Below are 54,511 nucleotides of genomic sequence, written 5' to 3'. Positions count from 1 at the left end.
AGCAGCGGGCAGCCATTGATGAACCGTTCGGCCTGGTCTTCAGAGGCCAGCGTGATCGTCAGCAGAAAGCCGAACCGCGTGCTTTGTTTGCAGGCCAGATCATGGGACGGGTCTGAGGGCAGGCCGGGATACCGAATCTGCGTGACCGCCGGATGATCGGCCAGCCGTTCGGCCAGAACCTGCGCCGAGCTGCACATGCGATCAAACCGGACGTCCAGCGTCTCCAGCCCGCGATGCAGCAGCCAGGCCTCATGTGGGCCGGGGATCGCGCCCGAGACGCGGCGCCATTCCTCGACCCGTTCCATGATCTGGGCATCGCGGCTGGCCACGTGGCCCATCAGCAGGTCGGAATGCCCGCCCATCGCCTTGGTGTCCGAGGCGACGACGATGTCGATGCCTAGGTCCAGCGGGTGCTGTCCCAGCGGAGTCAGCGTCGTGTTGTCGGCGATGGTGATGCCACCCGCGGCGCGCACGTCGCGGGCCACCTGCGCCAGGTCGATCATGTCGAGCCCTGGGTTGGACGGGCTTTCGACGAAAACTACATCGAATCCGTCGAACCCGCCCTGCGCGAATGCGGTCGTGGGGCGCTCTTCGACCGACACGCCCAGCGGGGCGAGGAACCGGTCGGCCAGCAGGCGGGTGACATAATACCCGTCCGACGGGATCAGGATGCGCGACCCCGCCCGCACGGTGGCGAACAACGCCGCCGAAATTGCACCCATGCCGGACGGAAAGATCAGGCAGGGTGCGTCTTCGAGATGCGCCAGCACATGCTCGACCTGCGTCCAGGTCGGGTTGTCCACACGGCCATAGGTCGGGTGCCCGTCCGGCGCGCCGGGCAGGTGGAACATGCTGCTTTGGGTCAGCGGCAGCGCCACCGGTTCGCCTTTGCTCAGGGCATTGCCGCGCAGATGCAGCATCTCACCGGTCTTGGAGGTGCGCGCCATCGCTCAACGCCCCGGTATGTCGTCGCGCGGCGGGGCGGGCTCCCAGCGTTCGATGATGTCGACCGCCTCCTGCGCGGTATCGACAAAGCGGAACAGGTCCAGATCCTCTTCGGAAATGGTCCCAGCATCGGCCAGCGCTTCCCAATTGATCACCCGCTCCCAGAACTCGCGCCCGAACAGCAGGAACGGCACGCGTTCCATCCGGCCGGTCTGGATCAGGGTGAGGGACTCGAACAACTCATCCATCGTGCCGAACCCGCCGGGGAAGATGGTGATCGCGCGGGCGCGCATCAGGAAATGCATCTTGCGTATGGCGAAATAGTGGAAATTGAAGCTCAGCTCAGGGGTGACATAGGCATTGGGCGCCTGCTCGTGCGGCAGCACGATGTTCAGCCCGATCGAGCAGCCACCAGCATCCTTGGCGCCGCGATTTCCGGCCTCCATCACGCCGGGGCCACCGCCGGTGACGATGACGTTCTCGCGGCACCCGCTTTGCTTGGATTTCTCGGTCATCAGCCGGGCGAATTCGCGCGCCTCGTCATAGTATTGCGACAGACCGGCCAGCGTGGCCGTCCGGGCGCTGTCTTTTTTGGCTGGTTCCGGGATTCGCGCGCCGCCGAACATCACGATGGTCGACGTGATCTGGCGTTCGGCCATGATCATTTCGGGCTTCAGCAGTTCCAGTTGCAGACGCACGGGCCGCAGTTCCTCTCGGCACAGGAAATCGTCATCGGCAAAGGCCAGCCGGTACGAGGGCGAGCGTGTCTGCGGCGTGTCGGGGACTTCGCTTGCGGTCGAGCGGTCGGTATGCGCATCGCGGAAAGGGCTGAGGCGGTCTTCTCTCATTGCTGGGGGTTCCCTGCTTGCGTGTTTTTCAAACAGCTATAGGGTTCGCGGGCAGAGTGCCAGTCACGGAAAGACGAGAATGGATTGGAAGACTGAAATTTCGGCCGCAGCCGAACGCATCAATGGCCACGCGCAGGTGACACCGGTCATGACAAGCGACGCGCTGGGACTGGCGCAGCCGGTCGAGATGAAGCTGGAGCATTTCCAGCACACCGGTAGTTTTAAGGCGCGCGGCGCCTTCAATACCCTGCTGAGCACGGATGTGCCCGCGGCCGGAGTGGTGGCGGCATCGGGCGGGAATCACGGTGCGGCCGCGGCCTATGCGGCGCGAGCGCTGGGCCATCCGGCCAAGATCTTCGTGCCCGAGATGGCCGGTCCGTCCAAAATCGCCCTGATCGAACGGATCGGCGCCGATCTGAGCGTCGTGCCGGGTGAATATGCCAATGCCCTGTCGATGGCGCGTGAACACGAGGCCCGCACGGGCGCGATGCAGATCCATGCCTATGACGCGCCGGCAACCGTGGCCGGGCAGGGCACCTGTTTCGCCGAATGGGACAGCCAGGGCCTGCAGGCCGATACCGTATTGGTGGCGGTGGGCGGCGGTGGGCTGATCGCGGGCGCGCTGGCCTGGTTTCAGGGCGCGCGCAAGGTCGTTGCGGTCGAGCCGGCAACCTCATGTGCCTTGAACGCGGCATTGCAGGCCGGAACGCCCGTGGATGTGTCCGTTTCCGGCATAGCCGCCAACGCGCTGGGTGCGCGGCGGATCGGCGACATCTGCTTTGGGCTGGCGCAGGGGATGACGTCGGTGCTGGTCAGCGATGACGCCATCGCCGAAGCGCAGCAGCGCCTGTGGCAGGCGCACCGCATTCTGGTCGAGCCGGCGGGGGCGACGGCCCTGGCGGCTCTGACCTCGGGCGTCTACACGCCGGAACCGGGCGAACGGGTCGCGGTTCTGGTCTGCGGGGGCAATATCGCACCTGACCCTCTGACCGTCTGAATTTGCGCCTTGAGGGCCGGGCCTTGGGATTATAGATAAAATTCCATGACCGCCACGATTGCAGATTCCATCTATGACCGGCTCAGCCAGCGCATCATCACGGGCGAGCTCCCCGCGGGTGAGAAACTGCGGCAGGACCATATCGCGCGGGCGTTCGACACCAGCCATGTCCCGGTGCGCGAGGCGCTGTTGCGGCTTCAGGCGCATGGCCTGGCCCACAGCGAACCACGGCGCGGCATGCGCGTTACCGCGTTGGACCCGGCCGAGGTGCGCGAGGTGATCGAGATGCGCGTGGCCCTGGAATCGCTGGCCCTGCAACATGCGATCCAGAATTTGACACCGGCGGATCTCAAAGCGGCCGACAAGGCCCGCATCGCCTGCGACGAGGCGCAGGACATGCCCACATGGGAAACCCGGAACCGCGCCTTTCATCGGGCGATCCTGACACCCTGCGCGCGGCCGCGCCTGCTGCATACGATCGACGATCTGCATATCGCCAGCGCCCGCCATCTGTTCGCCCATTGGCGTCACCGCTGGGTCCAGCGGAAAGACACCGACCACGCCGCCATCGTGCAGGCGATGAAGCGCCGCGATACCGCCACGGCCACAGCGATTCTGGTGCGCCATATCCGCCGCGCCAGCTGAAACCGACGGGTTTTCGCGCCGGGTGGCCGCAAACGGCTCCGCCAACGTCGCATTGCGCATTGGCCCCGGCTTTCATATAGGCAACACCAACCAAACGAGAGTCAGCACGGAGTAACCCCATGTCCAACGCCCAACTGGAAACCGCCATCGAGGCCGCATGGGAGGCCCGCGACACGATCACGCCCGCCACCACCGGTGAACAGCGCGAAGCGATCGAGGACACGCTGAACGCGCTGGACAGCGGCGCGCTGCGGGTCGCCGAGAAGCAGGCCGATGGCAGCTGGCATGTGAACCAGTGGGCTAAAAAGGCGGTTTTGCTGGGCTTTCGCATCAAGGACATGGAAATCCAGTCCGGCGGCCCGCAGGGCGGCGGCTGGTGGGACAAGGTCGACAGCAAGTTCGCCGGCTGGGGTGAAAACCAGTGGCGCGCGGCCGGTTTCCGCGCGGTGCCCAACTGCGTGGTGCGCAAATCGGCCTATATTGCGCCGGGCGTTGTGCTGATGCCGTCTTTCGTGAACCTCGGCGCCTATGTGGACGAAGGCACCATGGTCGATACCTGGGCCACCGTCGGATCCTGCGCGCAGATCGGCAAGAACGTGCACCTGTCGGGCGGCGTCGGCATCGGCGGCGTGCTTGAACCCATGCAGGCCGGCCCGACCATCATCGAGGACAACTGCTTTATCGGGGCGCGCTCCGAGGTGGTCGAGGGCTGCATCATCCGCGAAGGCTCGGTTCTGGGCATGGGCGTCTATATCGGCCAGTCCACCAAGATCGTGGATCGCGAGACCGGTGAAGTGTTCTATGGCGAAGTGCCGCCCTATTCGGTGGTGGTGTCCGGTTCGATGCCGTCGAAGAACGGGATCAACCTGTACTGTGCGGTGATCGTGAAGCGGGTGGATGAAAAGACCCGCTCGAAGACCGGGATCAACGAGCTGCTGCGCGATTGATCGTAGACGTCGTTCAATGTTCCGAAGGTCGCGGCTCTGGTCCGCGGCCTTTTTCGTTCGGCAGGGTCGGACCTATCCCGCCTGGTAGTCGGCGAGATCCTCGGGCGCGTGCAGCAGGGTGCCTTCGTATTTCGGTAAATCATCGCGCAGATCCAGCCAGGGCAGCTTGCTTTGATAATTGACGTGAAAGGTTGGCGCAAAGTCTGAAGGGTCTTCCAGCGAGGTCGCGTACAGGTGCATCCCGCCTTCATAGTGGTCGGCCTCGAACCCCATCGGAGAGCCACACGTGGCGCAGAAATGACGCTGGACGCCTTTCGAACTGGCGAAAGTACGCGGTGTTGCGGCGGTCCATCGGAAATTGCGTGAGGGTACGCCCAACCACGCGACCACGGGCGCGGCGCAATTGCGGCGGCAATCGTCACAATGGCAATAGCAGCTCCAGGTCTCGGCGCCCTCAAACTCCCAGCGGGTTTCACCGCACAAGCAGCGGCCGCGTTTGGTCATGATGTCCTCCGTCGTTTTTCGCGACCAGTCTGACTGAACGGTGGGCTTGAGCGCGTCAAAAAACGACACGGCATCCGGGAACCGCGTCGAGCTGCCATGCTTGACCATCGACCGACCCCCGGCTAAGGCCCACGGCATGGAAAAGCAAAAGAAACCCTCGCGCCAGCAGGTCTATACTCTGTTGGTTCAGATTGGTCGCAAGGATGGCGACGGCCTGCCCGAAGGCGCTACCGGCGCGGCGCTTATGTGCTATGCCAGCGGAGTGGACGAGGCCGAGGCCGTGCGCGAAACCGTGGCCATTCTCAAGCAGGCCGATACGGCTCCACTGGACGTAACCGGCTATGGCACCCTGGCCGAGCGCGAGGCGCAGGGGCACGAGATCGACCCCGACGAACGCGCTCTGATGCAGAGGGCGCTTGAGGAAAACGCGGTTATTGTTGCGCAGATGACGCCCTTCTTCGGCGACAAGCCCGAAAGCGCCTAGCGGCGCGTGCCGAACCACTTGCGATAGATCTGGTCATAGGTGCCATCTTCGCGGAGGCCCAGAAGCGCCTGGTTCACATCCTCGACCAGAGGTGACCCGGTCGGGAAGACGATACCGTAATTCTCGCGCAGGAAGACGCCGCCGGTCATTGCCGCAATCTTGCGGCCTTCATGTGCGGCGAAATACGACAGGATCGGCGCGTCGAACACGACGGCATCCAGGTCCCCATCCTTGAACGCGGTCAACATGCTGTCCAGGTCTTCGTACCCGGTGAATTCGACCTCGCGCCGGTTCAGAAAACTGGCGGCGGTCGAACCCGAGATCGTCCCGACCTGCTTGCCGTACAGATCATTGACCGAGTTGATGTTGCTGGTGATCGCATCCACCGTCATGACCGAGGTGATCCTTGCGGTGAAAACCGACACGATGAACAGCGAGGATACGACCAGGATCACACCCAGAATTCGCCCGAACGGGGTCCGGGGCATCCGCTCTTCAAAGCCGCCATTGACCACCAGGTTCAACGCCCACCAGAAGGATGGGAACCAGGCCTCGTTCAGGTCGCGGTCGAAATAGGGTTGGGATCGGCGTTCGAACCCCCACATCAGCATGCCGCCACCCAGCAGGATGGCAAAGGCCAGCCCGATGGCGATGAACAGCTCGCGTGACAGCAGCGCCTGCATCAAGGACGGGCTGCGCGCCGCGTCTGATGGTACCATGATCTGAAGGCCCGCTTCGAAAATCGGTTGGCTAAAATCCATCCGGGCTTCTCGGCCTGCGGTGATCGAAATATTCGCGATCGCCATGTCGGCTTCGCGGTTCTCGACCGCTGACAGCATGTCCCCGAACGCGTCGACTCGAACGACCGTGTATTCCCAGCCCAGTTCTTCAGCCAGCGCGGCCAGCAGGTCCATTGAGAAGCCGGTGCCCTCGCCCTCATCCACATACGAGAACGGAGGACGCTCCACCGTCGTGACCGTCAGAGTTTCGGCTTGGCTGTGTTGTGCAAAGACCGCGAAGGTCAGGCAGATCAATGCGAAAAGGGCGCGCGTCATGGCTGGTTCACCTGTTTCGCGGCGCTCTAGCGCAATTTGCCATGGCGCGGCAAGGTCGTCGCGAGGTCATCGACCGGGATTTCTTTTTTGCCGTTTTTTCGGGCTGGGCGACCGGAAAACCACCGATCGGGGTTGGCATTGCGGCCAATTCGTTGAATCTGTGCGTGAACCCACATCCTGCCGACCCTGCGAGGCCCCTGAATGACCGACTCTGTCCAGTTGACCGCAGACCTGATCCGTTGCCCCTCGGTCACACCCGAGGAAGGCGGGGCGCTGATTCTGCTGGAAGATATCCTGGCGCGGGCCGGTTTCACCTGCACGCGGGTGGATCGCGGCGGTGTCTGCAACCTGTTCGCCCGGTGGGGCGACAAGGGGCATGCGCGCAGTTTCGGGTTCAACGGCCATACTGACGTGGTGCCGGTGGGCGATGAGGCCGCATGGACCCGCCCGCCGTTCGGCGCGGAAATCCATGATGGCATTCTGTACGGTCGGGGCGCGACCGACATGAAATCGGGGGTGGCGGCCTTTGTCGCGGCGGCGGTGGATTTCGTGCGCGACACCCCGCCCGACGGGGCGATCATCCTGACTATCACGGGGGATGAAGAAGGCGATGCGGTGGACGGCACCACCGCGCTGCTGGACTACATGCAGGCGCAAGACGAGCGGATGTCGGTCTGTCTGGTGGGCGAGCCGACCTGCCCCAACGAGATGGGCGAGATGATGAAGATCGGCCGCCGCGGATCGATGACCGCGTGGTTCGAGGTGACGGGCGTGCAGGGTCATTCGGCCTATCCGCATCGCGCCAGGAACCCGCTGCCGGCCTTGGCGCGGCTGATGGATCGGCTGGCCAGTCACGAACTGGATCGGGGGACGGACCATTTCGACGCTTCGACCCTGGCGGTGGTCACGATGGACACCGGCAACGCGGCCACCAACGTCATTCCCGCCCAGTGCCGTGGCGCGGTGAACATCCGGTTCAACGACCTGCATTCAGGCGCCAGCCTCAGTGACTGGCTGAAGGCGCAGGCAGCCGACGTGGCGGCCGAGTTCGGCGTGCAGATCGACACGCGGATCAAGGTCTCGGGCGAAAGCTTCGTGACCCCTCCGGGGCCGCTGTCGGAACTGGTGGCCCGCGCGGTCGAGGCCGAGACCGGCCGCCGGCCCGAGCTGTCCACCACCGGTGGCACCTCGGACGCGCGGTTCATCAAGGATCATTGCCCCGTGGTCGAGTTCGGCCTGGTCGGACGCACCATGCACCAGGTGGACGAATCCGTCCCGGTCGAGCAGATCCGGCAGCTCAAGGCGATCTATGCCCGGATCCTGGCCGACTATTTCGCCTGAGTGATTGATGCGCCCGGCCACTTTTTGGTCATGACGCGGTCGTATCGGCGTGTTAGGCGGAAATCATGAAACGCATACCGACCAAGCAGGAGATCCTCGACTGGATCTCGGCGAACCCCACGCTCACCTCGAAACGCGACATTGCCAAGGCCTTTGGCATCAAGGGCGCGGACCGGATCGACCTGAAACGGATTCTCAAAGAGCTTGAGGCCGAGGGGCATCTTGAAAAGCGCAAGCGCAGCTATCGCGACCCGGACCGCCTGCCGCCGGTCAGCGTGCTGCAGGTCAAGGCGCCGAACGCCGACGGCGACCTGTTCGCGCGGCCGCTGGAATGGCATGGCGAAGGGGTCGAGCCGATCGTGCTGATCATTTCCCGCGCCAGCGACCCGGCGCTGGGCGAGGGTGACCGGATCTTGGCCCGGCTGACCCAGGTGCATGAAGAAGACCACAATTACGAGGCCCGCCTGATCCGCCGCATCGGCGCCAATCCGCGCCGGGTCGTGGGCATTTTCCGCAAGGGCGCCGAGGGCGGTCGAATCGTGCCCATCGACAAGGCCGGATCGACCGAATGGCTGGTGGCCGAAGGCGCGGCGCTGGGCGCCAGGGATGGCGAACTGGTCGAGGCCGAGCAGGCCGGGCCAAAAAATCGTATGGGGCTGCCGCGTGCGCGTATCGTGGAACGGCTGGGCGATCCGTCCGCGCCCAAGGCGGTGTCGCTGATCGCGATCCACCAGCATGGCATCCCGGATGATTTTCCCGATGACGTGATCGCCGAGGCCGACCGGGCCAAGCCCGTCGGGCTGAAAGGGCGCGAGGATCTGCGGGACATCCCTCTGCTGACCATCGACCCGTCGGACGCGCGCGACCATGACGACGCCTGCTATGCCCATACCGATGATGATCCGAAAAACCCGGGCGGCCACGTGATCTGGGTCGCCATTGCCGATGTGGCCGCCTATGTGCGCCCCGGCAGTGCGCTGGACCGCGAGGCGCGCAAGAGGGGCAACTCGACCTATTTCCCTGACCGCGTCGTGCCGATGCTGCCCGACCGTCTGTCGGGCGATCTGTGTTCGCTGCACGAAGGCGTGCCACGCGCCTGTATCGCGGTTCGGATGCGGATCGATGCAAACGGCAACAAGATCGACCACCGCTTTGTGCGGGGGCTGATGCGCTCGGCCGCGTCACTGCATTATGCCGAGGTGCAGGAGGCCATCGACGGCACCCCCAATGACCGGACCGGCCCGCTGCTGGAGAGCGTTCTGAAGCCGCTCTATGCCGCATATGGCGCACTGAAGACGGCGCGCAACGAACGCCAGCCGCTGGACCTGGACCTGCCGGAACGCAAGATCGTGCTGAACGACAAGGGCGAGGTCGAAAGCGTGGCCTTCCGCGAGCGGCTGGACGCGCACCGGCTGATCGAGGAATTCATGATCCTGGCCAATGTGGCCGCGGCCGAGACGCTGATCGCCAAGCGCAGCCCTCTGTTGTTCCGGGTGCACGAGGAACCCGCGCCCGAAAAGCTGGAAAGCCTGCGTGAGACGGCACAGGCCGCCGGGCTGAATCTGGCCAAAGGGCAGGTGCTGCAGACCCGTCACCTGAACGCGCTGTTGAATGCCGCCGCCGGCACCGAGGATGCTGAGCTGATCAATCTCAGCACCTTGCGGTCGATGGCGCAGGCCTATTACAGCCCCGAGAACTTTGGCCATTTCGGGCTGGCGCTGCGCAACTATGCGCATTTCACCTCGCCCATCCGCCGCTACGCCGACCTGATCGTGCACCGGGCGCTGATCTCGGCCCATGGCTGGGGCAAGGACGGGCTGACCGCCGACGAGATCGAGCGGCTGGAGGAGATTGCTACCCACATCTCGGACACCGAGCGCCGCTCGATGATGGCCGAGCGCGACACGACTGACCGCTATCTGGCGGCCTATCTGAGCGAGCGCGTCGGCAACGAGTTCACCGGCCGCATCAGCGGCATCGCCCGGTTCGGGGCCTTCGTCAAACTGGACGAAACCGGGGCCGACGGGCTGGTGCCGGTGCGGTCGCTGGGGCGCGAGTTCTTTCACTTCGACGCCGAGACCGGCACCCTGATGGGGGCCGATACCGGCCTGACCATCGCCATTGGCCAGCGTGTCACAGTGCGCCTGACCGAGGCCACACCGGTGACCGGCGGGCTGGAGTTGGAGCTGCTGTCGATCGAAGATCAGGCCATGCCGCGCGGCGGCGGACGTGGGCGGCCCGGCCGTCCGACACGGCGCAAGGCGGTCAGCACCAAGCGCAAGAAGGACAAGATCAAACGCAAGGTCGAGCGCAAACGCCGTCAGCGGTGATAGGTCAACGCCCGGGCGATCAGCCATCCATGCCGGACGGGGTCGATCTGTTCGATCCCGTCGAACAGGATGGCGCGATTGCCGTCAATCCTGTCAGCGTCGGGAAAGGCCGAGGTAAACTCACCGATAAGCCGGGTCTGGCAGTGGACAAACAGGGCAAACCGGGCGGAGGTGTGTCCACCCAGCCTGATGGTTGTTCCCTTGGGACTCAGATAGGCCGGTTGGCCCCATCGCAGAGCCTCGGTCACCAAAACCGCCGGTTGAAGTTCCTGCGCGGTGGCGAAGACCAGATCGCGCAGAGCCAGAGCGCCGCTTTTGGTGTCCGCGGCGAATGCCTCGTAGGCAGACGCCACCTTGGGGTCATCGAAAGGCCTCATGGCAGGGGGATCGCCTGTTCCATCCGGTCAACATAACTGTTCAGCAGCGTATCCTGTTTGATGCGCCGGGTCAGCCGGGTATCGGCCGGAGTGGCCCGCATCGCAGCCAGCATCGGGCCGACGCTGAGGTCGGCCGAAGTGGGGTGATCGCCCAAAAGATACGGGGCCTGCCACAGATAAGCTGAGATCGCCTCGAGGTCGCGTTCGACCCGTGCCATCCGTTCGGCCTCGGAGAAGCGCCCGATCCCTTGGGACCGAAGGCCTTTCAAGACCGATTTCCGAACCGAGTTCGAGATCGGGCGTCGGACGATTCGGGGAATCTCATAGAAGAAGGTGTCGCGCAGAACTGGCCAAACCTCGTCGTTGGCCCAGCGGTCAATGACGATCTGGAAGTACAGATGTTCCTCGGCCATGCGGATCAACGCGCGGGACTGGCCCTTTTGCACATCGCTCAGGCCACGGTCGAATTCGGCGCCCTGCGCTTCCAACCAGTCGCGAATCTGGTCGCTGTCCGGCACCAGACGTTCGGGTGTGCGCAAAACCGGCAACTTGCTGTGCGGCATCTGTCGCGGATCGACCATGTCCGAACGGCGCCAGTGCAGCCCGGCCAGCTGCAGCATATAGGCGGTTTTGACGCAAAAGGGGCTGGCGCTGAAAAGTCCGAAAGCGGAAGGGTAGGTAAGAAGGGTCAACATAATAGGCTCCGAAATTGGGGTGCCGCCGGTCTATCGCGGGCTAATGACAGTTTCTGTCATTAGGTTTAGATTGAATGACATCATGTCCCGCACCGCCCGACTGTTCCAATTGATGCAGGCCTTGCGGTCTGGCCCGTCGCCCAAGACCTCGGCGCAGTTGGCGCAGGATCTGGGGGTTTCGGCACGCACCGTGCATCGCGACATCGACGCTCTGCGTGGTCTCGGTGCAGTCATTGATGGCGAGGCCGGGTTCGGGTTCACCCTGATCGAAGACGCGACACTGCCGCCGCTGGGATTCACCGATGACGAGTTGGAGGCGCTGGTTCTTGGCCTACGCGAGGTGCAACTGATCGGAGACCCGGCTCTGTCGGACGCCGCCGGTGCGGCGCTGCGCAAACTGCAGGGCCGGCTGCCACACCGCCAATCCCACCGCCTGAGCCACGCAGTGCTGACCGCCACCCGGTTCGACCGTCCTGCCGCACCCAGCATCGAAGTTGCCGACCTGCGGCAGGCGACGTGGGACGAGCGTGTGGTCGAGTTCGACTATACCGATGCGAAAGGTGACGACACCCAGCGCCGCGTGAGCCCACTGAGCATCGTGTACATGGATCATGCCAGCGTACTGCTCAGCTGGTGCCATTTGAGGCGGGATTTTCGCGTGTTTCGGTTGGACCGGATGCGCGCGATGTCCGTCACCCAGGACAGTTTCCGCCCCAACCGCGTGCCTTTGCTGCGAGAGGCGCTGGCCAAGATCCGGGCCGAGCGCGAAGCAAAAGATCAAGAGAGCCAGTCCTGAGCGCTTTGTGATTTGCGCAATCTGGGGTACCCTGTCTGCGAGCAGTAATCAGGAAAACCTGAATCATGAAATATGTGTGTGGCTTTGTGGCCGCCGCATTTTGGGCATCCATCTTGCAGGCGGAGACTTCGAATACAACCAAACGACCACAGATCAGACCGGCGCTGGATTCGATCCAGTTGGCGTCGGCCGATCTGACGGTTTCGATCCGGCCGGTGCCAAGGCCGACCACCGGCATGCACCGGGTGGTCGTCGAAGGCAACACCAGCTTCGAGACCTGGTTGAATGCCTTCCGGCACCGGGCAGTTGCGGCAGGTATCCGGCCGCAGGTCCTGGACCGGTCATTGTCAGGCCTGACCTACGACAACGACGCCATCAAGCGCGATCGCAGTCAGGCCGAGTTCTCGAAACCGATCTGGGAGTATCTGGATTCGGCCGTGTCAGACCTGCGCATCGCGAATGGGCGCAAGGCGCTGGTGCGGTACAAGGATACGCTGGACCGGATCGAAGCCCGGTACGGGGTCGAAAAAGAGGTGGTGGTCGCGGTCTGGGGGCTGGAAACATCCTACGGCACGTATCGGGGCAGCAGCCAGACAATCCGGTCGCTTGCAACGCTTGCCCATGACGGGCGGCGCGCGCAGTTTTTTGAAACACAGTTGCTCGCGGCATTGCAAATCGTGCAGGCCGGCGACATCACCTCGGACCGAATGACGGGCAGTTGGGCGGGTGCCATGGGGCACACGCAATTCATGCCGACCTCATACCTCGAGCACGCGGTTGACTTCGACGGCGACGGACGCCGCGACATCTGGTCGGACGATCCTACGGATGCGCTTGCGTCTGCTGCCGCCTACCTTGCCAAGTTCGGGTGGACCAAAGGTCAGCCATGGGCGGTCGAGGTGCGTTTGCCCAAAGGGTTCGACTATGCCAGCGCCAGTCGGGACGTTAGTTTGCTGCCTTCGGAATGGGCCGCACGCGGCGTCCGCGCCGCGAACGGCGGTGGCATCGCAGATTTCGGGCCCGCCTCGATCCTGCTGCCGGCCGGCAGCGGTGGCGTGGCCCTGATGATCTTTGACAATTTCAGCGTGATCGAGCGTTACAACGGCGCCGATGCCTATGTGATCGGCATCGGCCACCTGTCAGACCGGCTGGCCGGGCAGGGTCCGTTCCGCGCAAGCTGGCCGCGCGGCGACCGGGTGCTGAGTTTTACCGAACGCAAGGAGTTGCAGCTGCGCCTGACCCTGGCCGGGTTCGACACGCAGGCCATCGACGGGCGGATCGGTCCGAACACCATCAATGCGCTGCGGGCCTACCAAATGGCGCGAGGTCTTTTGCCGGATGGGTATGCCACCGTGCAATTGCTGGAACGGATGCGCTGAACGAAAAAGGGCGGCCCTACCGGACCGCCCGTTTGCGATTTTTTCCTGAGATCACGAGGCCGCTTTCATCAGGCCCTGGGCGATGATCTCAGCCTGCGCCTCGTCCAGCGACTTGTAAATGCGCACGAACATCTCGTCGATATCTGCCGGGGTCAGGATCAGCGGCGGCGAGATGATCATCCGGTCGCCCACATGGCGCATGATAAGGTTGTTGGCAAAGCAGCGATCGCGGCAGATGTACCCGACCGTGCCCGGATCGGAGGCGAACTTGGCCCGGCTGGCCTTGTCCGGCGTCAGCGCGATCGAGGCCATCATGCCCACAATCTTGGCTTCGCCCACCAGCGGGTGCTCGACCAGCGCCTCCCATTTCTGTTTCAGATAGGGGGCCGCGACATCGCGCACATGCTCGACGATCTTTTCTTCTTCCAGAATGCGCAGGTTTTCCAGCGCGACGGCCGCCGCGACGGGGTGGCCCGAATAGGTATAGCCGTGGTTGAACTCGGTCCCGCCGATCACCTCGGCAATCTCGTCATTGACGATCGAGCCGCCGATGGGCGCATAGCCCGAGCTGAGCCCTTTGGCGATGGTCATGATATGCGGGCGGATGTTCATGGTCTGCGAGCCGAACCAGTTGCCGGTTCGACCAAAGCCGCAGATCACCTCGTCGGCGATCAGCAGGATGTCGTACTTGTCGCAGATGCGCTGGATTTCCGGCCAGTAGGTGTCGGGCGCGACGATCACGCCGCCCGCACCCTGGACCGGCTCGGCGATGAAGGCGGCAACGCGGTCTTCGCCCAGTTCCAAGATCGCCTCTTCCAGCTCGCGTGCGCGGGCCAGACCGAACTCTTCGGGCGTCATGTCGCCGCCCTCGGCCCACCAGTTGGGCTGGTTGATGTGGTGGATGTTCGGGATCGGGATGCCGCCCTGCGCGTGCATGCCGGCCATGCCGCCCAGCGAAGCCGACCCGACGGTCGACCCGTGATAGGCGTTGTGGCGGCTGATGATGATGTTCTTGTTGGGGTGACCCTTTTCCGCCCAATAAGTGCGGACCAGACGGATGTTGGTGTCATTGGCCTCGGACCCGCCGGCGGCGAAGAAGACATGATTCAGGTCACCCGGTGCCAGTTCGGCCAGCTTGGCCGCCAGCGCGATCGCCGGGACATGGGTCGTTTTGAAGAAGGTGTTGTAGTAGGGCAGTTCGCGCATCTGGCGCGCCGCCACTTCGGCCAGTTCGTCGCGGCCATAGCCGACGTTCACGCACCACAGGCCGGCCATGGCATCCAGGATCTCTTCGCCCTCGCTGTCGGTCAGATAGACGCCCTTGGCTCGGGTGATGACGCGCGCGCCTTCCTTGCCCAGTGCGCCGTTGGCCGAAAACGGGTGAAGGTGATGCGCCGCATCCAGGGCCTGCAATTCGGCGGTCGGCATGTGGTTGGTGATGGTCGACATCGGTCTCTACTCCTGCAACAGCGGTTGCCGTCACAATATGATCAAATTTTTTCCTGTCAATCGAATCGCGCTGACCTATTCGGTCGCCAGCGCCTCGGCCATCAGTTCCATGCCCTGTTCGATATCCTGGGTCGTTGCTTTTGTGACTTTTTCAGCGTCGCTGGCGCGCAGGGCATCGATGATGTCCTTGTGCCGGTCTGGAAGGCTCTGGGTGCCGAAGCGCCCACAGACGACGCGCAAGGACGGCCCGAATCGCAGCCACAGGCGCTCGGCCAAATCCTTTAGAATCGGCGCGCCGGCGTGGTCATAGAGTTTTTCGTGGAATGCATGGTTCAGGCGAAGATAGCCGCCAACGTCCCCGTCGGCGATCGTGCGATCCAGCTGTTCGTCGATCTTTTCAAGCTGGTCGATATCCGCCGTGGTCATGTTGACTGCTGCGCGCCGGGAAAGCTCTGATTCTACGGCATTTCTGGCGAAAATCATCTGTTCGACATCTGTTGCGGTCAGCAGGGGAACGCTGACCCGCCGGTTGCCCTGAAAGATCAGCGCACCGTCCGAGATCAGGCGCCGGATAGCCTCGCGCACCGGGGTCATGCCCACGCCCAGCGAATCGGTCAGGCCCTGGATCGTGACCGGTTGCCCCGGCACCAGATCGCCGAACATGATCTGCGACTTCAGTGTCTGGTACACCTGTTCATGTGCTGGTCGTTTTTCGGTCTGGGTCACTGCAGCAGATGCCTTATTTTTGATCAAATCCAATTGGTTCACCCCGATCCCAATGCTCCCGGCTTGTCAGGTTTCTTGCCCCGTGAAACCATACGACGTATCGAGGGAAAACGCAAAACTTGATCAAATCCAAAAAAACGGGAAAATGCCCGTACACTTGCAGGGAGAAGAAAATGAAAATCAAAACGCTGACGATGACGGCAATTGTCGCATTGGGGACGTCGGCCGCTGTTGCGGAAGAGGTGCGCGTATACAACTGGTCGGACTACATCGACGAGGAGTTGCTGAGCAAATTCCAGGAAGAGACGGGTCTGACCCTGATCTACGACGTGTTCGACAGCAACGAGGTTCTGGAAACCAAGATGCTGGCCGGAGGATCCGGTTACGATGTGGTGGTGCCGTCGGGCACCTTCCTTCAGCGCCAGATCCAGGCTGGAGCCTTCCAGAAACTGGACATGTCCAAGCTGCCCAATGCAGTTAACCTCTGGGATGTGATCCAGGAACGTACGGCCGGATATGACCCGGACAACGCCTATTCGATCAACTACATGTGGGGCACCACGGGGCTGGGCGTGAATGTCGACAAGGTCAAGGAAGTGCTGGGCGACGATGCGCCCTTGAACAGCATGGACCTCGTGCTGAAGCCCGAGAACATGGAAAAGCTGGCCTCATGCGGCGTCCATTTCCTGGACGCGCCGTCCGAGATCATTCCCATGGTACTCCAGTACATTGGCGAAGATCCGGACAGCCATGACACCGACGTGATCGCCAAGACCGAAGAAGTGCTAATGGGCGTGCGTCCCTACATCCAGAAGTTCCACAGCTCGGAATACATCAATGCGCTGGCCAATGGCGACATCTGCGTGGCCGTGGGCTGGTCGGGCGACATTCTGCAGGCCCGCGATCGGGCGGATGAGGCCGACAACGGTGTGACCATCGAATACCATCCGTTTGCCGAAGGCTCGCTGATGTGGTTCGACCAGATGGCCATTCCGGTGGATGCACCCAACCCGGACGGCGCGCATAAATTCCTGAACTTCATCCTGGATGCCAACAACATGGCGGCGGCGTCGAACTACGTCTACTACGCCAACGGCAACAAGGCGTCGCAGGAGTTTCTGGAAGAAGACGTGATCGGCGATCCGGCGATCTATCCGGATGATGCCACGATGCAGAACCTCTACATCACCACGCCTTACCCGGCCAAAACGCAGCGGGTGGTAACCCGTCTGTGGACCAAGATCAAATCGGGCACCTGATCCGAAATGATTGCGCAAGGCAGAATGGTTCTGCCTTGCGCACTACCTGTACAGGCTGACTTACGGGGGCCGATTTGAACTCTACCGTCTTTGCGCCGTGGGAAGATCCGCAGGCGAAACCCTTGATCCAGTTCAAAAATGTGACCAAGCGATTCGGGGACTTTACTGCCATAGACAATCTGTCGCTGGACATCTTCGAGCGGGAATTCTTTGCTTTGCTGGGGCCGTCGGGTTGCGGCAAGACGACGATGATGCGGATGCTGGCGGGGTTCGAGAAACCCACCGAAGGCCACATCATGCTGAGTGGTCAGGACATCGACCCGGTGCCGCCGAACAAGCGGGCGGTCAACATGATGTTCCAGTCCTACGCGCTGTTTCCCCATTTGAACGTCTGGGACAACATCGCCTTTGGCCTGCGCCGGGACAACATGCCCAAGCATGATCTGGAAGACCGGGTCGAGGAGATGCTGCGCCTGACCCGTCTTGAGAAATTTGCCCGCCGCAAACCGCACCAGATTTCCGGTGGTCAACGACAGCGCGTGGCGCTGGCCCGGTCGCTGGCCAAGGCGCCGAAACTGCTACTGCTGGACGAACCTCTTGGTGCACTGGACAAAAAGTTGCGCCAGGACACCCAGTTCGAGCTGATGGACATTCAGGAAAAGACCGGCACCACCTTCGTGATCGTGACCCACGACCAGGAAGAGGCGATGACGGTGGCCAGCCGTGTTGCGGTGATGGATCAGGGTCAGTTGATGCAGGTCGCCACGCCGGACCGGATCTACGAAAACCCGAACTCGGTCTATGTCGCCGATTTCATTGGGGACGTGAACATCATCGAAGGTCGTGCAACCGCCGCCGGTGAGGGCTCGTACAGTATCGAATGGGCCGAGGGCCAGCCGCCACTGACGGCGACATCGGCGGCAAGCTTTGGAAACGGGCAGGCCTGTCACCTGGCCATCCGGCCGGAAAAGGTAACGATCTCGGCCGAGCGTCCTGCCGATGCCGTCAACGCAGTGCAGGGCAAGGTGCATGACATTGCCTATTTGGGCAACCTGTCGACCTACCATGTCGAATTGCCAAACGGGACGATCATCAAGGCGCAAACGGCCAACACACGGCGGATTTCCCGCCGGTCCTTTACTTGGGAAGACCCTGTCTGGCTGTCCTGGACAGCCACGGCGGCGGTTCTGCTGGCAGACTGATGCGCCGCGCGGTCCTGATCGCCATCCCCTATGTCTGGCTTCTGGCACTGTTCCTGGTGCCGTTCTTCATCGTGTTGAAGATCTCGCTGTCGGACATCGCGCTTGCGATCCCGCCCTACACCCCGACCCTTGATCTGTCGCAGGGCTGGGCCGGGATCAAGGAATTCTTCAGCCTACTGGATTTCGAGAATTTCGTCTGGCTGACCGAGGATGACCTGTACTGGAAAGCCTACCTGTCCAGCGTCAAGATCGCGCTGATCGCGACCGCGCTGACCCTGCTGGTGGGCTATCCCATCGCCTATGGCATGGCCCGCGCGCCCGAGGAATGGCGTCCGACGCTGATGATGCTGGTGATCCTGCCGTTCTGGACCTCGTTTCTGATCCGCGTCTATGCGTGGATGGGGATCCTGTCGAACGAAGGCTACCTGAACCAGTTCCTGCTGTGGACGGGCATCATCTCGACCCCGCTGACCATTCTGAACACGCAGACGGCTGTCTATATCGGCATCGTCTACACCTATCTGCCGTTTATGATCCTGCCGATCTACGCCGCGCTCGATCGGTTGGACGGCTCGCTGATCGAGGCGGCCGAGGATCTGGGCTGTTCGCGCACGCAGGCCTTCTGGCTGGTGACCATCCCGCTGTCGCGCCCGGGCATCATTGCGGGATGCTTCCTGGTGATGATTCCGGTGATCGGTGAATTCGTGATCCCCTCGCTGCTGGGCGGGTCGGGCACGCTGATGATCGGCAAGGTCTTGTGGGAGGAGTTCTTCTCGAACCGCGACTGGCCGGTGGCCAGCGCCGTGGCGGTGATCCTGCTGCTGATCCTGGTGATCCCGATCGTGCTGTTCCAGCGCAACCAGCAGAAACAGGCGGAGGCAGAGCAATGAACAGGCTGAGCTGGTTCAACACGGTCTCGCTGACGCTGGGCTTTGCGTTTCTGTACATCCCGATGGTTATCCTGATCATCTTCAGCTTCAACGAAAGCAAGCTGGTCACGGTCTGGGCCGGGTTCTCGACCAAATGGTATGGCGAACTGATGCAGAACCAGGCGTTTCTGGATGCGGCTTGGGTCACCGTTCGCGTTGCCGTGTTCTCGTCGACGCTGGCGACCATTCTGGGCACCATGGCCGCCTATGTCATGGTGCGGGGCGGGCGGTTCTTTGGCCGCACGCTGTTCTCCGGGATGATCTACGCGCCGCTGGTGATGCCCGAGGTGATCACCGGCCTGTCGCTGCTGCTGCTGTTTATCGGGATCGGGCTGGACCGAGGCATCCTGACCATCGTGCTGGCGCATACGACCTTTTCGATGTGCTACGTGTCGGTCGTGGTGTCCTCGCGGCTGGTGACGTTCGATCAGTCGCTGGAAGAGGCGGCGCTGGATCTGGGCTGCTCGCCGGCGCAGGCCTTCAGGTTGGTGACGCTGCCGATCATCGCGCCGGCGGTGATCTCGGGGTGGTTGCTGGCCTTCACCCTCTCGCTGGATGACCTGGTGATCGCGTCCTTCACGTCCGGCCCCTCGGCCACGACCCTGCCGATCAAGATCTTCTCGCAGGTGCGTCTGGGGGTCAGCCCGGAAATCAACGCGCTGTCGACCATCATGATCGCCGTGGTCACCGTCGGTGTGATCACTGCGTCGCTGGTGTCGAAACGCGCGATGGTCCGGCAGCGGCAAGAGGAACAAGCTGCCGCGCGCACCGAATGAGGCGGATCTTTCCGGCCTATACCTATGGCCCCGGCCCCCGTGAGGGGTGTTGGTGGGATGAAACCACTACGGCGCCTGACTGGCCCGTTCATTCGGGTGATTTGTCGACCGACGTTGCGATTGTCGGCGGCGGGTTCACCGGATTGTCTGCTGCCCTGCACCTCGCCGAACGCGGTGTGTCTGTCGCAGTGTTCGAGGCCGAAACTCCGGGCTGGGGCGCTTCGGGGCGCAATGGTGGGTTTTGCTGCCAAGGAGGGTCCAAGCTTGGTTCGGCGACACTTGCGCGGCGCTATGGGATTTCGGCGGCACAGGATTACGCGCAGGCCGAAACCGACGCGGTCGCCTTGGTTGCGGATCTTTTGCAGCGCTTTCGGATCGACGCAGACGTTCACTCCGAAGGAGAGACGCAGCTTGCGCACAGCCCGCGCGCGATGGAGCGGCTGCGGCGTCGCGCGGAAAGCGGTGGGGTTCTGCATGAGCCGTCGGATTTGGAACGCCTCGGTATGGGGGGCCGTTTCTTTGGCGGATATACCGACCCGGTCGGTTTTGGGCTGAACCCGCAGAAATACCTGTTCGGGTTGGCCTGGGCCGCGCAGGCTCAAGGTGCCGCAGTATTCTCGAAAAGCCCGGTTCAGGGCATCAGAAAAGCCGGGTCCGGGTACTGGATGACCACCCCCACGGGCCGTGTTCAGGCCAAGACGGTGTTGATCTGCACCAACGGTTATTCCAGCGACGATCTGCCCGACTGGTTGGCCGCCCGTTACATGCCCGCACAGTCTACGGTCATGGTGACACGTCCGCTGACCGAAGCTGAATTGCAGGAACAGGGTTGGACTTCGCGCCAGATGGCGTACGACACGCGCAACCTGCTGCACTATTTCCGTCTGATGCCGGACAACCGGTTCCTTTTCGGAATGCGAGGAGGCCTAATGTCCTCGCCGCGCGCCGAAGCTGCGATCCGTTGCAAAGTACGCAGTGACTTTGATCGCATGTTCCCGGGTTGGGCCGAGGTTGAGGCAACTCATATGTGGTCAGGTATGGTTTGCCTGACCCGTGACCTGCTGCCCTTTGTCGGGGAGGTTCCGGGCCACCCGGGCTTGTTTGCCGGTCTGGCCTATCACGGGAACGGCGTGGCGATGGGCAGCTATTGCGGGCGGGCATTGGCCCGCTTGGTTTTGGGTGAGCCCGCGAATATTCCGGACGTCATCGCCAAACCGCCGTCAAAGTTCCCATTCGGGCGCTGGCGGCGACTGCTGATGCCGCCGGCTTATGCGGCCATGGCTCTTGCCGATTTGTGATACGGCTCACAGTCAGAGGGCCGCAACCTCAAGGTCAAAGCCGGCCCTATAGGCTGGCGCACCATTCTCGGCCCGCCACAGGCAGTAGGCCGCCATACGCCAATTGTACCAGGGCTTCAGCGCGAGGTATCGGCGCACCGTCTGCGGGCTGTCATAGGCCGACAGAAACGTAGCCTCTTCCTCGGGGGTCAGCGCCTTGCCGCGATAGAGATGCTGCATGGCGGGTGACAGGAACAGGGCAAGATCCTCGCATGGGTCACCCATCGCCGGGCATTGCCAGTCGATCAGTGTCAGCCCCGCAGAGGAGACGAGGATGTTGCCGGCCACCGGGTCGCCATGGATCAGGCATACTCGGGGGGTCGGCGGCACCCGGACCCTGGGTTTGCGTTCGGCCAGAACGGCGCTGAGTTCCGAGCGGCAACCGTTCAATATACGGGTGCCGTGATGATCGAGATCAACGCTTCCATTGCATCCCTTAGGGACCTCTAGCACGATTTCTCGGGCGTGCAGATCATGCAGCAGTTTCGCCACCTGCGCGGTCCCTTCTCGCCACGGAGTGCCAGCCGCATGGTCATAGAAAACCCAGCGATCCGGGCCAAAGCTGCCCGAGGCGCGAAGCCGCGGAACAAACCCCGTCGCAGCAAGTGCGTGCAGACAGGCTGCTTCGAGTTGGGCGTCGTTGCGAAACAGCGGGTTTTGAAGGGAAGACCGATAGAACTTCAAAACCCGGTCCGGCTCGGCGTCCAATACCTTCCACACCTGGTTCGTGCGTCCGCCATACAGCGTTTCGAACTGGGCGTCTTTTGCGATCAACCCGCTTTCGACAAGTTGGTCTGCAAGGCCGGGTGGAGGAGCAGTTGGAACGGACAGTTGAGACACCGGAGCGTTGCGAATCTGGACGGCCAATCCTTGGCCCGCAGCGCCCCCGAGTTCAAGCGCCGGTACGAACGGCAACGACGTCGGTTGCCGGAATCACGACGCCGCTGTCCAAGGTCAACATGACGACACCGGCCCCGACTTGGGCTTCGACGACGCGGCTGTAGGTGGCCGCAGGCCGCGCCGAGAGCAGTTCATCCCCCAAAAAGCTTTCCAGCGTCGCGGAATAGTTGCCGTTGGGCAGCGGATTGCCCGATGCATCCACTCCAGCCCAAAGAAACTCGGTCTCGGAGACCGGAACAGAGACCCGGTCGATTTCGGTTCCGTCAGAATCCTTGATGACCAGCACAGACGCATCCGCGCCCAGGTCGGGCTGAGTGAATATGGTCTGCGGCTGGCCATCAAACCGGAAGGAGGCTGCCCCCTGAACATCGACCCCAATCCAGTTGGACAGCTCATCCAGATTGACGCTGCTCAGGGTGGCGGTGAGGGTTGCCAGAAGGTCGTTGGTCTGCACCTGCTGCTCGACCATCGAAAACTGGGCGAGTTGCGACGCATATTCCGACGAATCCAGTGGCTCCAGAGGATCCTGGTTGCGCGCCTGCGCCGTCAACATCATGAGAAACGTCTCAAAGTCCGAGGTCAGCCCTGTCGCTGTCGAGGTTCCCGTTGGATGCGCTGTTGAGGGAGTTTGTGTCGTGGATGCCGCTGTGGTGATCATGGGTCAAAGCCTCAGGTCCAACGCCCGGTCCACCTGGGTTGGGCGGGCCCGAGCGGGTGTTTCGGTTGCAGGGTCAAGCTCCCCCGCGGTGATGAATGTGCTGTGTTCACGTGGCTCAGCATCCTGTTCTGGGTTCGCCGAGGTGCCCAGATCAAAGGAAAGATCGCCCAGCCCCATCTCTTTGAACTCGGCTGAAAGGATCGAAATATGCCGGCGCATGAGATCCATGGTTTCGGGCCGGTCAGCGACGATCATCATGTGCAACCCGTCTTCGCGCCCGGTCACCTTGATCGAAACTTTGCCCAGCTCTTCCGGAGTCAGTGCGATTTCCACGCTTCCGCTTCCCGGCTTTGCGACGATGCTGGCCGCCATTTGCCCGGCGACCGCCCGAGCAATTTCCGCCCGGCCCGAGAGCGGGACGCCGTTGGTCGGGCCTGTATCCCTTTGCGCTGGGGTCGTACCCAAGTCCTGCGCTGGCATCCGGTCGTGCAGACTGTCCTCTGGCATCGGGTCCTTCAGTGCTGCGCGTTCCGATGTACCGACGATCTGCGCCCGGATGATGGATTCCGTTCCCTGGCCAGTAGGTTTGGCCGGCCGTTGATCCACCCCCCACGATCCGGTGGCCTGCTCGTCGCGCCTGGCTTCTTTACCGGTTGCAGTGCGCAATTCGTCCTTTCGGTTCTGCAGCCCTCCACTCATTCCAGGTTCGGTGGCGTTCAACTGCTCTTTTGCGGCTGACGCAGGTTGGGGCGCTGTGCTCGCGGCACGCTCGGGCGCTTCGGCTCCCTTGCCCGTGTCGCCCGCGAGCGATCGGCGATCGGGATCAGAGGTTACTGCGCGCATGGCCGCGGCGGCAGTTGACTGGCATCCCTCCGCCGGGGGGCTGGCCCCGAGAGTGGCGTGCGCCGTCGCCTCGCGCTTTGGAAGTTCACCGGGCGTTGCCATGGGCAGAGGCGTGTCTTTCAGTCGAGCGTCCTGTTGTGATCCCTGCAATTCCAGTGGTTCAGCCAAATCGGGTTCGGCCTGCGGGATTTCCGGGTCGGTGTTTTCATCGCCATCCACGATTTCTGGATCCGTGCGGCTGTCCGGATGAGGTTTCGCCTCGGCCTCTAGGTTCGGCATCTCTTCTTCGGCCATGAGTTCCGCGAAATCAGAGTCGCCTTTTGTTGGGGGCTCGGACTTTGCGGCCCAATCCGGCTTTCCGCCGGAAATCACATTGGTCATCATGGTCAGGGCGTTGGGCATTTTGCTCCGGCTCCGGTTGTTTGGCCCAAACCTGCCCTCAAGGTAGTTACGTTTATTTTAACCGCTCTTCGCTTTGATCGACAAAGATCGAAACAATTTTCGGAGAGGGCGATGGAAATCCCAAACCTCGCGCCGGTACCACGCAGCAATATGACCGAACAAAGACTCAAGGCCGCAGCGGTCGAGCTTGAGGCAACTTTTCTAGCCGAAATGCTGAAAGCCGCAGGCCTGGGTAAGACGCGGCAGGCTTTTGGAGGTGGCGCGGGCGAAGACCAGTTCTCGTCTTTCCTGTTGCAGGAGCAGGCCAGGCAATTGGCCCGATCCGGCGGGATCGGACTGTCGGAAACCCTTTTCAATGCAATGATGGAGAAGACCCATGCCGACTGAGCACAAGCAGGGACTGATTAAGGCTCTCGAGGAGGTTCTCGATCTCGAGCGCAGGGCTTTGGTCGAAGGGGACCTGGATCGGCTGGGCCAGATGATGCCGCAGAAGGAAAAACTGATCGGCGCACTCAACGAGATGCAGGTGCACGACAGTGACGACTTGATTCGACTGCACAAGAAGGTCGAGCGCAATCACGGCCTGCTGACCAGCGCGGCCGAAGGGATTCGGGCGGTCATGAACCGGATGGCTGAACTCAGAAAAATCCGGCAGGAATTCACGACCTATGACGCGGCCGGGCAACGCAATGGCTTCGCCGTCCGTCAGGATCCCAAGCTGGAAAAACGTGCCTAGCGGCGGGTTTGATTCAAATCCGTCTTTTTCCGTCGGACCGCCTTAGCACTCCGTTAGGAGATCAGGCCCAAAAGTGGTCCCGCACCTCGAAAGATGGTGGCGCGACCACCGATCGGTAGCTCGCACAGGTCAGAACGACAACATGTCCGCCAATGATGGTCGGGCGTCACTGGGCGAAGAAGGCCCGAATGGAAAAGGATGAAAAACATGTCCAGCATTCTGACAAACAACGGCGCGATGGTTGCGCTGCAGACTCTGAAATCGGTCAACAAGAACCTTGCAGCAACCCAGAACGCGATTTCGACAGGTAAGGATGTCGCTACGGCCAAGGACAACTCGGCCGTATGGGCGATTTCCAAGGTGATGGAATCCGACGTCAACGGTTTCAATGCGATCAAGGATAGCCTGGCACTGGGTGAATCGACTGTCGCCGTGGCCCGGAACGCTTCGGAAACCGTGACCGACCTGCTGACCCAGATGAAGAACAAGATCGTCGCCGCACAGGAGGACAACGTCGACCGCGGCAAGATCAATGATGACGTAACCGCCCTGCGGGACCAGATCGCATCGGTTGTCGGTGCCGCACAGTTCAACGGCCTCAATCTTGTGGATGGGTCAGCGGGCACCGCATCGATCCTGTCGTCGCTGGATCGCGACAGCGCAGGCAACGTGACCGCGTCGTCGATTTCGGTGGCCAGCCAGGACCTGTCGACCGGTGGGTATGCCAGCAAGGGCGTTCTGGCCGGCTCGGACAACGCGACCACTGACAATGACGCCGCCGGGTTCACAATGGACAAGTCCGGCGGTTCCGGTGACATCGTGATCGACAGTTCGACCGACAACTTCGCCGTCGGCGACAAAGTGTCGATCACCATCGGGGACAAAGTTGCATCATACACCGTGCAGGCCAGCGATCTGGACCCTTCGGGAACCTATGACTCTGCCTACACAGATGCCATCGTGGCAGTGGGGCTGAAGAACCAGATCGACGCGCTTGGGATCACCGGTGTAGCGATCGACTATGACTCCAGCGCGCCGGGCACTCTGTCCTTCGTGACCGGGACCGCAACCGCTGGTGCTGACGCAGATCGCGACGTAACCGTTTCGGCCCAGTTCACCAATGCCGGTTCTGGCGGTCTTGGTGCGCTGTCTTCGATTGACGTTTCGACCAGTGCCGGCGCTGCCGCAGCACTGGGCACGATCGAAACCTTGATCGACACGGCGATTGATGCGTCGGCCGCGTTCGGTTCGGCCCAAGGGCGGATCGAGACCCAGAAGGAGTTCATCTCGAACCTGACTGACTCTTTCAAATCCGGCATCGGCTCGCTGGTGGACGCCGATATGGAAGAGACCTCGGCCCGTCTGCAGGCCCTGCAGGTCCAGCAGCAATTGGCGACACAATCGCTGTCGATCGCCAACCAGGCGCCGCAGTCGATCCTCTCGCTGTTCCGCTAAGGCGGAAACTTGGCCGGGGCGTGATCTACGCGCCCCGGCTGTGACTGCAAATACGACGGCCTTTTGAAAGGATTTCAAGTGACCCCGCAAACGCTTGCACAACGGGCATATGCTCAGTCCGCCGCTCCGACGCGAACCCCGCGTGATACTGAGTATGAGGCGATTTCAAAGATCACGCATCGGCTCAAGGCAGCAGCCGCGCGCAAAGCCTCGGATTTCGCGGGCTTTGTTCAGGCCCTGCATGAAAACCGCCGCTTGTGGTCCGTCCTGGCCAATGGCGTCGTGGACTCGGACAATGCACTGCCGAATGAGCTGCGCGCGCGGATCTTCTATCTGGCCGAGTTCACCGAGCAGCATACGGGCCAGGTTCTGGCCAGCAAGGCCGGGGTCGAGCCGCTGCTTGAAATCAATCTGGCGGTTTTGCGCGGGCTACGTCAGCGGGGGACCGCGTAATGGGCGGGCTGGTTCTGAAGCTGGCTCCGAAAGAGCGGGTTCTGATCAATGGCGTTGTGATCGAGAACGGCGACCGCCGGACCCGCTTTTCAATCATGACGCCCGAGGCAAATGTCCTTCGGTTGCGCGACGCGATACATCCCGACGAAGTGACGACCCCGGTCAGGCGCGTGTGTTACGCGGCCCAGCTGGTCCTGTCCGGAGATCTGGAAGCGGGAGACGCAAAACAACAGCTGCTGCGACGGATCGAGGAACTGAGCCAGGTCTTCACGGATGTCGACAGTCGCCGGGTCCTGGCACAGGCGACCGAAGCCCTGGTGACCGAGCAGTACTACAAATGCCTGAAGGCTCTTCGATCGTTGCTGCCGCGCGAAGAGCGTCTGATGGCCTATCGGCAATGACATTCCTGCCGGTCATTCCAACTGGGGGAATCGTGGGGTGGCGTTTTTTGCAGCGCACCTATGACGCCCAGTTGCAGGCCTTTTCCACCTCGGTGATCAATGACCGGGACACGCAGTATTTTGTGGAAAACATCCGAAACGTCCGGTCGGCAGAAGATTTGGTCTCTGACAGGCGACTGCTGCAGGTCGCGTTGGGCGCGTTCGGATTGGACGGTGATCTGGACAATCGGTACTTCATTCAAAAGGTCTTGTCAGACGGTACGAGTTCGGATGACGCCCTTGCGAACCGGCTTGCTGACAGCAGATATCGGGAGTTTTCCGAAGCATTCGGCTTGGGTCCGGGCGAAGTCCGGAAAACCGCACTGATCACTGACATGGAGAAGATCGCTCAGAAAAATGTCGTCGCCCGGTTCGAAAGCTCGGTCGGAGAAGCCGACGACTCCATGCGGATCGCGCTTTTTGCCCAGCACGCTTTGAAAGACCTTGCCGGGCAGTCCGGAAGCGAGACCAAGAAGTGGTACGATCTGATGAGCCTACCGCCGTTGCGCAGCATGATGGAAACAGCGCTGGGCCTGCCGGCAAGCTTTGGACAGCTGGATATCGACAAGCAGCTGGACGTATTTCGGGACAAGCTGAGTAGAGTGACTGGTTCGCCGAACCTTTCGCAGTTCGTCGATGCCGATGCAATTGCCGAACTGACGGATACTTATCTCGCCCGGACTCAGATCGCACAGATGCAAAGTTCGATTTCTCCCGCGCAAACTGCTTTGATTTTGCTGGGTGCCGCAAGTTAAACCGTTCGGGCTAAGGTCAGTACCTCGCGCCAGGATCAAAAGACGCACCAGTGCCGTGCGCAGCTATGAGTGGCCATTTAGGATCGGGGGGCAAGGGTGCCGGGTGCTCAGGCATCCAGAACCGTGTCAGCGGATGTCTGCAAGGCAAAAGACATCACCGGATGCGAAACGTTGTGCAGGTCGACCGGCCCCAATGGGACGGCCCGGGAACAGGCCGGCTCGATATCTTCGGACACGACGATCCGATGGCCATTGAGCTTGCCGAACTCGCCCAACCGCGCCGCGACATTGGCTGCATGTCCGATCACCGTAAAATCAAGCCGCTCGCGCGAACCGACATTTCCGTACGTGACACGCCCGAACGATACGCCGATCGAACAATCGCATTGCCGGTTCTTGTCGGAGCGACGCAACTCGGCCAATTTCTCGACGATTTCAACGGCACTGCGCTGAGCGTCTGACCGTGCCTTGCCGGGGTCCTCACCTGCCGGGAAAACCGCAAGAACGGCGTCGCCGATAAATTTCAGAACCTCACCGTCGTTGTCGTGGACGATGCCGGACACCGTTTCGAAGAATTCGTTCAACAGGTTGATGTATTCCGTGCGGCCCAGATCCTCTTCCAGACTGGTCGAGTTGCGCAGGTCACAGAACATGATGGCCGCGTCGATGTCGTCTCCGTCGCCGCGACGAATGTCGCCGCCCAAAACGCGGGCCCCGGTTCGTTTGCCCACATAGGTCTCGAGAAGGGCCTGGGCATTCTCGCGCTGCATGAACACCTCATAGTAGCGGGCGATGACGGCCGAGCACTCAAAGACAAGCCCCAGGTTTTCCGTGGTAAAGCCGTTGGGGTGGTCGCAGGTCAACGTCAGGACATTGATACGCCCGTCGGAAAACGGCAGTGGCATTGCCACGTAATCGGTGCCCCCCTTGGCGCGCAGGTCCTCCATGATGGGGAAACTGTTGTGGGGGTTGTCGACGTTCAGCCGTTGCCGAACGCCGCCCAACCCGTTCGAGACATGCCGCAAGGGGCTGTTGATGAAAGCGGGGTGATCGTGAATCTCGTAGGTTGGAATATTGGTCGAAATCTCCTCGGCACCCTTTTCCCAGATGTAGTGCTTACCTGCGATCAGGGGATGCAGCGACCAGACAAGGATGCTGAGACGTTGAATGGCGATGCCGTGTTCCAGCATTTTTTCGGCCAGGGTCTTGGTGAAATCTTCCGGTGTTGAGATCGACCCCGCGCCACGCATCAACCAATCGATCAACGGGCCGCTGATGTTGCCGTCTCGCGGTTGGCGCAATTGATTGTCGCCCAGATCGATATGAGTGTAGGCCGCCGGCATGAAGCCGATGTGACCTTGGATGGCTTTGCTTTCAGGCAGAGAATCCTCGTAGGCCCAAACCGAGTTTGCCAACCGTTCGTCGCCAATCAGGACATCGTGATAGGTTGCTGTGCCCTTGAACGGGCAGAAGGTCTGCAACTCGGTCTCGCCGCTCAGATCAACGCGCACGTCTTCGCGCGGAACATAAATCGCAGGCGGCAGCCGGGTTTCATACATGACCTTGGCATTCGTGCTTTCAGCCAGAAGGATGTCATCGCGGTAGATGGCAACCCTGCCGTCAAGCGTTTCGATCGAAATTCCGTAGCCGTTCGTATTCCGTGTGGCGTGGACATTCATCGGCCGTCTCCCTTGCCCGGGTCCCTAGAGGATGGGCTTTTGCAGCCCGATTTCCAAGGGGCGCAACACAGAATTTACCGATCGCGATCCACGGCCGAGACGGTCAGACCATCTGGATCACGTCTTTTTCGATCGCCAGCATATAGCCCTTTTTGGCGATGTTTTTGACCAACAGCTCGCTGACCATCTGATTGCCCAGCGCGTCCCGCAGCCGTTTGATGCGCGTGGCCCCGGCGGCTTCGTCACAGTCCGATATGTCTCGGCCAGAGATCATGGCTTCGATCTGAACCCCCGACAGCACTTCGTCGTCGAGACGGGACTCGGCCAGGACGGCCAGCGTTTCCATCGCTGCGGGCGTCAGCTTGAAATCCATGTTGTTCAGGTAGACGGTGTTCTCTTCGCGACTGATCAGCAGCGACGTGACCTGGATTCCCGTGCGCTCGATCTGGGCCATTCTACGGTTCAACGTCACCAGCATCACCAGAAAGACCAAGGCGGCCAACAGCATGGCCGTGGCAAAGATCAGCAGTACGAAGATCACCATCCGGTAGCTGGCCAGCGTGTCGGCAAATGCGGTTCCGGATTGCGCGAGGATCTCCAGCAATCGGATTTCAGCCTGGGTGGTCAGATCGCTTTCGACGAACAGCCGCTCGACCCGCGCGTTGAAAGCATTGGCATCGGGCAGGGTCCAGAACAAGAAGGCTGCGGCCGTGATCAGGATCACGACGATTGCGGCGATGCCTGCTCCGACCAGCCGGGTGCCAGACCGCCGCGCCTCAGAAACGGAGATAGAATTTTCCGGCATTGGCCTTCCTTTGATCCAACCCTTCCGGTCCAAAAACGCTGATCACGTTGAGCAACGTCCACCCCGAGGATTTCAGCCTTTTGGCCACCTCTTGCTTGGCCTGCCCCTTTTTGCAGGCGGACACCTGCATCACGCCATAGTGCAGGCGCAGCGGGTTGTCCTGTTTGGCCTTGTAATCGGCATAGCATTCGGCCGCCGAAACGGTGGTGCTCAGCGATATCAACGTCGCAACGACCAGGAAAGAGAGGAACTGTTTCATAGGCTGCATCCTGCGCATGGCTTGGCACGATATTCAATATCTCAAAGGGTTTGCGGCGATGATATCGGATAACAGCGGGCCGTTATTGCTTGTCTGTCGGCGGGTGGCCGAAAGCTGTTGCATCAGTTTCGCGGTCAGCCAGTGGCGCCGCGTCCAGCTTTGAAAGGACACTTGTCATGCACCGGAAGTTCATCGCCCTCGTCGTCGCCACCGCAGTCGCCATCACCGGCGTTTCCGCATCCCAGGCCAAGGCGGCCGACGCCCATGATATTCTGGGCGGGTTGGCGGCCATTGCCATCATCGGTGCGGCCGTCAATCACTATAACAAGGAAAAGCGCAAAGAGCGTGTCACCCGGCAGAACAACTATGTCTACCAGCCTCAAAACGTTCGGCCCGATCATATCCGCCCGCTGCCCCGGCGTGTCGCCCGCTATGACCTGCCGCAGCGTTGCCTGAAGACCTACAACGGCTATGCGAAGAAACGTCCTTTGCTGGGGCCGAATTGCCTCGAGAAACACTACAAACATGCCAATAGCCTGCCACAACAGTGCAAAGTGGGGTTCTGGGACGGCAAGAAGGTGAAGCGGGCCTACGAACCCGCCTGCCTGCGCCAGAAAGGATACCGCGTGGTTTACCAGTAATCGGTTTCGAGCAGGAGCAGCGCCGCAGAAGCGCTGTGCGGGAAGGGGGCGACCTGGGTCGCCTCCTTCTTTTTTGTTGCGGTTCGGGCCAAAAAACGGTTTGCCGAGGGGATGACGACTCCGACGTTTGAATTGGAACAGGCGCTGATTGCGCAAGGCTGCCCCAGAATAGCCGGCGTAGATGAGGTGGGCCGCGGCCCGTTGGCCGGTCCGGTCGTGGCGGCTGCGGTCATTCTGAATCCGCAAGACATTCCCGACGGATTGAATGACTCCAAGAAGCTGACGGCGCGCAGGCGGCTCGCCCTTGAAGAAGATCTGCGTGCCCGGGCCGAGTTTGCCATTGCCGAGGCGTCGGTTGAGGAAATTGATGACCTCAATATCTTGTATGCTTCTCATCTTGCGATGGAGCGCGCCGTCGCCGCCCTGCATCCTGCGCCGGACTATCTGTTGATCGATGGCAATCTGATCCCCAAAGGGCTGACCTTGCCGGCGCAGGCTGTGGTCAAAGGGGATGCAAAGTCAGTCTCGATTGCGGCGGCGTCGATCCTTGCAAAGAATTGGCGCGATCAACTGATGGTGGATTTGGCGCAACAGCATCCGGGCTACGGCTGGGAAACCAATGCGGGCTATCCGTCCAAACAACACCGCGAGGCGCTGCAAAATCTTGGGGTAACCCCACACCATAGACGTTCATTCAAGCCCGTCCACAATATCTTGTATCAAGAGTAAATCGTAACCCTCTGATTCAAAAAAGAATTTGACGGCGAATCCAGTTTGACTCATCCTAGTCTCAACCAAATGAGCGCAAAAGCGCCGTGGAACTTGAGGCAGAGACATGACAACTACCAAGACAAAGGGCGCATCCGCGCTCCCTTTAAACACGATTCTATCTGGCGACTGCATCGAGGTGATGAACAGTCTGCCCGAGGCGTCAGTCGACCTGATTTTTGCGGATCCGCCGTATAATTTGCAGCTGAAAGGACAGTTGCATCGCCCGGACAACAGCCAGGTGGATGCGGTCGATGATCATTGGGACCAGTTCTCGAGCTTTGCCGCCTATGACCAGTTTACCCGCGAGTGGCTGAAGGCCGCGCATCGCCTGCTCAAGCCCAATGGGGCGATCTGGGTGATCGGCTCGTATCACAACATCTTCCGCGTGGGCTCGGCCCTGCAGGATGCGGGCTATTGGATCCTGAACGACGTGATCTGGCGCAAGTCGAACCCGATGCCGAATTTCCGCGGCAAGCGGTTCACCAACGCGCATGAGACGATGATCTGGGCCAGCAAGCGGGAAGGCGCGAAATACACCTTCAACTATGAGGCGCTGAAGGCCTTGAATGAAGGCGTGCAGATGCGCAGCGACTGGGTGCTGCCGATCTGCACGGGCCACGAGCGCCTGAAAGATGAAAATGGTGACAAGGCGCACCCGACGCAGAAGCCCGAGTCGCTGCTGCACAGGGTTCTGGTTGGTTCGACCAATCCGGGCGACGTGGTGCTTGATCCGTTCTTTGGCACCGGAACCACCGGCGCGGTGGCCAAGATGCTGGGCCGCGAGTTCATCGGGATCGAGCGAGAGGACAGCTATCGCAAGGTGGCCGAAAAGCGCATCGCCAAGGTGCGCAAGTTCGACCGTGACGCGCTCGAGGTCAGCGCCAGCAAACGCGCCGAGCCGCGCGTGCCTTTCGGCCAGCTGGTCGAACGCGGCATGCTGCGCCCGGGCGAAGAGCTGTATTCGATGAACCAGCGGCACAAGGCCAAGGTGCGGGCCGACGGCACGCTGGTGGGCGACAACATCAAGGGCTCGATCCATCAGGTGGGCGCGCATCTGGAAAACGCGCCGTCCTGCAATGGCTGGACATACTGGTGCTTCAAGCGCGACGGAAAAACCGTTCCGATCGACGTGCTGCGCCAGCAGATCCGGGCCGAACTGCACAACTGATCACACCAATACCGCCGGTGCCTGTGGCCTGACACATGGTACCAAGCCTTGCCCCGCCGAACCCGGCGGGGTCTTTTGTTTTTGGCCCCGTGATGTTTGGATGGTTCGACCCCATATCCCGCTACATAGCGAGGGAGCATCAGAAATGTCTGATACCACGGCCAGCCAATCCCGGTTTCAGCGGTTTTTCGTGACCACGCCGGACAAACTCAATTTGGACAACAAATACACCGAAGCCGCGCTGGAACGGCACAAGCGCGAGGGGCTGGAACTGGCCGTCCGCGCCCGCTGGATCGCCATGGCGTTGACCGGTGTCCTGCTGGTGTTTCTGAATCCGAACTGGGATGTGATGTGGTATCATTTCATCCTGCTGCTGCTCTGCGGCAACGGCTGGCTGATCCGGCGCGCTGGCCGTGTGGGCCAATCCCGGATCGAGCTTCTGCTGATTTTCGCCGATCTGCTGATCATGACGCTGGGCATGGTCGTTCCCAACCCGTTCAGCGACGATGTGCGCCCGCTGGCGATGCAGTACCGGTTCGACAATTTCCAGTATTTCTTCATCATCCTGGCCGCAGGTACGCTGGCCTATTCCTGGCGCACGGTGATCGCCATGGGCAGCTGGACGGCCCTGATGTGGACGGCGGGCTGGATCGTCGCCTGGTGGGTGGCCACGCCCATCCCCGGGCTCAGCGAAAAGGTTGCCACCGCGTTGCAGGGCTATCCGGCCGTGGCCGAACTGTTGGACCCCAACAGCTTCATGGTTCCGATGCGCGTGCAAGAGGTGATCGTGTTCATGATGGTCGCGGTTACGCTGGGCGTGTCGATGCGGCGGCTCAATCGCCTGTTGATCTCAAATGCCGGACTGGAGCGGGAACGCGCCAACCTGTCGCGATACTTCTCGCCCAACGTGGTCGAGGAGCTGAGCCAGAACGACGAACCGCTCAAGCAGGTGCGCAAGGAAAACATCGCGGTTCTGTTCATCGACATCGTGGGCTTCACGAAATTCGCTGCCGGCCGCGACCCGTATGAGGTGATCGAGGTGCTGCGGGGCTTCCATGCGCGAATGGAGGCCGAGGTGTTCCATCACCACGGAACCTTGGACAAGTATCTGGGCGACGGGCTGATGGCCACGTTCGGCACGCCGGTTCCAACCCCGCTGGACGCGGTCAACGCCCTGTCCTGCGCGCGGTCAATGGCTGACATCATCGACCGTTGGAATCTGGAACGCCGACGGGCAGGCGAGCAGGAGATTCAGGTTGGCATCGGTGTTCACTACGGTCCGGTCGTTCTGGGCGACATCGGGGCCAACCGGCTGGAATTCGCGGTGATCGGAGACGCGGTCAATCTGGCTGCCAAGCTTGAAGCAATGACGCGAAAGATGGGTGCGCGGATTGTCATCAGCGACGCGCTGCGCGAAAAGGCCCTAAGCGAAGCGTCGACGGCTGCCGATCTGATGAACGGGTTCCAGCGCCACGATGCACAGGCGGTTGGCGGCGTCGAGCGGCCGGTCGATATCTGGGCGCTGCGTTGACCGCTCTCAGGACCGTGGCATCGGAAGCATTGCCTTGTTGTACGGCTTCCAGTCCGTGATCTCGGGGTAGTACTGTCGCCGCCAAGCCCGCACCCGCGGGTTCATCACACGCCGCCACAGCGGCGGGACCATCGCCGCGATCGTCATCACCGGATAGCCATAGGGCAGTTGCGGGGCCGCTTCGGCAGGGTGGTTCTGCAGCAGCGGAAACCGCCGGTTGGGTTTGTAATGATGGTCCGAGTGGCGTTGCAGATTGATCAGCAACCAGTTCGAGGCCTTGTGTGCGGCGTTCCACGAATGGCGCGGCCGGACATGTTCGTATTTACCGTCGCCCAGGTATTTTCGCGTCAGCCCGTAATGTTCGACATAGTTGACCAGCTCCAGCTGCCAGATCGCGGTGCCGGCCTGAACCAGGAACAGCCCCAGCCCCGCCCATCCGCCGAGCAGCAGCGCCAGCGCCAGCATCAATCCCTGCAGCGCCCAATACCGCCAGAACGGGTTCGCCCGGTCCGTCCAGTTCAGCCCCTTGCGCGCCAGCTTTGTCTTCTCGGCCTGAAACGCGGATACCAGGCACTGGCGCAGGACGCGCGGATAAAAGCGGTGGAACCCTTCGTTGTAGCGCGCGGTCACCGGGTCGCGGGGCGTGCCCACATAGCGGTGATGCACCAGCAGGTGTTCGGACCGGAAATGAGAATACAGAACCATCGCCAGCAGGATGTCGCCCAGCCACCGTTCCAGCCGGCCCTTCTGGTGCATCAGCTCGTGGCTGTAATTGATGCCGATCGTACCCGAGATCACGCCCATCCCGAAGAACAGTCCGATCTTTTCCAGCGATGACAGGTGCTCGGCGCGGGTGGCGTACCAGATCAGGCCATAGAGCGTGAAAAACTGGACGGGAACCCAGGCCTTGGTCAGCAGGACGTACCAACGCAGCGCGTCCTCGGGCGTTTCGGGGTCGGCGTTTTCAAGGTTCAGCCCGGTCAGCCCGTCCAGCGCTGCAAACAACCACCAAGTGGACAGCGGCACCAGCAATACCCACCAGCCGCCGGCGAAAGCGGTGAACCAAAGGATCGGGATCAATAGGAACGAAACCCAGAAAGGAAGGGCTGTCTGCCAGCGCGACAGGGTATCAGTCGAGATCATGGTCAGGCTCCGAAACTCTGCCGTCAGGATAATCCTGCCCGATCCATTTTCCCAGATGCAGAACTGCCGCGCCACAGATCATGCGCCTTGCGCATCACGGTCGGAAGGTCGCCGGGGCGAAAGGCATGTTTGGGCATCACGACCAACCCCACGGGGTCCACCTCTGCGGGTACGGCGGCGGTCCAGACGCGCAGGATCAGGTGGAAATGGGTAAAGGTGTGTCGCACTTCGGCGGGGAGCAGGGCCCAATCGGCAGGAAAGGGCGGCGCCTCGGCCGCGTCCTCGGCCCAATCCGAACCTGGAAAGCCCAGCATCCCGCCCAACAGCCCCGTTTCCGGGCGGCGCTCCAACAGGATTGCGCCATCGGCGCGCTGCGCGATGTAGACGTGGCCAAGCCGGGTGGGCTTCGGCGCCTTGGGCGTCTTGCGCGGCAGCTCTGCCGGTGTTCCGGCAGCGCGGGCCTGGCATGGGTCTCGCAGCGGGCAGATGCCACAGGCCGGAGACTTCGGCGTACAGATCGTGGCGCCCAGATCCATCACCGCCTGGGCATAGTCGCCGGGGCGTTCGTCCGGGGTCAGCGCGGCGGCCTTCGCCTTCAACAGAGGTTTCGATTTCGGCAGCGGGTCGTGGATGTCATGCAGCCGGGCCATGACCCGCTCGACATTTCCGTCCAGCACGGTTTCAGGCCGGTCAAAGGCGATGGCCGCGATGGCGGCGGCGGTGTAGGGGCCGATGCCGGGCAGCTTAAGCAGCGCATCATGGCTGTCGGGAAAGCGCCCGCCGTGCTGGTCCACCACCGCGCGGGCGCATTTCAGCAGGTTGCGGGCGCGGGCGTAGTAGCCCAGCCCGGCCCATTCCGCCATCACCTGGTCATCGGGTGCGGCGGCCAGCGCCCGGACATCCGGCCAACGCGCGGTGAAGCGCAGGAAATAATCCCGCACGGCGGCCACCGTGGTCTGCTGCAGCATCACCTCGGACAGCCACACGCGATAGGGGTCGGACTGCACGCCCGAGGCCCTGTCGGCGGGGCTGATCCGCCACGGCAGATCGCGGGCATGGCGGTCGTACCAGGCAAGCAGGCTGCGGCTCAGGTCGAAAGTGGCGGTGTCACGCAAGTTTTATCCATTTCTCTGTCGGGTTTCGCTGGCGCCCGGATGCACGCCCATTACAATAGCGGCGCAGGAGCTGGAAACCAGATGCAACCAAGACGGTCCACCACCCGCGGGTTCAAACGCACCGCGTCCTTGCTGAGCGATCGGATCCGCAAAGCCGGCGAAAGCCGCGGCTTTGCCGTGTCGCGCCTGTTGACCCATTGGGCCGATATCGTGGGCCCGGACATCGCCGCCATCGCCCGACCGGTCAAGGTGGGCTATGGAAAGGGTGGGTTCGGCGCCACATTGACCGTGCTGACCACCGGACCTCAGGCCCCGATGCTCGAGATGCAGAAGGACCATCTGCGCGACAAGGTGAATGCCGTCTATGGCTACAGCGCCATCAGCCGCATCCGCATCACCCAGACCGCTCACACAGGATTTGCCGAGGGGCAGGCCAGTTTCGAGCATCGACCGAAACAGGCGAAACCCACCATCGCACCGGAAGTCGTTGCCGAGGCAGACAAAGTGACGCGCGAGGTTCACGACCAAGACTTGCGTGCTGCCCTTGAACGACTGGGCCGGAACGTTCTATCCAAACAAAAACGCTGAGAAAGGGCTGAGTATGAGCCGTATTGCAACCGTAATCTGCGCGGCCGTGGCGCTGGCCGCAGGCGGCTATTGGCTGACCCAATCGCCAAGCACCGTGCCTGTGCCACAACTGGTCGGCAGCGCCGAAGCGCAAAACGCCGATCTGGACACCTCGACCATCGTCGAGATGGTGCAGGGAGCCGAGGATGCGCCGGTCGAGATCATCGAATACGCGTCCTATACCTGCCCGCACTGCGCGAATTTCCATCAGGGGCCGTACAAGCAGCTCAAGAAGGAATACATCGACACCGGCAAGGTCAAGTTCATCTACCGCGAGGTCTATTTCGACCGCTACGGCATCTGGGCGTCGATGGTGGCGCGCTGCGGTGGCCCCGAAAAGTTCTTCGGCATCACCGACCTGATCTATCAGGGCCAGTCCGAATGGACACGCGCCGGCGGCCCGGCCGAGATCGTGGAAGAACTGCGCAAGATCGGCCGTCTAGCCGGGCTGAGCAACGATCAGCTGGAAGCCTGCCTGCAGGACGGCACCAAGGCGCAGACCCTCGTCGCCTGGTACCAGAAAAACGCCGAGAAAGACGGTATCCAGGCCACCCCGTCCTTTGTCGTCAACGGCAAGAAGGTCGACAACCAGTCCTATGACGAGTTCAAGGCGCTGATCGAAAAGGAACTGGGCAACTGATGACCGGGCCTCTGGCCGGTCTCAAGGTTGTCGAACTGGCGCGCATTCTGGCTGGCCCCTGGGCCGGCCAGACCTTTGCCGATCTGGGCGCCGAGGTCATCAAGGTGGAATCCCCGGCCGGCGACGACACCCGCGCCTGGGGTCCGCCCTTCGTGACCCGCGATCAGGATGTCTCGGCGGCCTATTACCATTCGACCAATCGCGGCAAGGCGTCTGTGATCGCCGATTTCTCGACCCCCGAAGGGCAGCAGAAGGTGCGCGCGCTGGTCGCTGACGCCGATGTGGTGATCGAGAATTTCAAGGTCGGCGGGCTGAAGAAATACGGGCTGGACTTTGACAACCTCAGCCAGTTGAACCCGCGCCTCGTCTATTGCTCCATCACCGGGTTCGGGCAGACCGGGCCATATGCGCATCGGGCCGGGTATGACTTCATCATCCAGGGCATGTCCGGGCTGATGTCCGTGACCGGAGAGCCCGACGGCCAGCCGCAGAAGGCAGGCGTGGCGATCACCGACGTGTTCACCGGCATTTATGCGGTGGCCGGGGTTCTGGCCGCCTTGCACCAGCGCCAGCGCACAGGGCGTGGGCAGCATGTGGACATGGCCCTTTTGGATGTGGCCGTGGCGGTCACGGCAAACCAGGCGCTGAACTATCTGACCACGGGTCAAGTGCCGCAGCGCATGGGCAACGCGCATGTGAACCTGGCGCCCTACCAGGTGTTCGACTGTGCCGACGGTTACATCATCATCGCCACCGGTAATGACCGGCAATATCAGCGCCTGTGCCGGGTGTTGAACCTGCCCGACATGGCCGAGGCGCCCGAATACCTGCACAACAAGGACCGGCTGGCCAATCGCCGCACCCTGATTGCACGGCTGAACAGGGCCACGGCGACCTGGGCCAAAGCCGACCTGCTGGCCGCCTGCGAGGCGCAGGGCATCCCCGCCGGGCCGATCAATACGCTGGACGAGGTCATGGCCGATCCGCAGGTAATCGCACGCGGCATGCAGATCGACCTGGACGGGGTGCCGGGGATTCGCGCGCCATTCGTCTTTTCGGATGCCGATCTGAACCTTTCGCGCCCCGCCCCGAAACTGGGCGAAGACGACTAGGGCGGCGGCGCAGCCGTCAGCAACCGCTGACGCACGTCGTCGGCTTGATACACCTGCAGGCGCACCGGCAGGGTGATGACCTTGCTGCGGAAGGCGGGCGGCAGGCGAACGGCGTCTTTTTCGGTGGTGACCATCTGCGCGCCCAGCAGCCGCGCCTCGTTTTCCAGCCGGGTCATCAGGGCCGGCGTCAACGGCTGGTGATCGTCCAGCGCCTCGGCCCGCAGCAGCCGCGCGCCCTGTTGGCGCAAGGTTTGAAAGAACTTCTCGGGGTGGCCGATACCGGCAAAGGCCAGGACCGGAGTTTCGCTCCAGTCCATCCCGGTTTGCAGTGCCATGACCTGACCGGTTGCGTGCGGAACGCCCAGCTTGTCGCCCCATTGCTTCGCGAACTGTTCCTGCGCGGCCAAGTCGCCCAGCGACAGTACTAGATCGGCCCGTTGCAGCCCCACGTCGACCGGCTCGCGCAGCGGTCCGGCCGGCAGGCACAAGCCGTTGCCAAAGCCACGGACCGCGTCCACCACGACGACCGAGAATGTCTTGGCCACCGAAGGGTTCTGGAATCCGTCGTCCAGGACGATCGCGGTGGCGCCGTCCTCGGCTGCGGCGCGGGCGCCGGCGGCACGGTCCTTGGCGACCCAGACCTCGGCGAAGGCCGCCAGCAACAATGGCTCGTCACCAACCTGCGCCGCCGTGTGTCGGACCGGGTCGACCCGAACCGGCCCCTCAAGCGATCCGCCATGGCCGCGGGTGACCACATGCGGCGTGTGATACGCGTCGCGCAGCTGTTCAAGAACCCAGATCGCCGTCGGCGTTTTTCCGGTGCCGCCAGCATTCAGGTTGCCGACGCAGATCACGGGTACACCCGGATCAACGCCGGATCCCGACGCCACCCGCCGCGCCGTTGCCCGCGCATAGACGCGGCCAAGCGGCGCCAGCAGCCTTGCGCGCAGGCCGGGGTGATCCGGCGCGTTGTTCCAGAATTCAGGCGCCCTCATGTTCCGCTCCGTGCTGGTCCAGATGTTCCTGTACCATGTCGATCAGAGTATCCACCTGGGGCGCGCTCTCGGTCACCAGTTGCCAACCGGCAAGGGCCATGTTCGCGGCCAGGTCCGGGGCCAGCAATTCAACGACAGTGTCGCCCAGTTCGGTGGCGGTGCGAATCTCTCGAGCGGCTCCTACACCATCAAGCGCGTCATACAGGGCCTTGTGGCCGCTCACGTCCGGTCCATGGATCAGGGCCGAGCCCAGGGCTGCGGCCGCGATCGGGTCATGCCCGCCTATTCCCGACTCGAGCGTGCTGCCCATGAACGTCACCGGAGAGACGCGATACCAAAGGCCAAGGGCCTCGGGGTCCGACGCAAGGATGACCTGGGTCATGTCTTCGATCATGTCCCCATCTTCCCAGTTGGCACAGCGCAGGTCCATCGTTTCCAGCCTTTTGCGCAGAGGCGCCGCCTCGGACATGTCCGCGACATGCAGGATCAGGGCCAGCCTCGGCAGCATCCGCATGGCCTGGCGATGTGCGCTGAGCACCGAGATGAATTCCTTGGCGTCGACCCACGCCGCCAGCCAGACCGGCCGCCCTGCCAACGCATGGTTCGTCTCGATCAGTTCGTCCTCGGGCCAGGGGCGCAGCGTGGGGCTGATACTGAGCGGCGGAAACAGTGCCACCTTCGATGCCGGGACGCCCAGACGTCGGATTTGCCGAGCTGCATCCTCGGACGTGACGTGGATCGCACGGAAGCAGTCAAAGGTATAGCGGTTGATGTCCGGCAGCCATTTCCCGACAAAGGCAACACGAACCTCGTTCTCGCCCTCAAGCAGGACCATGGGTATACCGCGTTCGGCCGCGCGGGTGATCACGTTGGGCATCAGGCCGCCGCCGACCCACAGCCCCATGTCGGGCTGCCAGTGCTCCAGGAATCCACGCGCCGCGCCGGTTTTTTCGTCAGGCAGCGGAACCAATTCCATGTCGCAGCCTGCCCAGCGTGTCAGGTCAGCGTCAGGCGGGACGGTCAACAGAATCGACAACCCTGGCCGGGACTGCTGCAGCCGCTTGCAAAAGTCGTTCACCGCGCGCAGGCGCTGTGCGTTGGCAACATGAATCCACAGCAACTCACCCGCGGGGCGAGGCGGCGTGTTGTGTCCGGTGGGCTTGGGAACACCCCAGGACAAAGCGCGATAGGCCGCCAAGCTGAGGGATCGCGGTTTGCTCATGCCCGATGCCCCTGCATTGGCTGATCCAGTCGGTCCATCAGTACCTTGTGCAATTCGGACCCGGCGCCAACAACACCGTTCAGCCGTGGGTTGGGGTTGTTGAACAGCAACGGGCGCCCGGTACGGTCAGTACAGGTGCCGCCTGCTTCGCGCAGGATCAGGTCCCCGGCCGCGATGTCCCATTCCCAGCTTGGTCGTAAGGTCAGCATCCCGTCGAACCTGCCCTGCGCGACCAGCGCCATACGGTAGGCCAGCGACGGGCGATAGGCCCGACGGAAGATCGGCGCGACCCCGCCCTGCCAATGATCCGGTTTCAGGTTCGGCTTTGCGGCCAGAACCTCGGCTTCGGCCTCTGTGGCCGCCGCGGTCACCCGGATCGGCTGACCGTTCAGGGTTGCCCCCTGTCCCCGCGCGGCAGCAAACAGCATGTCGCGCATCGGCAGGTAGATCACGCCGGCGATGACCTGTCCGCGATCGGCGACCGCCAAGGAATGCGCCCAGGTCCGCGACCCTTCGGCAAAGCTGCGGGTGCCGTCGATCGGGTCGATGATGAACACTCGGTCACGGGTCAATCGGTCCTGATTGTCCTCAGTCTCCTCGCTCAGCCAGCCATATCCGGGCCGCGCGCTGGGCAGGCGTTGTTCCAGCATTGCGTTTACGGCCAGATCAGCTTCGGTCACCGGCCCGGCGTCCTTGGGTTTGTCCCAGCTCTGCATCTCGCGGCCTGCATAGGCGACGGCAATCCGGCCGGCCTCGCGTGCGGCGTCGATCAGCAGGGACAGGTCAGTTTCCGGCAAGTGTCATCCCTTCGATCAGAAGCGAGGGCACGACCCGGGACAGATAGGTACGCGCGTCATTGGCCGGGATGATCCGCATCAGCATGTCCCGCAGGTTTCCGGCAATCGTGCATTCGTTGACCGGGTGCGAGATCTCGCCGTTTTCGACCCAGAAACCCGACGCACCGCGTGAGTAATCGCCGGTATTGGGGTTGATGGTGGACCCGATCATCGAGGTCACCAGCAATCCCGTTCCCATGTCGCGAAGCAGGTCGTCGCGGCTGAACTCGCCCTGGGTCAGGCTCAGGTTCCAGTTGCTGGGAGATGGAGGACCGGACACGCCACGGGCGGCGTTCCCGGTGGAATTCATGCCCAGTTTGCGCGCGCTTGAAAGATCCAGTGTCCATCCGGTCAGCACGCCGTTTTCGACGATCATCCGGCGCGCGGTCGGCAATCCTTCGGCATCAAACGGGCGCGATCCCGCAATCCTCGGGCGATGGGGGTCTTCGATCAGCGACAGATGTGCAGGCAGCACCTGCTGGCCCAGGCTGTCCTTGAGCCAGGAGGCGCCGCGGGCCACCGCCGCGCCGTTGCTGGCCGCCATAAGATGCCCGATCAATGAGGACGAAATCCGCTCGTCGAACAATACCGGGAAACGCCCTGTTTCCGGCTTTCGGGCACCCACTCGCTGCACGGCACGCTCGCCCGCGATCCGGCCGATCTCGTCGGGGCTGCGCAGGTCGGACTGAAAGCTGCGGCTGTCTCCGTCATAGTCGCGTTCCATCCCGGTGCCTTCGCCCGAGATCGCCACGCATGAAACCGAGCGGCTGCTGCGCGCATAACCACCGGAAAATCCATTTGTCGCGGACAGATGAACCCGGTGAGTACCGTAGGATGCCGCCGCATCAGACACCTGCGTAACGCCTTCCACCGCCAGGGCCGCAGCCTCGGCGGTCAGCGCGTCCTGCATCAGAGCGTCTGCTGAAGGTTCGGGCGTGGGGTCAAAAAGCTCCAAGGAGTCGACGGAAAAATCGCTGGCCAGTTGTTCCGGATCTGCAAGGCCAGCGAACGGATCCTCGGGCGCTTCGCACGCCATCGCTACGGCCCGTTCGGCCATGGCGGCAAGCGTTTCGGGACGACTGTCCGAGCCGGACACGATGGCCTGCTGCTTGCCGATGAAAACACGCAACCCCACGTCGGTGCTTTCGGCGCGTTCGGCGTGCTCCAAAGCGCCACCACGCACCTCGACCGAGACCGAGGATCCGTCGATCACGATCGTGTCGGCCGCTTCGGCTCCGGCCTTGCGGGCCAGGTCCAGCATTTCGTGGCTGATTGCTTCGGGTGATCGGGTCATGGTGCCTCCAATTGATTGTATTGGACCTAGCCTTGGTCAACCCGCCTCGCAAGCCCTTGGGTGTATCCAATGCGTCACGGATGGTGTCGGCACGTTGGGAAATCGGGGTCTACGGAAATAGATCCCGCTGGGAAGGGCCGCAGCTGCAGGGTAAGCTGACTGCAGAGAATGACCGGTCGCCCGGCGGCACTGAAATTTGAGGTATGAGGTTTGGCGCGCTTCTTTGTGGTTGAGTTTGACGAGCCCGGCGTCCTGGCCAAGGGCAAAGGGTCCCGCAACATCATCGTGCGCCTGACTCGGGTGATGGGTAAGCTGGGCGTTCCCTCCGAGGTTTTGCCCTTCGCCGACTTGATGGCACGCGGTGCGATCGACGACCCGCAGAGTTACGTTCTGCTTCACTACAACGAGCTGTTTGTCGTTCAGAACGAAAAAGTTGACTGGCTGCGTGCGCGGGAATCTGAAATCGAGGCACTGGGCCACAGGATTTTGCACTCGGTCGAACACGGCCGCGTCGTCGGGCACAAGATCCGTCAGAACAAGGTTCTGACAGCGGCAGGGGTTCCAATGCCCCGGCTTATCGAGACTGGGTCTTCGTTTCAAACTGCGTTCTCGAACGAAGTTTCGAACGCTCATGTTCCGGTTCAGCTTCTCGGGAATGCTGCAGAGTTGGACCCGGATCGTTACAACACCGAGTATGTCGATTGTCGTCACGAGTATGAAGGTGAGATGTGGCACGTCTGCATTCGTGCGCAAGCGGTGGGCGACCAGGTTCTGTTTTCTTGGGTTAGAGCGGGACGCGAAGCCAGCGTCCATACCCGTGACACACCCGTAGACCCTCAGATGATAAGGTATTTTCACAGGCTGCTGATCACGCCCAACATTGGCCGGATCAACGCGATTGCGAGGGGTGTAAAGGCCGCTTTGGGTGTCGGGCTTTATGCCCACGATATCCTTCCCTGTGCCAAGACCGGTCAACTGTTCTTGTGCGAAACAAACTTCAAGTTCTACGATGGAAACCACCGATTTCATATGGCGAGCATCGCGGCTGAGCATCCCGTACCAGCACTGTTCGACGGGCGCAAAGTCACACGGCGGATGGCCCGGGCTCTGGTGCAGGAACTTGCTTTGAAGACCTGAAAAGCCCGAGATTGCATCGAGCCAAAGAAAAAGGGCGCGGAACACCGCGCCCTTGGTCGAAGGCCAGGCCAAGCGAGGTTACTTGATCCGTTGACCATTGGCCAAAATCTGGCCGTCCTTGGTGAACTCGATCTTGGAGTTCAGCGTGTCGGGCTGGTCGCCGGGAACAGCCATCATCCCCATCATCATGCGCGCGCCCATGGCGTCGTTCTCGGACATGAACCCCATTCCGATCAGCTTGTCGATCAGGGCGTTGGCACCCACCAACTGAAGGTTTGCCTCACCCGCCGGCGCCGGAACTCCTCCGAACTCTTCGGTGTTCGAGTTGTCGAAGGTGAAATCACCGGTGCCTGTCAGCTTGGCACCGACCATCGAGACCAGCAGTTCATTGATTTTGAGCGAATGCAGTTCGGCCGGAATCTCGTCCGAGCCTTCCAATGCTTCGGCAACTTCCGGGTCCAGGAAGTTCAGGAGAATCTTTGCGGTGCCCGTTGCATCCAGCGCGATCGTGGCTGGATCGCGTGGCAACGCGCCTGCGGGGTCGAACATGCTCCACAGAATGTCGGACATGGTGAAGTCTGTCAGGTTCATCGCAAAGCCGAACGGCTCGACCTCTTCGGATGCCTGGATAGGTGCCTCGAGTTTCAAACCGGCCTTCGCCATTGCAATCTCGATGGGAAACGGCAGGTCTGCCGTGGTTACTTCCAGCTTTGCATTGTTCTGTTCGACGTCATACGCCAGACGCTCGGCGTCGATACTGGCACCGAAGCGGCCACCGTCCGAACTGCTGGCCATCGAGAAAGCCTCGCCCTCGCTGGTGCCTGCGATGCTGGTTTGGCCAGCGCCGTAGGTGAAGATCCCGTCGAAGGCAAAACCAGCCTCATATGCGCCTTCCACGTCCGCCAGGCTGAAGCCTTCGGGGATTACGTTCTTGCCTTCAAACTCCAGCTGGTCGAGCTTGCCGTTGATGCGTGCATCTTCGCCCGTTTCCGGGTCTTGGAAATTCAGGTCATAGGTCAGGTTTGCCGCGGTGAAGTTCTGGTCGACCTTGCGGCCCTCTCCAATCTGCATCCGGGATGCGCCGGCCAGGTTGATCATCTCAAAACCCAGATCCAGCGCGTCGTCGGGCATCGCTTCGCCATCGACCATGATGTTGTCGAGCGCCAGTGCCAGCTTGCTGGCAGAGTAGTCATAGGTCATGTCGTCGGGCGACCCCGAAACCAGCATTTTCAACCCGGTCTGCGAGTACAGGATATCCACCGAGAATTCTTCCTCCTCGGCCTGGCCGGATACCGTCATGGGGAAGCTTTCGGGGAATTCTATGCTGACCGTTCCGTCGCCGTTTTCCGTCAGGGTCATTTCCGGAACGACCATGTCGAACGAGCCTTCTCCCTCGGGAAGGTCCATCTTCATGGTCATGTTCGTGATGGTGGTGACGTCGCCAGAGGTGTTCTGCTCGCCGGTGATGGTGTACCCCATGCTGCCCATGTAGGACTGCCAATCCGACCAGACATCGTTGGCGGACAGGTCGGCAAAAGCGCCTTGGGTTGCAACGGCATAGGCCAGCGCGGCACCGCAGCTGCGGCGGAAGAAAACGGACATACGGGAACCCTTCTCGGTAAAAATTGCGCGCATGGTCGTGGTTGTCGCAGCTGCCGTCAAGGGGCAAGGGCTGGACGATTTCCCCGTTTGCGCGGTACCACTTTACCCGATTTCAATCCAAAAGGATTACAGGATGCACATGAAGGGCAAAACAGTACTGATCACCGGAGCCAGCCGCGGCATCGGCGCCGAAGCAGGGCGCGTATTTGCCGCAGCCGGCGCCAATGTCGCGCTGGTAGCGCGCAGCCATGATCAGATCGATGCATTGGCCGCGGCATTGGGCGGGAACGCCATCGCGCTGTCTTGCGACGTCAGCGATTTTGCGCAGGTGGAACAAGCGGTTGCGGATTGCGCCGACCGCTTTGGCCGCGTGGACGTGCTGATCGGCAATGCGGGTGTGATCGATCCGATCTTTCACCTGTCAAATGCCGATCCAGCAGCCTGGAGCAAGGCCATCGACATCAACCTCAAAGGAGTGTTCCACGGGATGCGCGCGGTTCTGCCGCTGATGCGGGCGGCGGGCGGCGGGACGGTCCTGACCGTTTCCTCCGGAGCCGCCTCCAACCCGGTCGAGGCCTGGAGCCACTACTGCGCGTCCAAGGCCGGGGCGAAAATGCTGACCGAATGTCTTCACCTGGAAGAGGCGCATCACGGCATACGTGCCATGGGTCTGTCCCCGGGCACGGTGGCGACCGACATGCAGCGGGTCATCAAGGCCAGCGGCATCAACCCGGTCAGCCAGTTGGACTGGGACGATCACATCCCGGCCGACTGGCCGGCGCGGGCGCTGCTGTGGATGTGCTCGGAAGATGCGGACGAGTTTCTGGGAACCGAGATTTCGCTGCGCCGTGACGACATTCGCCAGAGGATCGGCCTGACGTGATCGACCTGACCCAGCAGGACGGTCTGTGGACGGTCACGATCAACAACCCCGGCAAGGCCAATGCCCTGACCGGGGCCATGTTGTCGGACCTGTTGCAGATCGCCGAAGCCGCCCAAGAGGCGCGCGCCCTGATCCTGACCGGAGCGGGCAAGGTGTTCAGTGCCGGCGCCGATCTGGACGAGGCGCGGGCAGGTCTTGTGACCTCGGACCTGTGGGAGCGTTTGTCCGGAGCCATCGCGGCGCTGCCCTGCCTGACCGTTGCTGCGTTGAACGGCACCATGGCGGGTGGGGCCAACGGTATGGCCTTGGCCTGTGACCTGCGCATCGCGGTGCCCACGGCCAAGGTCTTCTACCCGGTCATGCGGTTGGGGTTCCTGCCACAGCCATCGGACGTAATACGCATGCGGGCGCTGATCGGCCCTGCCCGGACCAAGTTGATCCTGATGGCAGGCCAGAAGGTCACGGCGGACGAAGCGCTTGCCTTTGGCCTGGTGGACCGGGTGGTCGCTCCGGAAGATCTGATGCAGACCGCGCGGGATCTGGTTGCCGACAGCCTGGCCGCTGATCCGCAGACGGCGGCCGGTATCGCCGGGATGTGCGGATGAGGATCGCTGCCCTTCGCCTGCGCGTGGCTGATCCCGCACGGCTGGCCGATTTCTACAGCGTAAACCTCGGCATGGTCGTGCGTGCCGAGGGAGATGCGCAGCGAGTGGGCTATCCGGGGCCCAGCGCCGACCTTCTGCTGTTGCCCGGAGGCGGCGGATACGCCCACGACCGGGGTCAGAGGTACTGGAAGATCGGCATCACCCTGCCGGATCTCGACCATGCTGCGGAATGGCTTCGGCGCGCTGGCATCAACGTCAGCCGTCCGGCCCAGTTTCGAGATATCGGTTACATGTGCCATCTGTCGGACCCCGAAGACTTCTCGATCGAGCTTCTTCAGCATGATTTCGAGGGGAACCGACCCGAAAAGCCGCGGGATGCGACCCCGTTCGGACAGGCCGCCGTGGGCCAGATCACTCTGCGGACCGGCGACATTTCGGCAGAGGATGCGTTTTGCAGGGATTTGGGCCTGCGCCTGCTCTCCATGCAGGACGTGGCCTCGCACGGGTTTGATCTGCATTTCTATGCCTTCACGACCGAGGTGCCGCCGGACCCTGATCCCTGGGCGGTCGCAAATCGCGAATGGCTGTGGAAACGTCCCTATACCACCTTGGAATACCAGCATATTCCCGATGCGCGGATCGTTCCCGCGCCAGACTTTCTGGGCATCGAGGTCGAGGGCCTGGCTGCAACGGAAACAGACCCGATGGGTGACCCGTTCTTGCCAGCCTGATCAACGGCCGCGGCGTCGGCCCGGGACTTTGGATTGAAATCCAGGCGGACGTTTGCGTACCCAGTCCAGAAATCGGTTCAGCCGGGGATGCGTGCGAAGGCTTTCGACAGTGTTGAAGTCTCGCGCAAGCTCGGCTTCGGTCAGGGTGGCGTGCACCTCCTTGTGGCAGATCTTGTGCAGCAGAACCGTGGGACCGCCCTTGCCACCTTTGAGTTTTGGGATCAGATGGTGCAGGCTGCCGGTCCCGTTCGGGATCGGGCGGTTGCAGAGCGGGCAGATCGGATCGCTGTTCGTCATCACCGGAACACAGTCGCGGCTGAACGCAAGTGAGGCAAGAGGGCAGATATGGCACAGGCAGTGGTGATCGGGGCAGGCCCCGCCGGGCTGATGGCCGCCGAAGAACTTGCCGGGGCCGGGCACAATGTGCTGGTTGCCGAGGCCAAACCCTCGGTGGCCCGCAAATTCCTGATGGCGGGGAAGTCCGGTCTGAACCTGACAAAGGACGAGCCGTTTGACCGCCTGATTTCGGCCTACGGCGATGCGGCGGACTGGTTGCACCCAATGATTGCCGCCTTCGATGCGCAGAGCGTGCAAAGCTGGGCGCGGGACTTGGGTCAAGATCTGTTCACGGGGTCCACAGGGCGGGTATTTCCCAAATCAAAAAAAGCTTCGCCATTGCTGCGCGCCTGGCTGGCGCGGCTGGAAGAGATGCGGGTCGAGATCCGCACCCGTTGGCGCTGGCTGGGTTGGGACGGCCCCGCGCTGGTCTTTGATACGCCGGCAGGTCGGCAGAAAGTGGTTGCTGACGTCACGGTTCTGGCGCTTGGCGGTTCCAGCTGGGCGCGTCTGGGGTCGGATGGCGCCTGGGCGCCGGCTCTGGCCGATGCCGGGGTTCCGCTGTTCCCTTTTGCACCATCGAACGCCGCACTGTCCGTCGAATGGAGCCCCCATATGGCCGCGTATTTCGGTCAGGCGCTGAAATCTGTTCGGTGGCGCGCGGGCGACCTTGCCAGCCGTGGCGAGGCGGTCATTTCAGCCAAAGGCCTGGAAGGGGGCGGTCTTTACCCGCTGACACCCGCGCTGCGGCAGGGTGCTGATCTGTATGTGGACCTCGCGCCGGACCGCACGATTCAGGATCTGTCCAGGCGTTTGTCAAAAGCTGGCCCGAAAACCACTTTGACCCGTTGGTTGAAGAACGGCCTGCGACTGCCGCCGCCAAAGATCGCCTTGTTCCACGAAATGACACATGGGCAGAATCTGCGCCGGGATGATTGGGTCAAGACTTTGAAGGCTTTGCCTGTTCGCAACGCAGGCTTGCGCCCGCTGGACGAAGCCATTTCGACCGCAGGCGGGGTTGCGAGAAGCGGGCTGGACTCGGGGCTGATGCTGAACGCCAAGCCCGGCGTGTTCTGCGCAGGCGAGATGCTGGACTGGGAAGCCCCGACCGGTGGCTATCTGCTGACCGCATGCCTGGCGACAGGTCGTTGGGCGGGGCGCTCGGCCGCAGAATGGGCCGGGCTGCCCCAAGCGGATTAGGCGGATTTGGCCATTTCACCCAGTTTCTTGTAGGCCGGACGCTCGCGAACGCGCTTGCCGTAGGCTTTCAGGCTGTCTGAATTCATCGGGAATCCAGCCGACTTTGCCCAGCTCATGCAGTGAATGCACAGGATGTCCGCGATCGTCATCTGCTCGCCCTGAAGGAATGGCCCTTTGAATCGCTGCCCCATGCGTTGAAAGCTGCGGTCAAACTCCCATTTGGCGGTTTCGACGACCTGTGGAACGCGTTTGTCCTTGGGCAGGATGAACATATGGCGGGCGGCCAGCCAAAGCGGAGCGTCGAATTCTTCCAACAGCGCGTGCAACAACGAATCCTGCTCGGCCCGTTCCGGGGTGCCGGCGGGGAAAGTGAAGGCCCCGTGCTTATCCGCCAGATAGGTCATGATCGCCGCGCTGTCCGAAATGACTGCATCGCCATCCTGCAGGACAGGGATCTTGCCCGTTCCGTTCAGGTCCAGAACGCGCGGATCGTGCGGGCCGGCATCGATCCACTCATAGTCCTGCCCCAGTTCCTCCAATAGCCAGATCACCCGAGAGGCACGACTCTGGATGCGCCCGTAGATCTTGTACATGTCATGCTCCTGCGTGGTTGCACTGGCGACAGGGTGGGGGACTGCGCCGCCGCGTCAAGTCGGACGCGCCGTCAGTTCAATTCAGCGTGACCGCGCCAGCATGGCCAGCCGGATCAGAGCGCGCTCGACCAGGGCCATGGCCGGGGCAGTCTGCCCTGCCGACCGGAGAGACAGATCCGTATCCGTCAGCACGGTCAAAGCCGTCTGCAGCTTGTGCGCGCCCCAATTCTGCGCCTGCCGAAGGATCCGGTCACGCCGTTTGCCATAGACCGGCGGCCGGAGTTTGCCGATCCCTTGCGCTGCGCCACCGGGGTCCGAGGCGCAGGCATAGAGCGTGCGAAAATGGCGGGTCGCGCCGATGCACAGGGACACTGCATTTGTTCCCTGCGCCTGCAACCGCCGGATCAGGGGCCCGATTTCACCGGATCGGCCTTCGGCAACGACGTTGAGAACGTCATCCAGGGCCGCCTCATTGGATTGCGGCGCGCAGGCCTCGATGTCTTCGACGGCAACGTCTGAGGCATCACTGCGTTTGTACAGAGACAGCTTTTCAACGGTTTGCGCAAAGTCGCCCGGGCTGAGTTCGGTGGCCAGATCGCTGAGCACGGACATCGCGTCACGGGGAACGCTCGCAAGTCCGGCTTGGGCCAGAACACGCTCGATCTCCGCGCGCGACGGTGGATCGTCATAGATCCCGACCGCATAGGCGGCCCGATGGCCTTCGAACGCTTTGCGCAGCTTCGAGCTGGCCTTGAGCTGCCCGGCGGTCACAATGATCTGAGCGTCGCCTGGCGCCCAATCCTCGAGCGCGGCGGTGATCGCCGGGGTTGCGGCGTCGGTTGCATCCTCGACGAATACGGCGCGCGCGCCGGGAAAGAACCCGACAGCCTTCACGGCATCCAGCAGAAGGGCAGGATCCGCCCGCAGATCCGAGGCCGGAAGACGGGTCAGGCGCATTTCCTCTTCGGCACCTGGGCCCAACAGCGCGGCCAATACCTGCTGGCGCTTGAGCGCCACGCGCATCGCGTCGGCGCCGTAGATCAACAATCCCGTCTTGTCGGGGTCAGGTTTGGCGAAATACCCCTCGGCGTCGCGCGGGGACAACTTCATGAAGCCAGGCCCGGTGCGGAATACAGGCGCGTGACGATCTGATCGGACAGGATGACCATCAGCCTCTCTTTGGCATCCCGTTCATCAGCGAGCGTGGAAACGGTGGACCCCGCGGCGGAGTAGCCTACGAAATCGGCCACAGTGCCGGACACAAGAATCTGGCCCGTTTCATTGGATTTCAGCGTATAGCTGGCGCGCCCGTCGATCGAATATCGGTTGGTCTCGTTCGAGGTCGTGATGGCGGCCCCGCGGGTCACCGTAGAGACCTGCACATTCAGGCTGTAATCCTTGGCTGAACTGACGCTGCGCCCGAGGGACTGCTCCAGATTCTGCACCAGAAGGTAGCTTTCGACCGAATCTGGCGCTGACACGGCGACCTTGCCGTATAATTCGCTGCCGGCGCCGCCCGGGGCATAAACCGGCTGGAACCCACAAGCGGGCGCCACGGTCAACGCCGCCAACGAAAGCAGCAGGTTTCTGCGGTCAAACAACGACATTCACGATCCGGCCCGGAACAACGATCACCTTTTTCGGAGCAGCGCCATCCAGCGCCTTCTGCACAGCTTCGGTGCTGAGCGCGATTCTTTCAACCTGCGTCTTGTCCAGATCCTTGGGCACGCTGATTTCGGCGCGGCGTTTGCCGTTGATCTGGATGGGCAGGGTGACGGTGTCATCGACCAGCATCGACTCGTCTGCCACCGGCCAGGGCGCCAGCGCCACCAGCCCTTCGCCGCCCAGCATCTGCCACAGTTCTTCGGACAGGTGCGGGGTCATCGGCGACATCAGCTGCGCCAGCGTCTTGGCCGCCTGCCGCTTGGCCTGCGCGCCCGCCTTGGATTTGGCCAGCGTGTTGGTAAAGGCATAGAGCTTGGCGATCGAGGCGTTGAAGCCGAAGGATTCGACCCCGCCGGTCACGTCATGGATGGTCTTGTGCATCTCGCGCAGCAGCGCTTCGTCCTCGGCATTGGCCGGGGCGTCGGACGCGGCGATCTCGGACACGATGCGATGCACGCGGCTGAGGTGCTTGTGCGCGGCCTCGGCGCCGGCGGCGGTCCATTCCACGTCACGCTCGGGCGGCGAATCGGACAGAACGAACCAACGCGCGGTATCCGCCCCGAAGGCTGAGATGATGCTGACCGGGTCGACCACGTTTTTCTTCGATTTCGACATCTTGGCCGAGGGGATGATCTCGACCGGCTCGCCCGTCGCCTTCAGCTTGCCGTCCTCGACCTCTTCGGGAAGGTGATAGACCGGGCGGCCCTTGTCGTCGCGGGTCTGATAGATTTCATGGGTGACCATGCCCTGGGTGAACAGCGCGTCGAACGGCTCGATCGCCTTTTTCGGCAGATGCCCGGTGATGTGCATGGCGCGGGCGAAGAACCGCGAATACAGCAGGTGCAGGATCGCGTGTTCGATGCCGCCGATATACTGGTCCACGTTCATCCAGTACTCGGCTTCGGCCAGATCGGTCGGCGTTTCCGCCCGCGGGGCGGTGAAACGGGCGAAATACCACGACGAATCGACGAAAGTGTCCATCGTGTCGGTTTCGCGCTTGGCCGGTTTGCCGCAGGACGGGCAGGCACAGTCGCGCCAGGTCGGGTGACGATCCAGCGGGTTGCCCGGTTTGTCGAAGGTGACATCGTCGGGCAGGCGAATCGGCAGGTTTTCCTTTTTCTCCGGCACCACGCCGCAATCGTCGCAATGTACCACCGGGATCGGACAGCCCCAGTAGCGCTGGCGCGACAGGCCCCAATCGCGCAGGCGGTACTTGGTCACGCCTTTGCCCCAGCCGGCCTTCTCGGCAAAGTCGATGGTGGCGTCGATGGCTTCCTGTCCGGTGGCCTCGGTCAGACCGGCGAAATGGTTGACCCAGCGCACCTTCTGCTCTTTCGGCGGGACGAAGGCGATCTTGTCCACCGGCGTGTCGTCATCCAGGGCAAAGAAGGTGTCGATTACCGGCAGGTCGTATTTGCGGCAGAAATCCAGGTCGCGCTGGTCATGCGCGGGGCAGGCAAAGATCGCGCCGGTGCCGTAATCCATCAGGATGAAATTCGCGATCCAGACCGGCAGTTCCCAATTCGGGTCCAGCGGGTGTTTGACGCGGATGCCGGTGTCGAAACCCAGCTTCTCGCCGGTCTCAATAGCCTCTTCCGTGGTGCCACCCTTGCGACATTCGGCAACAAATTCAGCGACTTCGGGGTTCTCGGCCTCAAGCTGCTTGGCTATCGGGTGATCGGGCGAGATACCCACGAAAGACGCCCCCAACAGCGTGTCCGGCCGCGTGGTATAGACGGTGATGGGTGCACTGCCGTCGGTGCGCTCGAAGGAAAACTCCAGCCCGCGTGACTTGCCGATCCAGTTTTCCTGCATCAGCCGCACCTTGGCGGGCCAGTTGTCGAGCGTATCCAGCGCATCAAGAAGCTCTTCCGAGAACTCGGAGATCTTGAAGAACCACTGGGTCAGCTCGCGCCGCTCGACCAATGCGCCCGAGCGCCAGCCGCGGCCGCTTTCCACCTGTTCGTTGGCCAGCACGGTCATGTCCACCGGGTCCCAGTTGACCACGGCGTTCTTGCGATAGACCAGCCCCGCATCCAGCATGTCGAGGAACAGCGCCTGCTGCTGGCCGTAATATTCCGGGTCACAGGTCGCGAATTCGCGCGACCAGTCGATCGACAGGCCCAGCGGCTTCATCTGCGCGCGCATGTCGGCGATGTTGCCATAGGTCCAATCCTTGGGGTGGCCGCCGATGGCCATGGCCGCGTTTTCCGCCGGCATCCCGAAAGCGTCCCAGCCCATCGGGTGCAGAACGTTGT

Annotated in this window: 57 protein-coding genes (2 of these 57 running past the window's edge); 31 read left to right on the top strand and 26 right to left on the bottom strand. The window is 62.2% G+C overall.

The window, feature by feature from the left end; all coding sequences use genetic code 11:
• Together ACR0BA_RS11520 and ACR0BA_RS11515 are read right to left on the bottom strand one after the other, a co-directional pair.
• Positions 1–947 carry the 5' portion of a cystathionine gamma-lyase gene (locus ACR0BA_RS11520; RefSeq protein WP_480728022.1) on the bottom strand. 160 nt of this gene lie to the left of the window's left edge, so 947 of the gene's 1,107 nt are visible here — the first part of the coding sequence; the start codon lies at positions 945–947; its stop codon lies beyond the left edge, outside the window.
• 3 nt (positions 948–950) lie between these two features.
• Positions 951–1,793 carry an LOG family protein gene (locus ACR0BA_RS11515; RefSeq protein ID WP_093964208.1) on the bottom strand — a complete coding sequence of 281 codons (843 nt, stop codon included), beginning with the start codon at positions 1,791–1,793 and terminating at the stop codon, positions 951–953.
• Positions 1,794–1,872: 79 nt separating this feature from the next.
• Between ACR0BA_RS11515 and ACR0BA_RS11510 the strand changes: the two genes are divergently transcribed.
• The 3 genes from ACR0BA_RS11510 (at position 1,873) to dapD (ending at position 4,382) form a co-directional block, all read left to right on the top strand.
• Positions 1,873–2,790: a threonine/serine dehydratase gene (locus ACR0BA_RS11510; RefSeq protein WP_170341230.1), complete on the top strand. Its 918-nt coding sequence runs from the start codon at positions 1,873–1,875 to the stop codon at positions 2,788–2,790.
• 45 nt (positions 2,791–2,835) lie between these two features.
• Complete coding sequence (locus tag ACR0BA_RS11505; RefSeq protein ID WP_093964210.1) at positions 2,836–3,435, top strand: GntR family transcriptional regulator; 600 nt, start codon at positions 2,836–2,838, stop codon at positions 3,433–3,435.
• A gap of 119 nt (positions 3,436–3,554) precedes the next feature.
• Positions 3,555–4,382: a 2,3,4,5-tetrahydropyridine-2,6-dicarboxylate N-succinyltransferase gene (gene dapD / locus ACR0BA_RS11500; protein WP_170364205.1), complete on the top strand. Its 828-nt coding sequence runs from the start codon at positions 3,555–3,557 to the stop codon at positions 4,380–4,382.
• Between the two features lie 72 nt (positions 4,383–4,454).
• Here the strand turns inward: dapD and ACR0BA_RS11495 are convergent, their stop codons facing one another.
• Positions 4,455–4,994 (bottom strand): GFA family protein, encoded by a 540-nt coding sequence (locus ACR0BA_RS11495; protein WP_480728020.1) that lies wholly within the window; start codon positions 4,992–4,994, stop codon positions 4,455–4,457.
• A gap of 28 nt (positions 4,995–5,022) precedes the next feature.
• On the opposite strand from ACR0BA_RS11495, the gene ACR0BA_RS11490 reads away from it, so the two are divergent.
• Positions 5,023–5,370, top strand: coding sequence for a hypothetical protein (locus tag ACR0BA_RS11490; protein WP_170370135.1), 348 nt, complete (start codon positions 5,023–5,025; stop codon positions 5,368–5,370).
• On the opposite strand, the gene ACR0BA_RS11485 is transcribed toward ACR0BA_RS11490, so the two are convergent.
• Entirely contained in the window at positions 5,367–6,425 is a 1,059-nt protein-coding gene (locus ACR0BA_RS11485) for a transporter substrate-binding domain-containing protein (protein ID WP_170406216.1), read from the bottom strand. The genes ACR0BA_RS11490 and ACR0BA_RS11485 overlap by 4 nt on opposite strands.
• A 201-nt stretch (positions 6,426–6,626) precedes the next feature.
• On the opposite strand from ACR0BA_RS11485, the gene dapE reads away from it, so the two are divergent.
• Positions 6,627–7,766 carry a succinyl-diaminopimelate desuccinylase gene (gene dapE / locus ACR0BA_RS11480; RefSeq protein WP_480728018.1) on the top strand — a complete coding sequence of 380 codons (1,140 nt, stop codon included), beginning with the start codon at positions 6,627–6,629 and terminating at the stop codon, positions 7,764–7,766.
• A gap of 65 nt (positions 7,767–7,831) precedes the next feature.
• Positions 7,832–10,096 (top strand): ribonuclease R, encoded by a 2,265-nt coding sequence (gene rnr, locus ACR0BA_RS11475; protein ID WP_480728017.1) that lies wholly within the window; start codon positions 7,832–7,834, stop codon positions 10,094–10,096.
• Here rnr and ACR0BA_RS11470 read toward each other — a convergent pair.
• Together ACR0BA_RS11470 and ACR0BA_RS11465 are read right to left on the bottom strand one after the other, a co-directional pair.
• Positions 10,087–10,473 carry a DUF1801 domain-containing protein gene (locus ACR0BA_RS11470; RefSeq protein ID WP_480728016.1) on the bottom strand — a complete coding sequence of 129 codons (387 nt, stop codon included), beginning with the start codon at positions 10,471–10,473 and terminating at the stop codon, positions 10,087–10,089. The two genes, rnr and ACR0BA_RS11470, sit on opposite strands and share 10 nt — an antisense overlap.
• Positions 10,470–11,168 carry a glutathione S-transferase family protein gene (locus ACR0BA_RS11465; protein WP_170364851.1) on the bottom strand — a complete coding sequence of 233 codons (699 nt, stop codon included), beginning with the start codon at positions 11,166–11,168 and terminating at the stop codon, positions 10,470–10,472. The genes ACR0BA_RS11470 and ACR0BA_RS11465 overlap by 4 nt, the downstream gene beginning before the upstream one ends.
• Positions 11,169–11,250: 82 nt before the next feature.
• Here ACR0BA_RS11465 and ACR0BA_RS11460 point away from each other — a divergent pair, with 82 nt between their 5' ends.
• Positions 11,251–11,964, top strand: coding sequence for a helix-turn-helix transcriptional regulator (locus ACR0BA_RS11460; protein ID WP_170360739.1), 714 nt, complete (start codon positions 11,251–11,253; stop codon positions 11,962–11,964).
• Positions 11,965–12,029: 65 nt separating this feature from the next.
• The gene (locus tag ACR0BA_RS11455; RefSeq protein WP_170372951.1) at positions 12,030–13,343 is read left to right on the top strand and encodes a lytic murein transglycosylase; all 1,314 of its coding nucleotides are present in this window, start codon (positions 12,030–12,032) and stop codon (positions 13,341–13,343) included.
• Positions 13,344–13,394: 51 nt separating this feature from the next.
• Here ACR0BA_RS11455 and ACR0BA_RS11450 read toward each other — a convergent pair whose 3' ends face one another.
• The gene (locus ACR0BA_RS11450) at positions 13,395–14,792 is read right to left on the bottom strand and encodes an aspartate aminotransferase family protein (protein ID WP_170433940.1); all 1,398 of its coding nucleotides are present in this window, start codon (positions 14,790–14,792) and stop codon (positions 13,395–13,397) included.
• Between the two features lie 75 nt (positions 14,793–14,867).
• The gene (locus ACR0BA_RS11445) at positions 14,868–15,551 is read right to left on the bottom strand and encodes a GntR family transcriptional regulator (RefSeq protein ID WP_480728013.1); all 684 of its coding nucleotides are present in this window, start codon (positions 15,549–15,551) and stop codon (positions 14,868–14,870) included.
• A 140-nt stretch (positions 15,552–15,691) separates the two neighbouring features.
• On the opposite strand from ACR0BA_RS11445, the gene ACR0BA_RS11440 reads away from it, so the two are divergent.
• The 5 genes from ACR0BA_RS11440 to ACR0BA_RS11420 all read left to right on the top strand — a co-directional run bounded on the left by ACR0BA_RS11440 (position 15,692) and on the right by ACR0BA_RS11420 (position 20,982).
• Positions 15,692–16,777 carry a polyamine ABC transporter substrate-binding protein gene (locus ACR0BA_RS11440; protein ID WP_170341249.1) on the top strand — a complete coding sequence of 362 codons (1,086 nt, stop codon included), beginning with the start codon at positions 15,692–15,694 and terminating at the stop codon, positions 16,775–16,777.
• A gap of 74 nt (positions 16,778–16,851) precedes the next feature.
• Positions 16,852–17,979, top strand: a complete 1,128-nt coding sequence (locus tag ACR0BA_RS11435; protein WP_170360745.1) for an ABC transporter ATP-binding protein — start codon at positions 16,852–16,854, stop codon at positions 17,977–17,979.
• Positions 17,979–18,869 (top strand): ABC transporter permease subunit, encoded by an 891-nt coding sequence (locus ACR0BA_RS11430; RefSeq protein ID WP_170342177.1) that lies wholly within the window; start codon positions 17,979–17,981, stop codon positions 18,867–18,869. The genes ACR0BA_RS11435 and ACR0BA_RS11430 overlap by 1 nt, the downstream gene beginning before the upstream one ends.
• On the top strand, positions 18,866–19,684 hold the full coding sequence (locus tag ACR0BA_RS11425) for an ABC transporter permease (protein ID WP_170419991.1): 819 nt from the start codon (positions 18,866–18,868) through the stop codon (positions 19,682–19,684). The genes ACR0BA_RS11430 and ACR0BA_RS11425 overlap by 4 nt, the downstream gene beginning before the upstream one ends.
• Complete coding sequence (locus tag ACR0BA_RS11420; protein ID WP_480728012.1) at positions 19,681–20,982, top strand: NAD(P)/FAD-dependent oxidoreductase; 1,302 nt, start codon at positions 19,681–19,683, stop codon at positions 20,980–20,982. Before ACR0BA_RS11425 ends, ACR0BA_RS11420 begins: the two co-directional genes overlap by 4 nt.
• 12 nt (positions 20,983–20,994) lie before the next feature.
• Here the strand turns inward: ACR0BA_RS11420 and ACR0BA_RS11415 are convergent, their stop codons facing one another.
• The 3 genes from ACR0BA_RS11415 to ACR0BA_RS11405 are packed head-to-tail and all read right to left on the bottom strand — an operon-like array spanning position 20,995 to position 23,824.
• A complete protein-coding gene (locus ACR0BA_RS11415; protein WP_480728011.1) occupies positions 20,995–21,888 on the bottom strand; it encodes a phosphotransferase in 894 nt (297 codons plus the stop codon).
• Positions 21,889–21,913: 25 nt separating this feature from the next.
• Positions 21,914–22,579 carry a flagellar hook capping FlgD N-terminal domain-containing protein gene (locus ACR0BA_RS11410; RefSeq protein ID WP_480728009.1) on the bottom strand — a complete coding sequence of 222 codons (666 nt, stop codon included), beginning with the start codon at positions 22,577–22,579 and terminating at the stop codon, positions 21,914–21,916.
• A gap of 3 nt (positions 22,580–22,582) precedes the next feature.
• Complete coding sequence (locus tag ACR0BA_RS11405; RefSeq protein ID WP_170419994.1) at positions 22,583–23,824, bottom strand: flagellar hook-length control protein FliK; 1,242 nt, start codon at positions 23,822–23,824, stop codon at positions 22,583–22,585.
• Between the two features lie 111 nt (positions 23,825–23,935).
• On the opposite strand from ACR0BA_RS11405, the gene ACR0BA_RS11400 reads away from it, so the two are divergent.
• The 6 genes from ACR0BA_RS11400 to ACR0BA_RS11375 all read left to right on the top strand — a co-directional run bounded on the left by ACR0BA_RS11400 (position 23,936) and on the right by ACR0BA_RS11375 (position 27,663).
• The gene (locus ACR0BA_RS11400) at positions 23,936–24,211 is read left to right on the top strand and encodes a rod-binding protein (protein WP_170419995.1); all 276 of its coding nucleotides are present in this window, start codon (positions 23,936–23,938) and stop codon (positions 24,209–24,211) included.
• Positions 24,201–24,560, top strand: a complete 360-nt coding sequence (locus ACR0BA_RS11395) for a flagellar biosynthesis protein FlgN (RefSeq protein ID WP_480728008.1) — start codon at positions 24,201–24,203, stop codon at positions 24,558–24,560. The genes ACR0BA_RS11400 and ACR0BA_RS11395 overlap by 11 nt, the downstream gene beginning before the upstream one ends.
• 207 nt (positions 24,561–24,767) lie before the next feature.
• On the top strand, positions 24,768–26,015 hold the full coding sequence (locus tag ACR0BA_RS11390) for a flagellin (protein WP_170364222.1): 1,248 nt from the start codon (positions 24,768–24,770) through the stop codon (positions 26,013–26,015).
• Positions 26,016–26,093: 78 nt separating this feature from the next.
• Positions 26,094–26,468: a flagellar biosynthesis regulator FlaF gene (flaF, locus tag ACR0BA_RS11385; RefSeq protein ID WP_170369173.1), complete on the top strand. Its 375-nt coding sequence runs from the start codon at positions 26,094–26,096 to the stop codon at positions 26,466–26,468.
• Positions 26,468–26,869 (top strand): flagellar biosynthesis repressor FlbT, encoded by a 402-nt coding sequence (gene flbT / locus ACR0BA_RS11380; protein WP_170341263.1) that lies wholly within the window; start codon positions 26,468–26,470, stop codon positions 26,867–26,869. Before flaF ends, flbT begins: the two co-directional genes overlap by 1 nt.
• Before the next feature lie 32 nt (positions 26,870–26,901).
• Positions 26,902–27,663, top strand: coding sequence for a DUF1217 domain-containing protein (locus tag ACR0BA_RS11375; protein WP_480728007.1), 762 nt, complete (start codon positions 26,902–26,904; stop codon positions 27,661–27,663).
• Between the two features lie 107 nt (positions 27,664–27,770).
• On the opposite strand, the gene ACR0BA_RS11370 is transcribed toward ACR0BA_RS11375, so the two are convergent.
• The 3 genes from ACR0BA_RS11370 to ACR0BA_RS11360 form a co-directional block, all read right to left on the bottom strand.
• Positions 27,771–29,342 carry a DUF427 domain-containing protein gene (locus ACR0BA_RS11370; protein WP_170370101.1) on the bottom strand — a complete coding sequence of 524 codons (1,572 nt, stop codon included), beginning with the start codon at positions 29,340–29,342 and terminating at the stop codon, positions 27,771–27,773.
• Positions 29,343–29,445: 103 nt separating this feature from the next.
• Positions 29,446–30,147, bottom strand: a complete 702-nt coding sequence (locus tag ACR0BA_RS11365; protein ID WP_093964234.1) for a winged helix-turn-helix domain-containing protein — start codon at positions 30,145–30,147, stop codon at positions 29,446–29,448.
• Complete coding sequence (locus ACR0BA_RS11360) at positions 30,119–30,406, bottom strand: hypothetical protein (RefSeq protein WP_480728005.1); 288 nt, start codon at positions 30,404–30,406, stop codon at positions 30,119–30,121. Before ACR0BA_RS11360 ends, ACR0BA_RS11365 begins: the two co-directional genes overlap by 29 nt.
• A gap of 176 nt (positions 30,407–30,582) precedes the next feature.
• On the opposite strand from ACR0BA_RS11360, the gene ACR0BA_RS11355 reads away from it, so the two are divergent.
• From ACR0BA_RS11355 to ACR0BA_RS11340, 4 genes are all read left to right on the top strand, one after another.
• Positions 30,583–31,047, top strand: coding sequence for a hypothetical protein (locus ACR0BA_RS11355; RefSeq protein ID WP_480728003.1), 465 nt, complete (start codon positions 30,583–30,585; stop codon positions 31,045–31,047).
• 111 nt (positions 31,048–31,158) lie between these two features.
• Positions 31,159–31,776, top strand: a complete 618-nt coding sequence (locus ACR0BA_RS11350) for a ribonuclease HII (RefSeq protein ID WP_170420001.1) — start codon at positions 31,159–31,161, stop codon at positions 31,774–31,776.
• Positions 31,777–31,882: 106 nt separating this feature from the next.
• Positions 31,883–32,986, top strand: coding sequence for a site-specific DNA-methyltransferase (locus ACR0BA_RS11345; protein ID WP_170341272.1), 1,104 nt, complete (start codon positions 31,883–31,885; stop codon positions 32,984–32,986).
• A gap of 145 nt (positions 32,987–33,131) precedes the next feature.
• On the top strand, positions 33,132–34,517 hold the full coding sequence (locus ACR0BA_RS11340) for an adenylate/guanylate cyclase domain-containing protein (protein WP_480728002.1): 1,386 nt from the start codon (positions 33,132–33,134) through the stop codon (positions 34,515–34,517).
• A 6-nt stretch (positions 34,518–34,523) separates the two neighbouring features.
• On the opposite strand, the gene ACR0BA_RS11335 is transcribed toward ACR0BA_RS11340, so the two are convergent.
• Both ACR0BA_RS11335 and mutY read right to left on the bottom strand, forming a co-directional pair.
• Positions 34,524–35,660 carry an alkane 1-monooxygenase gene (locus tag ACR0BA_RS11335; RefSeq protein WP_480728000.1) on the bottom strand — a complete coding sequence of 379 codons (1,137 nt, stop codon included), beginning with the start codon at positions 35,658–35,660 and terminating at the stop codon, positions 34,524–34,526.
• A gap of 23 nt (positions 35,661–35,683) precedes the next feature.
• Positions 35,684–36,775 (bottom strand): A/G-specific adenine glycosylase, encoded by a 1,092-nt coding sequence (gene mutY, locus ACR0BA_RS11330; RefSeq protein WP_480727998.1) that lies wholly within the window; start codon positions 36,773–36,775, stop codon positions 35,684–35,686.
• A gap of 81 nt (positions 36,776–36,856) precedes the next feature.
• Here mutY and ACR0BA_RS11325 point away from each other — a divergent pair, with 81 nt between their 5' ends.
• Genes ACR0BA_RS11325 through ACR0BA_RS11315 form a run of 3 tightly spaced genes read left to right on the top strand, consistent with a single transcriptional unit; the run spans position 36,857 to position 39,154 of the window.
• Positions 36,857–37,363, top strand: a complete 507-nt coding sequence (locus ACR0BA_RS11325) for a DUF721 domain-containing protein (protein WP_480727997.1) — start codon at positions 36,857–36,859, stop codon at positions 37,361–37,363.
• A 13-nt stretch (positions 37,364–37,376) separates the two neighbouring features.
• The gene (locus ACR0BA_RS11320; RefSeq protein WP_170360782.1) at positions 37,377–38,042 is read left to right on the top strand and encodes a DsbA family protein; all 666 of its coding nucleotides are present in this window, start codon (positions 37,377–37,379) and stop codon (positions 38,040–38,042) included.
• Positions 38,042–39,154 carry a CaiB/BaiF CoA transferase family protein gene (locus tag ACR0BA_RS11315; RefSeq protein WP_480727995.1) on the top strand — a complete coding sequence of 371 codons (1,113 nt, stop codon included), beginning with the start codon at positions 38,042–38,044 and terminating at the stop codon, positions 39,152–39,154. Before ACR0BA_RS11320 ends, ACR0BA_RS11315 begins: the two co-directional genes overlap by 1 nt.
• Here ACR0BA_RS11315 and lpxK read toward each other — a convergent pair.
• From lpxK to ACR0BA_RS11295, 4 genes are read right to left on the bottom strand one after another with little or no spacing between them, the layout of a single operon-like run.
• A complete protein-coding gene (gene lpxK / locus ACR0BA_RS11310) occupies positions 39,151–40,149 on the bottom strand; it encodes a tetraacyldisaccharide 4'-kinase (protein WP_480727993.1) in 999 nt (332 codons plus the stop codon). The two genes, ACR0BA_RS11315 and lpxK, sit on opposite strands and share 4 nt — an antisense overlap.
• Positions 40,136–41,371, bottom strand: a complete 1,236-nt coding sequence (locus ACR0BA_RS11305) for a 3-deoxy-D-manno-octulosonic acid transferase (RefSeq protein WP_480727991.1) — start codon at positions 41,369–41,371, stop codon at positions 40,136–40,138. The genes lpxK and ACR0BA_RS11305 overlap by 14 nt, the downstream gene beginning before the upstream one ends.
• Positions 41,368–42,168 (bottom strand): 3'(2'),5'-bisphosphate nucleotidase CysQ, encoded by an 801-nt coding sequence (locus ACR0BA_RS11300; protein ID WP_480727990.1) that lies wholly within the window; start codon positions 42,166–42,168, stop codon positions 41,368–41,370. Before ACR0BA_RS11300 ends, ACR0BA_RS11305 begins: the two co-directional genes overlap by 4 nt.
• The gene (locus tag ACR0BA_RS11295) at positions 42,155–43,501 is read right to left on the bottom strand and encodes a TldD/PmbA family protein (protein WP_480727989.1); all 1,347 of its coding nucleotides are present in this window, start codon (positions 43,499–43,501) and stop codon (positions 42,155–42,157) included. The genes ACR0BA_RS11300 and ACR0BA_RS11295 overlap by 14 nt, the downstream gene beginning before the upstream one ends.
• A 210-nt stretch (positions 43,502–43,711) precedes the next feature.
• On the opposite strand from ACR0BA_RS11295, the gene ACR0BA_RS11290 reads away from it, so the two are divergent.
• Positions 43,712–44,638, top strand: a complete 927-nt coding sequence (locus ACR0BA_RS11290; RefSeq protein ID WP_480727987.1) for a hypothetical protein — start codon at positions 43,712–43,714, stop codon at positions 44,636–44,638.
• Positions 44,639–44,716: 78 nt separating this feature from the next.
• On the opposite strand, the gene ACR0BA_RS11285 is transcribed toward ACR0BA_RS11290, so the two are convergent.
• Positions 44,717–46,240 (bottom strand): DUF2125 domain-containing protein, encoded by a 1,524-nt coding sequence (locus ACR0BA_RS11285; protein WP_480727986.1) that lies wholly within the window; start codon positions 46,238–46,240, stop codon positions 44,717–44,719.
• A gap of 133 nt (positions 46,241–46,373) precedes the next feature.
• Between ACR0BA_RS11285 and ACR0BA_RS11280 the strand changes: the two genes are divergently transcribed.
• The 3 genes from ACR0BA_RS11280 to ACR0BA_RS11270 are packed head-to-tail and all read left to right on the top strand — an operon-like array spanning position 46,374 to position 48,459.
• On the top strand, positions 46,374–47,123 hold the full coding sequence (locus tag ACR0BA_RS11280; protein ID WP_480727985.1) for an SDR family oxidoreductase: 750 nt from the start codon (positions 46,374–46,376) through the stop codon (positions 47,121–47,123).
• Entirely contained in the window at positions 47,120–47,728 is a 609-nt protein-coding gene (locus tag ACR0BA_RS11275; protein ID WP_480727983.1) for an enoyl-CoA hydratase/isomerase family protein, read from the top strand. The genes ACR0BA_RS11280 and ACR0BA_RS11275 overlap by 4 nt, the downstream gene beginning before the upstream one ends.
• A complete protein-coding gene (locus tag ACR0BA_RS11270; protein WP_480727982.1) occupies positions 47,725–48,459 on the top strand; it encodes a VOC family protein in 735 nt (244 codons plus the stop codon). The genes ACR0BA_RS11275 and ACR0BA_RS11270 overlap by 4 nt, the downstream gene beginning before the upstream one ends.
• On the opposite strand, the gene ACR0BA_RS11265 is transcribed toward ACR0BA_RS11270, so the two are convergent.
• Positions 48,460–48,756: an HNH endonuclease gene (locus tag ACR0BA_RS11265; protein ID WP_170342229.1), complete on the bottom strand. Its 297-nt coding sequence runs from the start codon at positions 48,754–48,756 to the stop codon at positions 48,460–48,462.
• Positions 48,757–48,804: 48 nt separating this feature from the next.
• Here ACR0BA_RS11265 and ACR0BA_RS11260 point away from each other — a divergent pair, with 48 nt between their 5' ends.
• A complete protein-coding gene (locus ACR0BA_RS11260) occupies positions 48,805–49,995 on the top strand; it encodes a TIGR03862 family flavoprotein (protein WP_170510188.1) in 1,191 nt (396 codons plus the stop codon).
• On the opposite strand, the gene ACR0BA_RS11255 is transcribed toward ACR0BA_RS11260, so the two are convergent.
• The 4 genes from ACR0BA_RS11255 to leuS form a co-directional block, all read right to left on the bottom strand.
• A complete protein-coding gene (locus tag ACR0BA_RS11255; protein WP_170369186.1) occupies positions 49,992–50,588 on the bottom strand; it encodes a glutathione S-transferase family protein in 597 nt (198 codons plus the stop codon). The two genes, ACR0BA_RS11260 and ACR0BA_RS11255, sit on opposite strands and share 4 nt — an antisense overlap.
• 81 nt (positions 50,589–50,669) lie before the next feature.
• Positions 50,670–51,698 (bottom strand): DNA polymerase III subunit delta, encoded by a 1,029-nt coding sequence (holA, locus tag ACR0BA_RS11250; RefSeq protein WP_480727981.1) that lies wholly within the window; start codon positions 51,696–51,698, stop codon positions 50,670–50,672.
• Positions 51,695–52,195, bottom strand: coding sequence for an LPS assembly lipoprotein LptE (lptE, locus tag ACR0BA_RS11245; RefSeq protein WP_170341298.1), 501 nt, complete (start codon positions 52,193–52,195; stop codon positions 51,695–51,697). The genes holA and lptE overlap by 4 nt, the downstream gene beginning before the upstream one ends.
• Positions 52,182–54,511, bottom strand: partial view of a leucine--tRNA ligase gene (gene leuS, locus ACR0BA_RS11240; protein WP_480727980.1) — the 3' portion only. It continues 208 nt past the right edge of the window; the window shows 2,330 of its 2,538 coding nt (coding positions 209–2,538); its start codon lies off the right edge, out of view — the gene reads right to left on this strand; the stop codon is at positions 52,182–52,184. Before leuS ends, lptE begins: the two co-directional genes overlap by 14 nt.

The organism is Ruegeria sp. CI5, from assembly GCF_056536885.1.
Note: the sequence above shows the minus strand (reverse complement) of the source record. Positions and strands in the feature narration are given on the sequence as shown.

What these genes read in the sequence shown, in the direction of transcription:
- ACR0BA_RS11270 (WP_480727982.1), top strand. Translation starts at nt 47,725, where the DNA reads ATGAGGATCGCTGCCCTTCGCCTGCGCGTGGCTGATCCCGCACGGCTG.
- ACR0BA_RS11490 (WP_170370135.1), top strand. Translation starts at nt 5,023, where the DNA reads ATGGAAAAGCAAAAGAAACCCTCGCGCCAGCAGGTCTATACTCTGTTG.
- holA (WP_480727981.1), bottom strand. Translation starts at nt 51,698, where the DNA reads ATGAAGTTGTCCCCGCGCGACGCCGAGGGGTATTTCGCCAAACCTGAC.
- ACR0BA_RS11430 (WP_170342177.1), top strand. Translation starts at nt 17,979, where the DNA reads ATGCGCCGCGCGGTCCTGATCGCCATCCCCTATGTCTGGCTTCTGGCA.
- ACR0BA_RS11420 (WP_480728012.1), top strand. Translation starts at nt 19,681, where the DNA reads ATGAGGCGGATCTTTCCGGCCTATACCTATGGCCCCGGCCCCCGTGAG.
- ACR0BA_RS11390 (WP_170364222.1), top strand. Translation starts at nt 24,768, where the DNA reads ATGTCCAGCATTCTGACAAACAACGGCGCGATGGTTGCGCTGCAGACT.
- ACR0BA_RS11410 (WP_480728009.1), bottom strand. Translation starts at nt 22,579, where the DNA reads ATGATCACCACAGCGGCATCCACGACACAAACTCCCTCAACAGCGCAT.
- ACR0BA_RS11335 (WP_480728000.1), bottom strand. Translation starts at nt 35,660, where the DNA reads ATGATCTCGACTGATACCCTGTCGCGCTGGCAGACAGCCCTTCCTTTC.
- ACR0BA_RS11510 (WP_170341230.1), top strand. Translation starts at nt 1,873, where the DNA reads ATGGATTGGAAGACTGAAATTTCGGCCGCAGCCGAACGCATCAATGGC.
- dapD (WP_170364205.1), top strand. Translation starts at nt 3,555, where the DNA reads ATGTCCAACGCCCAACTGGAAACCGCCATCGAGGCCGCATGGGAGGCC.
- ACR0BA_RS11450 (WP_170433940.1), bottom strand. Translation starts at nt 14,792, where the DNA reads ATGTCGACCATCACCAACCACATGCCGACCGCCGAATTGCAGGCCCTG.
- ACR0BA_RS11295 (WP_480727989.1), bottom strand. Translation starts at nt 43,501, where the DNA reads ATGACCCGATCACCCGAAGCAATCAGCCACGAAATGCTGGACCTGGCC.
- ACR0BA_RS11515 (WP_093964208.1), bottom strand. Translation starts at nt 1,793, where the DNA reads ATGAGAGAAGACCGCCTCAGCCCTTTCCGCGATGCGCATACCGACCGC.
- ACR0BA_RS11360 (WP_480728005.1), bottom strand. Translation starts at nt 30,406, where the DNA reads ATGAAACAGTTCCTCTCTTTCCTGGTCGTTGCGACGTTGATATCGCTG.
- ACR0BA_RS11255 (WP_170369186.1), bottom strand. Translation starts at nt 50,588, where the DNA reads ATGTACAAGATCTACGGGCGCATCCAGAGTCGTGCCTCTCGGGTGATC.
- ACR0BA_RS11455 (WP_170372951.1), top strand. Translation starts at nt 12,030, where the DNA reads ATGAAATATGTGTGTGGCTTTGTGGCCGCCGCATTTTGGGCATCCATC.
- ACR0BA_RS11470 (WP_480728016.1), bottom strand. Translation starts at nt 10,473, where the DNA reads ATGAGGCCTTTCGATGACCCCAAGGTGGCGTCTGCCTACGAGGCATTC.
- ACR0BA_RS11485 (WP_170406216.1), bottom strand. Translation starts at nt 6,425, where the DNA reads ATGACGCGCGCCCTTTTCGCATTGATCTGCCTGACCTTCGCGGTCTTT.
- ACR0BA_RS11320 (WP_170360782.1), top strand. Translation starts at nt 37,377, where the DNA reads ATGAGCCGTATTGCAACCGTAATCTGCGCGGCCGTGGCGCTGGCCGCA.
- ACR0BA_RS11440 (WP_170341249.1), top strand. Translation starts at nt 15,692, where the DNA reads ATGAAAATCAAAACGCTGACGATGACGGCAATTGTCGCATTGGGGACG.
- ACR0BA_RS11260 (WP_170510188.1), top strand. Translation starts at nt 48,805, where the DNA reads ATGGCACAGGCAGTGGTGATCGGGGCAGGCCCCGCCGGGCTGATGGCC.
- ACR0BA_RS11505 (WP_093964210.1), top strand. Translation starts at nt 2,836, where the DNA reads ATGACCGCCACGATTGCAGATTCCATCTATGACCGGCTCAGCCAGCGC.
- ACR0BA_RS11345 (WP_170341272.1), top strand. Translation starts at nt 31,883, where the DNA reads ATGACAACTACCAAGACAAAGGGCGCATCCGCGCTCCCTTTAAACACG.
- ACR0BA_RS11315 (WP_480727995.1), top strand. Translation starts at nt 38,042, where the DNA reads ATGACCGGGCCTCTGGCCGGTCTCAAGGTTGTCGAACTGGCGCGCATT.
- ACR0BA_RS11495 (WP_480728020.1), bottom strand. Translation starts at nt 4,994, where the DNA reads ATGGTCAAGCATGGCAGCTCGACGCGGTTCCCGGATGCCGTGTCGTTT.
- ACR0BA_RS11395 (WP_480728008.1), top strand. Translation starts at nt 24,201, where the DNA reads ATGCCGACTGAGCACAAGCAGGGACTGATTAAGGCTCTCGAGGAGGTT.
- ACR0BA_RS11370 (WP_170370101.1), bottom strand. Translation starts at nt 29,342, where the DNA reads ATGAATGTCCACGCCACACGGAATACGAACGGCTACGGAATTTCGATC.
- ACR0BA_RS11265 (WP_170342229.1), bottom strand. Translation starts at nt 48,756, where the DNA reads ATGACGAACAGCGATCCGATCTGCCCGCTCTGCAACCGCCCGATCCCG.
- ACR0BA_RS11400 (WP_170419995.1), top strand. Translation starts at nt 23,936, where the DNA reads ATGGAAATCCCAAACCTCGCGCCGGTACCACGCAGCAATATGACCGAA.
- rnr (WP_480728017.1), top strand. Translation starts at nt 7,832, where the DNA reads ATGAAACGCATACCGACCAAGCAGGAGATCCTCGACTGGATCTCGGCG.
- ACR0BA_RS11340 (WP_480728002.1), top strand. Translation starts at nt 33,132, where the DNA reads ATGTCTGATACCACGGCCAGCCAATCCCGGTTTCAGCGGTTTTTCGTG.
- ACR0BA_RS11305 (WP_480727991.1), bottom strand. Translation starts at nt 41,371, where the DNA reads ATGAGCAAACCGCGATCCCTCAGCTTGGCGGCCTATCGCGCTTTGTCC.
- ACR0BA_RS11285 (WP_480727986.1), bottom strand. Translation starts at nt 46,240, where the DNA reads ATGTCCGTTTTCTTCCGCCGCAGCTGCGGTGCCGCGCTGGCCTATGCC.
- ACR0BA_RS11325 (WP_480727997.1), top strand. Translation starts at nt 36,857, where the DNA reads ATGCAACCAAGACGGTCCACCACCCGCGGGTTCAAACGCACCGCGTCC.
- ACR0BA_RS11465 (WP_170364851.1), bottom strand. Translation starts at nt 11,168, where the DNA reads ATGTTGACCCTTCTTACCTACCCTTCCGCTTTCGGACTTTTCAGCGCC.
- flbT (WP_170341263.1), top strand. Translation starts at nt 26,468, where the DNA reads ATGGGCGGGCTGGTTCTGAAGCTGGCTCCGAAAGAGCGGGTTCTGATC.
- ACR0BA_RS11365 (WP_093964234.1), bottom strand. Translation starts at nt 30,147, where the DNA reads ATGCCGGAAAATTCTATCTCCGTTTCTGAGGCGCGGCGGTCTGGCACC.
- ACR0BA_RS11355 (WP_480728003.1), top strand. Translation starts at nt 30,583, where the DNA reads ATGCACCGGAAGTTCATCGCCCTCGTCGTCGCCACCGCAGTCGCCATC.
- ACR0BA_RS11425 (WP_170419991.1), top strand. Translation starts at nt 18,866, where the DNA reads ATGAACAGGCTGAGCTGGTTCAACACGGTCTCGCTGACGCTGGGCTTT.
- ACR0BA_RS11405 (WP_170419994.1), bottom strand. Translation starts at nt 23,824, where the DNA reads ATGCCCAACGCCCTGACCATGATGACCAATGTGATTTCCGGCGGAAAG.
- ACR0BA_RS11280 (WP_480727985.1), top strand. Translation starts at nt 46,374, where the DNA reads ATGCACATGAAGGGCAAAACAGTACTGATCACCGGAGCCAGCCGCGGC.
- ACR0BA_RS11350 (WP_170420001.1), top strand. Translation starts at nt 31,159, where the DNA reads ATGACGACTCCGACGTTTGAATTGGAACAGGCGCTGATTGCGCAAGGC.
- dapE (WP_480728018.1), top strand. Translation starts at nt 6,627, where the DNA reads ATGACCGACTCTGTCCAGTTGACCGCAGACCTGATCCGTTGCCCCTCG.
- lptE (WP_170341298.1), bottom strand. Translation starts at nt 52,195, where the DNA reads ATGTCGTTGTTTGACCGCAGAAACCTGCTGCTTTCGTTGGCGGCGTTG.
- ACR0BA_RS11460 (WP_170360739.1), top strand. Translation starts at nt 11,251, where the DNA reads ATGTCCCGCACCGCCCGACTGTTCCAATTGATGCAGGCCTTGCGGTCT.
- lpxK (WP_480727993.1), bottom strand. Translation starts at nt 40,149, where the DNA reads ATGAGGGCGCCTGAATTCTGGAACAACGCGCCGGATCACCCCGGCCTG.